The sequence below is a fragment of the Pseudomonas sp. GM25 genome (assembly GCF_000282255.1).
GTDB lineage: Bacteria > Pseudomonadota > Gammaproteobacteria > Pseudomonadales > Pseudomonadaceae > Aquipseudomonas > Aquipseudomonas aphyarum.
Genome location: NZ_AKJQ01000078.1, coordinates 114,771 through 172,441 on the forward strand (window position 1 = coordinate 114,771; position 57,671 = coordinate 172,441).

Here is a 57,671-nt window from a genome sequence, read left to right on the forward strand (position 1 = left end):
GGGCCAGCCACGCGCTGTAATGCATCAGGCGCAGGGCGCGCAACGGTTCGATCAGCGCCAGTTCGCGCGGGTCGAAGTCGTGGAATTCGTTGTAGCCGTCCATCAATTCCGACAACTGCCCCAGACAATCCTGACGGTCGCCGGCGAGCATCATCCAGATGTCCTGCACCGCCGGCCCCATGCGGCAGTCGTCGAGGTCGACGATGTGGAACATCTCGTCGCGGCACATCATGTTGCCGGGGTGGCAGTCGCCGTGCATGCGGATGTTCTGGTGCGGTGTGTTGGCGTAGACGTCTTCCACACGCTTGAGCAGGTCGCGGGCGACCGATTCGTAGGCCGGCAGCAGGCTTTTCGGTATGAAGTTGCCTTCCAGCAAAGTGGTCAGCGAGTCATGGCCGAAGTTCTTCACGGCCAACGCTTCGCGGTGCTCGAACGGTTTGGTGCCGCCGACCGCGTGCATGCGCCCGAGCAACTGGCCGAGGCGATACAACTGGTCGAGATTGCCCGGCTCCGGCGCCCGGCCACCGCGACGGGGAAACAGGGTGAAACGAAAGCCGGCGTGTTCGTGCAGGGTTTCGCCGTTGTGGATCAATGGCGCCACCACCGGGATTTCGACGTCGGCCAGTTCGAAGGTGAACTGGTGTTCTTCCAGAATCGCTTCGTTGGTCCAGCGCTGCGGGCGATAGAACTTGGCGATCAGCGGTTCCGAGTCTTCGATGCCGACCTGATAGACGCGGTTTTCATAACTGTTGAGCGCCAGAATGCGCGCGTCGCTCAGGAAGCCGATGCTTTCGACGGCATCGAGCACGAGGTCTGGGGTGAGGGTTTCAAACGGGTGGGCCATGCTGACTCCTGCGCGCAGCAGGCTGCCGCGTCCGGCTCAGCATGGTAGCGCAGACGGGCTGTCTTGAGTGGGATCGTTCCCGCGCAGCGCACGGGAACGATCAGAGCGTCGTCAGATCAGGCGCCGACGATCCCGCCATCCTCACGGGTAATCGCCATCACCGATGAGCGTGGCTTGCCGTTCGGCAGGTGCTCGGGGAAGGTCGAACCGCCGTTCTCGCCCGGGTGCTGAATCCCGACGAACAGGGTTTTCTGATCCGGCGAGAAACTGATCCCGGTGACTTCACAGCCGATCGGCCCGACCATGAACCGGCGAATCTCACCGGTCGCAGGGTCGGCGCAGAGCATCTGGTTGTTGCCCATCCCGGCAAAATCACCAGCGTTGCTCGAATCGCCGTCGGTGAGAATCCACAACCGTCCGGCCTTGTCGAAACCGAGGCCGTCGGGGCTGTTGAACATGTTCTGCGGGGTGATGTTCGACGAACCGCCCTTCGGCGTACCTGCATGCACGCCCGGGTTGCCGGCGACCACGAACAGATCCCAGGCGAAAGTCTTCGCTGCGTGATCGTCGCGGTCGGTGCGCCAGCGCAGGATCTGCCCGTAGACGTTCTTCTCGCGCGGGTTCGGCCCGCCCACCGGTTGGCCGTCTTCGCCGCGCTTGGCGTTGTTGGTCAGGGTGCAATAGACCTGGCCGTCTTTCGGGCTGACCACGATCCATTCCGGACGGTCCATGCGCGTGGCGCCGACCACACTGGCGGCGAGACGTGCGTGAATCAGCACTTCGGCCTGATCGGCGAAACCGCTGCTGGCGTCGATGCCGTTCTTGCCGTGGGTCAGTTCGATCCACTGGCCCTGGCCTTTCGGGTGATCCGGGTTGCCGTCGCCGGCATCGAACTTGGCCACGTACAGCGTGCCGTGATCGAGGATGTCGCGGTTGGCCTTGGCGTTGCGGTGGTTGATCTTGTCGCGGCTGACGAATTTGTAGATGAACTCGCCGCGTTCGTCGTCGCCCATGTACACCACGGCGCGACCGTCATCGGTCTCGGCCAGTGCGGCGTTTTCATGTTTGAAGCGGCCCAGCGCGGTGCGTTTGACCGGGGTCGATTGCGGGTCGAACGGGTCGATTTCCACGACCCAGCCGTGACGGTTGAGCTCGTTCGGGTTCTTCGCCATGTCGAAGCGCGGATCGAACGGGTGCCAGTTGATCTCGCGGCTGGCGGCCGACACGCCGTAGCGCTTCTGCGCCGGGTCGAACTGTTGCTGGGCGTTGCTGCTGCCGAAGCAGTCGGTGAAGTTCTCTTCGCAGGTCAGATAGGTGCCCCACGGCGTCTTGCCGTTGGCGCAGTTCTGGAAGGTGCCGAGGACTTTCTTGCCGTGCTTGTCGGCGCTGGTTTTCATCAGCTCGTGACCGGCGGCCGGGCCGCTGATGCGCAGCGGCGAGTTACCGTGGATGCGCCGGTTGTAGCGCGAGCCCTGGACGAACTGCCACTGGCCGTTCTTGCGTTGCACCTCAATCACCGACACGCCTTCACAGGCCAGGGCCTTGCGCACGTCCTCGGCCGATTGCGGCATGCCGCCGTGCGGATAGAGGTAGCGGTAGTTGGTGTATTCGTTGTTGATCGCCATCAACGCGCGGTTTTTCTCGCCCGGGAATTCGAACAGGCTCATACCGTCGTTGTTGTCGCCGAACTGCACTTCTTGTGCAGCCGCTGTGCCGTTGCCGCTCGGGTCGAAGGCCGGGCCGTTCTTTTGCAACGGCTGGCCCCAACTGATCAGTACCGACGACTTGTAGCCTTTGGGCAGGCTGATGACGTCGGTGGTGGCCGCCGGAATGCTGTCGAAGCCGAGCAGACGGCTGTTACCGGCGCTGACACTGGCGGCCAGCACGCTGCGGCTCAGCAGGTTGCCGCCGAGGAACATCGCCGCGCCGCACAGCGCGCCGGCGCTGATGAAACCGCGACGGCTCAGGCCGACCATTTTTTCCAGGTCTGTGGATTGGTTTTCTTCTAATAGGCTCACATCAGGCTCCCTGCATGGTTTTGGCAGCCACCTTAATGCGGGTCGATGACGCTTTCGTTGCAGCGTCGTTTAGAGCGGTGTTCCGAGCAGCACATTAGACGGGGAAAACTGCACTTGCACCGCTTGCTCGACCGTCAGGCCACGAGTGCGCAAGTCCAGCGGTTCGGCCAGCGCGCACAGGGTCTGGCCATTGGGCAGGGCGATGCGCACTTCGCTCGGGCCGTCTTCGGCATCGAGAATCGCCTCGATCCGACCGCTCAGAAGGTTGTGGCCGACGGCGGGCGTGGCCTCTGGCGCGAGCAGTTCGAGCCAGCCGGCCTTGATCAGCGCCACCACTTCGGTGCCCGGTTGCAGCTCCAGGTGCACGGTGCTGTCGTGGGTGATCTGTGCCTCGATCGACAGACCTTCGGCGAGTTCGAGGCGGATCAGGTCGTTGCGGCCCTGACCCTCGATCAGCACGACTTTGCCGTGCAACTGATTGCGCGCGCTGGTCCTGAGCATCAGCCGACCGAGCAGGTCCAGATCGCTGGCGTCCTCGGCCGCTTCCAGCACCTGGGCCTGCAAGGCTTGCAGCTTTTGATAGAGGCGCAGCACCCGCTCGCCTTCGCTCGACAGTTTGGCGCCACCGCCACCCTTGCCGCCGACCGCTCGCTCGACCAGCGGTTTCTGCGCGAGGTTGTTCAGCTCATCGATGGCATCCCACGCCGCCTTGTAACTCAGGCCGGCGCTTTTCGCGGCGCGGGTGATCGAACCCTGTTCGGCGATGTGTTGCAGCAAGGCGATGCGCTGCGGACGGCGGACGATGTGCTGGGACAACAGAGAGGGCAGGGACATGGCGGACGCTTTGTGCTGAAAGGTTGAGGGAGGACGTTGGCGGCTCGAGGCGTATCCGTCAAGCCGCGTCGCCGGGTTTTGGCGTGCGGGCCAGGCAGTAAACATCCACCCGCGCGGCGCCGGCGTCCATCAGCAACCGGGCCAGCGCCTGGGCGGTGGCGCCGGTGGTCAGCACGTCGTCGACCAGGGCCAGGTGCCGGCCTTGCACCTGGGCATCGGGGCTCAAGGCGAAGGCGTGACGCAGATTGCGTTTACGCGCTTTGGCGTTGAGGGCCTGCTGGGCGTCGGTATCCTGCACGCGCAAAAGGCTGTGTTCCTCGCAAGGCAGGTCGAGTGACTTGCCCAGCCACTGCGCCAGCATCGCCGCTTGATTGAAGCCGCGTTGGCGCAGGCGTTTCGGTGCAAGTGGAACCGGCAGCAGGGCGTCCGGGCGAGGCAGGTCTTCTTCGAAGCGATGTTGCAGGAACTCGCCGAGAACGTCGGCGAGCAAGTGGCCAAGCGGCCATTTGCCGTTGTGCTTGAAACGGGTGATCAGCGTGTCCACCGGAAAGCCATAAATCCAGGGCACAGCCACTTGCTCAAAGGCCGGCGGATCCTGCAGGCAGCCACCACAAGTCAGGCCGTCAGCGGGCAAGGGCAGGGCGCAGGTCAGGCACTGATCGCCCAGCCACGGCAGATCGGTTTCGCAGGCGGTGCAGATCGGGATTTGCGCGTCTGCCGGTTCGTCGCACAATAAACAGCGTTGTTTGTTTTTTAACCAGATGTAAACCGGCCGTTCGTAGTGTGGTTGACAGCGCATGACTCTTCCTTAAATATGCCGAACATCCGTGTCGTGCCTGTGGGTATTCCGTTTCCCCAGGCGCCAGCCAAGCATAACCAAGGAATCGCCCATGAGCGCCAGCACCACTGCCACCCTGCGTCACGACTGGACTTTGGCCGAAGTCAAAGCACTCTTCGTTCAGCCATTCAACGACTTGCTGTTCCAGGCGCAGACGGTGCACCGCGCGCATTTCGACGCCAACCGCGTCCAGGTTTCCACCCTGCTGTCGATCAAGACCGGCGCCTGCCCGGAAGATTGCAAATATTGTCCGCAGTCCGGTCACTACAACACCGGGCTGGAAAAAGAAAAGCTGATGGAAGTGCAGAAGGTCCTCGAAGAGGCTGCCCGCGCCAAGGCCATCGGTTCGACCCGTTTCTGCATGGGTGCGGCGTGGAAGCACCCGTCGGCCAAGGACATGCCGTACGTGCTGAAGATGGTCGAAGGCGTGAAGGCCATGGGCCTGGAAACCTGCATGACCCTCGGTCGTCTCGATCAGGATCAGACCGAAGCACTGGCCAAGGCCGGGCTCGACTACTACAACCACAACCTCGACACCTCGCCTGAGTTCTACGGCAGCATCATCACCACCCGCACCTACAGCGAGCGCCTGCAAACCCTGGCCTACGTGCGTGACGCGGGGATGAAAATCTGCTCCGGCGGCATTCTCGGCATGGGCGAGTCCCTCGATGACCGCGCGAACCTGCTGATTCAGCTGGCCAACCTGCCGGAGCATCCGGAATCGGTGCCGATAAACATGCTGGTAAAAGTTGCCGGCACGCCGCTGGAAAACGCCGACGACGTCGATCCGTTCGATTTCATCCGCATGCTTGCCGTGGCGCGCATCCTGATGCCGCAATCCCACGTGCGCCTGTCCGCCGGCCGCGAAGCGATGAACGAGCAGATGCAGGCCCTGGCCTTCTTCGCCGGCGCCAACTCGATCTTCTACGGCGACAAACTGCTGACCACCGCCAACCCGCAGGCCGACAAGGACATGCAACTGTTTGCACGTCTGGGCATTCAGCCGGAAGCCCGCGAAGAGCACGCCGACGAAGTGCATCAGGCTGCCATCGAACAGGCGCTGGTGGAGCAGAAGAGCAGCGAGCAGTTCTACAACGCGGCGGTGTAAAAAACTGCGCGGATTCCTCTGAAGGAATGCAAACCCCTGTGGGAGCGAGCTTGCTCGCGAAAGCGGTGCTTCAGTCGACATTGATGTCGGATGTGAAGGCCTCTTCGCGAGCAGGCTCGCTCCCACAAGGGATCTGTGTCACTTGAATGTCGAGGCTTGCATGTCTTTCGATCTCGCCGCACGCCTTGCTGCCCGTCGTGCCGAAAATCTCTATCGCCAGCGCCCGCTGCTTGAAAGCCCGCAAGGGCCGGAAGTGGTGGTCGACGGTCAGCCGTTGCTGGCGTTCTGCAACAACGATTACCTGGGCCTGGCCAATCATCCGCAAGTGATCGAAGCCTGGCGCGCCGGTGCGTCGAAGTGGGGCGTCGGCGGCGGTGCTTCGCATCTGGTGATCGGTCACAGCGGTCCGCATCACGCACTGGAAGAAGCCTTGGCCGACTTAACTGGACGGCCGCGTGCGCTGTTGTTCACCACCGGTTACATGGCCAACCTTGGCGCGGTCACCGCATTGGTCGGGCAGGGCGATACGGTGCTGGAAGACCGGCTCAATCATGCCTCGTTGCTGGATGCCGGCCTGTTGTCCGGCGCGCGATTCAATCGTTATCTGCACAACGACGCCGACAGCCTCGCCAAGCGTCTGGAGAAAGCCACCGGCAATACGCTGGTGGTCACTGACGGCGTGTTCAGCATGGACGGCGACCTCGCCGATCTGCCGGCGCTGGCCCGGGAAACCAAAGCGAAAGGCGCCTGGCTGATGGTCGACGACGCCCACGGTTTCGGCCCGCTGGGGGCAAACGGTGGCGGGATCGTCGAGCATTTCGGTTTGAGCCAGGAGGACGTGCCGGTGCTGGTCGGCACGCTCGGCAAAGCGTTCGGTACGGCTGGCGCCTTTGTGGCCGGCAGTGAAGAGCTGATCGAAAGTCTGATCCAGTTCGCCCGCCCCTACATCTACACCACCAGCCAGCCACCGGCGCTGGCCTGTGCAACGTTGAAAAGTCTGGAACTGCTGCGTAGCGAGCACTGGCGTCGCGAGCATCTGCAGACGCTGATCCGCCAGTTCCGTCACGGCGCCGAACAGATCGGCCTGGAGTTGATGGACAGCTTCACGCCGATCCAGCCGATCCTGATCGGCGATGCCGGCCGCGCCGTGCGTCTGTCGCAGATGCTGCGTGAGCGTGGGCTGATGGTTACCGCGATCCGCCCGCCGACCGTGCCTGCCGGCAGCGCGCGGTTGCGGGTGACGCTGACCGCTGCCCACAGCGAGGCGCAGGTGCAGCTATTGTTAGAAGGACTGGCCGATTGCTTTGCGCAACTCAAGTCGGAGCCAAGCCATGCGTGATCGCCTGATTCTGCTACCGGGTTGGGGGCTCGGCGTTTCGCCGCTGGAGCCGTTGGCCGCTGCGTTGCGCGGACTCGACGAACACCTGCAGGTCGATATCGAGCCGCTGCCGGAACTGGACTCCAGCGATCTGCAGGACTGGCTCGACGAACTCGATGAGCGCATCCCCGAAGATGCCTGGCTCGGCGGCTGGTCGCTGGGCGGCATGCTCGCTTCCGAGCTGGCGGCGCGGCGTGGCGAACATTGCTGCGGCTTGCTGACCCTGGCGAGCAATCCTTCGTTTGTCGCCCATGAACAGTGGCCGAGCGCGATGCCCGGCGAGACCTTCGATGCGTTTCTGGCCGGCTGCAGCGCCGACCCGCGCACGACTCTCAAGCGATTCTCTCTGCTGTGTGCCCAAGGCGCGCAAGATGCGCGTGGCTTGTCGCGGCTGTTGCTCGGCGGCGCGCCGAATACCTCGCCGGCCACGTTGATGGCCGGTCTGGAATTGTTGGCGCAGATCGATACGCGCGAAGCCTTGCAGGCGTTTCGGGGCCCGCAATTGCATCTGTTTGGCGGACTGGACGGGTTGGTGCCGGCGGAGGCTGCGGGCGAGTTGTTCGCGTTGCTGGCAGATGTCGAAGTTGGTCTGATCGAGCAGGCCAGCCATGCGTTTCTTCTGGAAGACCCCCATGGTGTGGCCGGCGCGATCCAGGCGTTTTTAAGTGAGTGCGGTGATGACTGATTTGTCTGTTGCGGCGTTGCCCGGCGGCTTGCCTGACAAGCGCCAGGTCGCGGCTTCTTTTTCTCGCGCAGCGGCCAGCTACGACAGTGTCGCCGAGTTGCAGCGCGATGTCGGTACGCAGTTGATGAATCGCTTGCCGGCGGATTTTCGGCCGGCATGCTGGCTGGATCTGGGCTGCGGCACCGGGTATTTCACTCGGGCGCTGGCCGAGCGATTTGGTGAGGGGCTGGCGCTCGATATCGCTGAAGGCATGCTCAATCACGCGCGGCCGTTGGGCGGGGCCACACACTTCATTGCTGGCGATGCCGAACGTTTGCCGTTGCAGGATTCGACCTGCGATCTGATCTTCTCCAGCCTCGCCGTGCAGTGGTGCGCGGACTTCGAAGCGGTGCTCGCCGAAGCGTTTCGGGTGCTGAAACCGGGGGGGATTTTCGCGTTTGCTAGTCTTTGTGTAGGGACGCTGTACGAATTGCGCGACAGCTGGCGTCAGGTCGATGGCCTGGTGCACGTCAACCGCTTCCGCGAGTTCGCCCGCTACGAGCAATTGTGCGCAGCCAGTGGTTTGCGCAATGTTTGTCTGGAGAACCGGCCGCATGTGCTGCATTACCCGGATGTGCGTAGCCTGACCCATGAACTCAAGGCCCTGGGCGCGCATAACCTGAACCCTGGCCGGCCGGGTGGATTGACCGGACGGGCGCGGATTCTGGGGCTGGTCGAAGCCTACGAGCAGTTCCGTCAGCCGCAAGGCTTGCCGGCGACTTATCAGGTGGTCTACGCCGTGTTGGAGAAACCCTTATGAGCGCAGCCTATTTCATCACCGGAACCGACACTGACGTTGGCAAGACCACCGTCGCCGCCGGGTTGCTGCACGCTGCGCGGTCGGCGGGGCTGAGTACGGCGGCGGGCAAACCGGTGGCGTCCGGTTGTGTGGTGACGCCCAGAGGTTTGCGCAATTCCGATGCGCTGGCGTTGCAGGCCGAATGCTCGTTGCCGCTGACGTATCAACAGGTCAATCCGGTGGCGTTCGAGCCGGCGATCGCGCCGCATCTGGCAGCGCGTGAGGCGGGTGTGGCGCTGACCGTGCAATCGTTGCTGGCGCCGATGCGCGAGATTCTGGCCATGAACGCCGACTTCACGCTGATCGAAGGCGCTGGTGGCTGGCGGGTGCCGTTGGCGGATCAGGACAATTTGTCGGATCTGGCGATTGCGTTGAAGTTGCCGGTGATTCTGGTGGTCGGCGTGCGTCTTGGGTGTATCAGCCATGCATTGCTCACCGCCGAAGCGATCGCTCGTGACGGGCTGCAACTGGCCGGTTGGGTGGCGAACATCATTGATCCGAAGACCTCGCGGCTGGAGGAAAACCTGGCGACACTGGCCGAGCGGATTCCGGCACCGTGCCTGGGGCGGGTGCCGAAACTCAAAGCCGTCAGCGCTGAAGCGGTCGCCGATCACTTGCAACTGGATCTGCTCGACTGATTTTGGCTATGACAAGGCACTGTGCCATTAGTGTTTTTGACGGGTGTTTTTCTGACGCCTCTGGTTCAATGGCACCCATTGATCCTTCCCAAGGATGAGAGCTCCCATGGAAATCTCCGGAAACACAGCTTTTTATGCAGGTCTGAGCACCATTCAGACCGGGCAGAACCGCGTCGATCAGGCCGCCAGCCAGATCGCCAGCAGCACCATCGAGCGTTCGGTCACCAGCCAGTCTTCGGAAGTGCAGGTCGATCGTCTGCGTTCCGTGGATCGCGCCCAGCAATCGGACCTGGCGAGTAACATGGTCGAGATGGCCCAAGGCAAGTTTCAGGCGGAACTGGGCGTGAAAGTCGCCAAGGCTTCCGATGAAATGCTCGGTACGATCATCGATACATTCGCCTGATTTTTTGATCCGCGCTTTGCCAGACGCCGCGACTGTTCGCGGCGTTTTTCGTTGTAAGTCCTTCTCCCTCAACTAATCTTTTTTCAGTGCACATGGCCCGGTCGGGCGCATGTCGCGCTGCTGTGTCCGGCGTTCGGAAAATGTGATGACGAATGGCAAAAGAACGACGCTTGACAAGATTTCGGCGTAAACGTATGTTTCAAACAACTGTTTGACCGTCACAACAAATCAACGCGGTCGTTCATTCCCGGTTACATCAGCAGAGGTTTATCGCTATGCCTGACTACAAGGCCCCCTTGCGTGATATTCGCTTCGTTCGTGACGAACTGCTCGGCTACGAAGCGCACTATCAGAGCCTTCCAGCGTGCGCAGACGCAACGCCGGACATGGTTGACGCCATTCTCGAAGAGGGCGCCAAGTTTTGTGAGCAGGTGCTGGCACCGCTGAACCGCGTGGGTGACACCGAAGGCTGCACCTGGAGCGAGTCCGGCGTGAAAACCCCGGCCGGCTTCAAAGAGGCCTACAAGCAATTCGTGGAAGGCGGCTGGCCAAGCCTGGCCCATGACGTCGAGCACGGCGGTCAGGGTCTGCCTGAGTCGCTGGGTCTGGCAGTCAGCGAGATGGTCGGCGAAGCCAACTGGTCGTGGGGCATGTACCCGGGCCTGTCGCACGGCGCGATGAACACCATCTCCGAGCACGGCACCCCAGAGCAGCAGGAAGCCTATCTGACCAAACTGGTCTCCGGTGAGTGGACCGGCACCATGTGCCTGACCGAGCCGCACTGCGGCACCGACCTGGGTATGCTGCGCACCAAGGCCGAACCTCAGGCCGACGGTTCCTACAAAGTTTCCGGCACCAAGATCTTCATCTCGGCCGGTGAACACGACATGGCCGACAACATCGTCCACATCGTGCTGGCCCGCCTGCCGGACGCACCGGCCGGCACCAAAGGCATCTCGCTGTTCATCGTGCCGAAGTTCATGCCGAATGCTGATGGCACCGTCGGAGCACGCAACGCCGTGACCTGCGGTTCGATCGAACACAAGATGGGCATCCACGGCAACGCGACCTGCGTGATGAACTTCGACGGCGCGACCGGTTTCCTGATCGGCCCGGCGAACAAAGGCCTGAACTGCATGTTCACCTTCATGAACACCGCACGTCTGGGTACCGCGCTGCAAGGTCTGGCCCACGCTGAAATCGGCTTCCAGGGCGGCCTGAAATATGCTCGCGATCGCCTGCAAATGCGTTCCCTGACTGGCCCGAAAGCGCCGGACAAGGCCGCTGACCCGATCATCGTTCATCCAGACGTACGCCGCATGCTGTTGACCATGAAGGCATTCGCCGAAGGCAACCGTGCGATGGTGTACTTCACTGCCAAACAGGTCGACATCGTCAAATACGGCGTGGACGAAGAAGAGAAGAAGAAAGCCGACGCACTGCTGGCCTTCATGACTCCGATCGCCAAAGCGTTCATGACCGAAGTCGGTTTCGAATCCGCCAACCACGGCGTACAGATCTATGGCGGCCACGGCTTCATCGCCGAGTGGGGCATGGAGCAGAACGTTCGCGACAGCCGCATCTCGATGCTGTACGAAGGCACCACCGGCATCCAGGCACTCGACCTGCTGGGCCGTAAAGTGCTGATGACTCAAGGCGAGGCTCTCAAAGGCTTCACCAAGATCGTCCACAAGTTCTGCCAGAACAACGAAGGCAACGAAGCCGTCAAAGAGTTCGTCGCACCGTTGGCTGCACTGAACAAAGAGTGGGGCGAGCTGACCATGAAGGTCGGGATGGCCGCCATGAAAGATCGCGAAGAAGTCGGCGCGGCCTCCGTGGACTACCTGATGTACTCCGGTTACGCCTGCCTGGCCTACTTCTGGGCCGACATGGCGCGTCTGGCTGCTGAAAAACTGGCTGCCGGCACCAGCGACGAGGCGTTCTACACCGCCAAGCTGCAAACCGCGCGGTTCTACTTCCAGCGCATCCTGCCGCGTACCCGTACGCACGTGGCCACCATGCTGTCGGGCGCCAACAACCTGATGGACATGAAAGAAGAAAACTTCGCACTGGGCTACTAAGCCTTAACGCGGTCTTTCGAAGAACCGCTGCTCCTTCGGGGGCAGCGGTTTTTTTGTGCCCGGATTTCCCCAATCCCGGGGCTGATTCCCCAGCATTGATGAAGTCATTGCTCAGCCGAACCCCTGCGGTTATTGATTCAAAATGTTTCCAGAAGAGTGGCCAATTAATTGCACTGCCCGATTTACCGGTGCTAACCAGAACTGCCTGCTCAAAGAAGCAAGACGCCCGGCACTTAACAACAACAGTCAGGGTGAAGCCTATGAACATCAGTCGACTCGCTCGTTTGACCTTCTGGTTACCCATCGCGCTTTCAGTCCACAGCGCATGGGCCGCCGACCCCGTCGAAGTCGATCCTCCCGTGCCGGAGGTTCCTTCGCTGCAATCGTTGCGCGGGATGGTGCCCCCCGATCCGTCCGGGACCGAAGGTGGACGCAAGGTCGATCTGATGACCGACTACGTGCTCAATCGCCAGGCCGCAATCCTGCTGGGCAAGGCGTTGTTCTGGGACATGGAGATCGGCAGCGATGGCTCCACGGCCTGTGCGTCCTGCCACTACCACGCCGGCGTCGACCACCGCATCACCAACCAGCTCAACCCCGGCCAGGCGCACACCAACGCCAACGTCGCGTCGATCTTCAACAAACCGTTTGTGGCGTCGGACATTCCCGGTGATGTGGCGTCCTACGCGACGTTGTCCGGCGGCAAGGGCGGCCCGAACTACACGCTGAAGAAAACCGACTTCCCGACCCACGTGCTGAGCAATCCTCTGGAGCGCAACTCGCCCATCGTGTACTCGACGGACGATGTGGTCGGCTCGCAAGGCGTGTTCGACGCCAACTTCGTCAAACCCAATCAGCCGCGTTTCGACAAGTGCACCCAGCAGCCGGACGGCCTGTTTCAGGTCGGCGGCATCAACGTTCGCCGCAGCACCGGACGCAATGCGCCGTCGGTGATCAACGCCGCGTTCAACGTGCGCAACTTCTGGGACGGTCGGGCCAATAACGTGTTCAACGGTTTCTCGCCGTTCGGCAATCGCGACCCGGATGCCGGGATCTACGTGACCAGCGAGCGCAGCACGGTCGCCACCAAAGTCCGGCTGGCGCTCAACGATGCGTCTGCCGCCTCGCAAGCCGTCGGCCCGCCCGGCAGCCCGGTGGAAATGTCCTGCGGTGGCCGTACCTTTGCCGACATCGGCCGCAGGATGCTCGACACGCTGATGCTCAAGCAGCAGCGGATTTCGTCCACCGACTCGGTACTGGCTCCAGTATCCGGCGCACGGCGCCCGACTTATCGCGAGCTGATCAAGAACGCCTTCCAGCCCCGGCTGTGGAACGCCACGCAAAACGTTCTGGTGGGCGGTGCGCCGTACACCCAGATGGAGGCCAACTTCCCGTTGTTCTTCGGCCTGGCGATCCAGATGTATGAGGCGACGCTGGTGTCCGATCAGGCGCCGATCGATGCCTACCTGCAAGGCGACCATACGGCGATGAACGCGCAACAGGTCGAGGGCATGAACCTGTTTCTCGGCAAGGGCAAATGCGTCAATTGCCACGGCGGCCCGGAGCTGACCAACGCCGCCAGCCGCCTGCTGATGCATCCGCGCGAACGCATCGAACGGATGGTGATGGCCGACAACCTGACCACCCTTTACGACAACGGCTTCTACAACACCGGTGTGCGCCCGACTTCGGAAGACCTCGCCCTCGGCGGCGCGGATGCGTGGGGCAATCCATGGTCGTTCACCCGTCAGTACAACAGCGTGTTGCAGGGCGGCCGTTCGGTCGATCCGCTGGACGTCGATGTCTGCACGTTCGAGGCGCCGTTGAGCGCGGCGATTCCGTGCGATGCCACGCTCAAACCAAATGTTGGTTTCCGCGATTCGGTCGACGGCGCGTTCAAGACCCCGACCCTGCGCAACATTGCCCTGACCGGCCCGTACTTCCACAACGGCAGCCGCTCGACGCTCAAACAGGTGATGGAGTTCTACAACCGTGGCGGTGACCGGCGCGGGGAAGACGCCAACAACACCAGCGGCTTCGAGCATCCGGCGGTGAACCAGCACAACACCTCCAACCTCGATCCGGACATGACGGCGTTGAACCTGACGCCTGCCGAAATCGATGCCGTGGTGAAATTCATGGAAGTCGGCCTGACCGATCCGCGCGTAGCCTGGGAGCGCGCACCGTTCGATCATCCATCGCTGGTGATCCCACAGGGCCACATCGGCGACGAGAATGCCGTGACCCAGCGCCCGGCCAGTCCGAAAGTCACGACACGTCAGGCGATGGACGCATCGCTCAATCTCAAGCCTTACGGTGCTGAAGGCCGGCCGGCGGCAGAGGGGCCATTGCAGCCGTTCTACAACGATCTCTGAGCAGAAAAACTCACCATGGCCATCAAGAATGATGGCCATGGTGGCCGCCTGGCGGCCATTTCGCAAAAAACCTGACTAAATTCCTCAGCAACCGCAGATTTCAGCCGTTAAAGAGACAGCCTGTGATCTGGATCACATTGTGTGTGCTTAACTGGCCATATTGCAGGCACAATGCCATCTCTTTGCCATGACGGGTCGGAGCTTTTACCCTTGCCGCGTTCTTCCGCTGTACGTTTCAGTCATTTCCTACCTTCACTGCTGTTGTTGCTCGCGGGGTTGGCGGCTGCGTACGTCAAAGACCTCAACGTGTTCTTCACCTCGCTGTTTAACGTGTTGCCGACCCTGGTGCTGCTGTTGGGCGGTTCGTACTGTGCGGTTTACCGACGCCAGCGCGAGCTGTTTCTGATGGTCACGGTGTACATCGCCTACTTCCTGCTCGATACCCAGACCGACTATTACCGCGACAACGGCAAGGTGCGCGAAGACGCGGCCGTGGTGTTCCATCTGGTCTGCCTGCTATTGCCCTTGCTGTTCGGGCTGTTCGCCGCGTGGCAGGAACGCACGCACCTGTTTCAGGACATGGTCGCGCGCTTCGCCGTGCTGCTGGCATTTGGCAGCGTGGCGCTGGGGCTTGAGCAAAGTTACCCGCAGGCGTTGCTCATGTGGCTTTCCGAAATCCGCTGGCCAGCGCTGCACGGCGCGTGGATGAGCCTGATCCAGTTGTCGTATCCGGTGTTCATCTCGGCGTTCCTGCTGCTGGCCTGGCAATACTGGCGCAACCCGCGTCCGCTGCACGCGGCGCAACTGGTAGGGTTGCTCGGGGTGTTCTGGATGCTGCCGAAAACCTTCATCCTGCCGTTCACCCTGAACATCATGTGCAGCCAGGTCATGCTGATGATTGCTGCAGCGGTAGCGCATGAGGCTTATCAAATGGCCTTCCGCGACGAACTCACCGGCCTGCCGGGCCGCCGTGCACTCAACGAGCGCATGCAGCGTCTGGGGCGCAACTATGTGCTGGCGATGAGCGACGTCGATCACTTCAAGAAATTCAACGACACCCACGGCCACGATGTAGGTGACCAGGTCCTGCGACTGGTCGCCAGCAAGCTGTCCAAAATCAGCGGCGGCGGTAGGGCTTATCGCTATGGCGGTGAGGAATTCGCCTTGGTGTTTGCAGGCAAGACTCTTGAAGAGTGCATGCCGCACCTGGAAGTCATTCGCGAGTCGATTGCGTCCTACAACATCCAGCTGCGAAATCAGGAAAGCCGCCCGCAGGATGATCAGCAGGGCCGTCAGCGTCGCTCGGGTTCGGGCGCGTCCAGCGTATCGGTCACGGTCAGCATCGGCGTGGCCGAACGTCTGGAACAGCGCACCCCGGAAGAGGTGCTGAAATCCGCCGACCAGGCGCTCTACAGCGCCAAGGGCGCGGGGCGAAACTGCGTGATGGCATTCGGGCAGAACCGCCGTGGCGCGGTGCGCATGGACAACGCCGCAGGTTGAGTGATGACGGCGCATTCAGCGTCTGGACAGTGATTGTGGGGCAGGGTGGCCGGCAGTAGGTTGAAGCAATCTGCTGAAGGAGAAGCCACCATGCCCGAGTACAAAGCTCCCCTGCGCGACATGCGCTTTCTGATCGACCACGTCTTTGACTTCCACACTCAGTACGCGGCCCTCGGCGCCCACGACGCCAGCCCGGACATGATCAACGCGATCCTCGACGAGGGCGCGAAGTTCTGTGAGAACGTTCTGGCACCGCTCAATCGCAGCGGTGACGAAGAAGGCTGCCATTTCGACAACGGCGTGGTGACAACGCCTACAGGCTTCAAGCAGGCCTTCGCACAATACGTGGAAGGTGGCTGGCACGGTCTGGCGGCAGATCCGGCTTACGGCGGCCAGGGCCTGCCAAGTTCGCTGGGACTGGTGATCAGCGAAATGGTCGCCTCCAGCAACACTTCCTGGGGCATGTATCCGGGCTTGACCCACGGCGCCATGTCGGCGATCCACGCCCACGGCACCGAAGAACAGAAAAACACCATCTGCGCAAACTCACTGCCGGCCAGTGGACCGGCACCATGTGCCTGACCGAAGCCCACTGCGGCACCGACCTGGGCATCATCAAGACCCGTGCGGTGCCCCAAGCCGACGGCAGTTATGCAGTGACCGGCAGCAAGATTTTCATTTCCGCCGGCGAGCACGACATGAGTGACAACATCATTCATCTGGTGCTGGCCAAACTGCCGGACGCACCGGCGGGGACCAAGGGGATTTCGCTGTTCATCGTGCCGAAATTTCTCCCGGACGCATCCGGTGAGGCGGGCGAGCGCAACGGCGTTTCCTGCGGTTCGATCGAGCACAAGATGGGCATCAAGGCCTCGGCCACCTGCGTGCTGAACTTCGACGACGCCAAAGGCTTCCTGATCGGCGAGCCGAACAAGGGCCTGAACTGCATGTTCACCATGATGAACCACGCACGCCTCGGCACCGGGATGCAGGGCCTGTGTCTGGGCGAGGCGAGTTTCCAGGGCGCAATCAAATACGCCAACGATCGCCTGCAGATGCGTGCTCTGACCGGCGCCAAAGCTCCGGACAAACCGGCCGACCCGATCATCGTCCACCCGGACGTGCGGCGCATGCTGCTGACCATGAAAGCCTTCAACGAAGGCAACCGCGCGCTGACCTATTTCACCGCGCAGATGCTCGATGTCGCGCACCTTAGCCCGGACGCCGACGCGCGTCAGGAAGCCGAAGATCTGTTGGCGTTCCTGACGCCGATCTGCAAGGCGTTCATGACCGACACCGGCCTGGAGGTGACCAACCACGGCATGCAGGTGTTTGGCGGTCACGGATTTATCCGCGAGTGGGGCATGGAGCAACTGGTTCGTGATTGCCGGATCGCGCCGATTTACGAAGGCACCAACGGCATTCAGGCGCTGGATCTGCTCGGGCGCAAAGTGCTGGGCAGCCAGGGCAAGCTGCTGCGCAACTTCACCAAAATCGTCCACAAGTTCTGCGCGGCCAATGCCGGGCATCCACAACTGGGCGGGTTTGTCGCGCAGCTCGATGGCCTCAATCAGCAGTGGGGCGAGCTGACCATGAAGGTCGGCATGGCGGCGATGAAGAACCCGGATGAAGTCGGCGCTGCGTCGGTGGATTACCTGATGTACAGCGGTTACATCGTTCTCGGTTACCTGTGGCTGCGCATGGCGCTGGTCGCGCAGGCGCAGCTGGAGTCGGGGGAGGGGGATGGCGATTTCTGCCAGGGCAAACTGGCGACGTGCGAGTTTTACTTCAAGCGTCTGTTGCCGCGTACCGCGGCGCATCGTTCGGCGATCGAGGCGGGCAGCGATTGCCTGATGAAACTGCCGGCCCAGTTGTTCTCGCTGTAACACGCCCCTGTTAAACAAAAGAGCCCGCAGATTGCGGGCTTCTTTATGGCTGATTGCTTGTGACTAAAAATAACAAAACAGTCACCGCCTGACCCTATGTGTCGCAAAAGTTGTTGGGTTACACTCCAGCTCAACGAAAACACCCTTCCACGAATCACCTGTTTAGATCTTTGCGAGGTTTGCCATGGCTGACTACAAAGCGCCGCTGCGCGATATGCGCTTCGTCCTCAATGAAGTGTTCGAAGTCGCCAAACTCTGGGCCGAACTGCCGGCCCTGGCCGAGACCGTGGACGCGGAAACCGTTGAAGCCATTCTCGAAGAGGCCGGCAAGGTCACCAGCAAAAGCATCGCGCCCCTGAGCCGTGCCGCCGACGAAGAAGGCTGCCACTGGGCCGACGGTGCCGTCACCACACCGGCCGGTTTCCCACAGGCCTATCAGACTTATGCCGAAGGCGGCTGGGTGGGTGTTGGCGGTGATCCGGCCTACGGCGGCATGGGCATGCCAAAAGCCGTTTCCGCTCAAGTTGAAGAAATGGTCAACTCCGCCAGCCTGTCCTTCGGTCTGTACCCGATGCTGACCGCCGGCGCCTGCCTGTCGATCAACGCCCACGCCAGCGAAGAGCTGAAAGCCGCTTACCTGCCGAACATGTACGCCGGTGTCTGGGCCGGCTCCATGTGCCTGACCGAGCCGCATGCCGGCACCGACCTGGGCATCATCCGCACCAAAGCCGAACCTCAGGCCGACGGCTCCTACAAGGTCAGCGGCACCAAGATATTCATCACCGGCGGTGAGCACGACCTGACCGAAAACATCATCCACCTGGTGCTGGCCAAACTGCCGGACGCACCGGCCGGGCCGAAGGGCATTTCGCTGTTCCTGGTGCCGAAGTTCATGGTCAATGCCGATGGCAGCCTGGGCGCGCGCAACCCGGCGAGCTGTGGTTCGATCGAACACAAGATGGGCATCCAGGCGTCCGCCACTTGCGTGATGAACTTCGACGAAGCCGTGGGTTACCTGGTCGGCGAGCCGAACAAGGGCCTGGCCGCGATGTTCACCATGATGAACTACGAGCGTCTGGGCGTCGGCATTCAGGGCCTGGCCACCGGCGAGCGCTCGTATCAGAACGCCATCGAATACGCCCGCGACCGCCTGCAAAGCCGTTCGCCGACCGGCGCGCAGAACAAGGACAAGGTGGCCGACCCGATCATCGTCCACCCGGACGTGCGTCGTATGCTGCTGACCATGAAAGCCTCGAACGAAGGCGGCCGCGCGTTCTCCACTTATGTGGCGATGCAACTCGATACTGCCAAGTTCAGTGAAGACGCCGCCACCCGTAAACGTGCCGAGGACCTGGTTGCGCTGCTGACGCCAGTGGCCAAGGCGTTCCTGACCGATCTGGGTCTGGAAACCACTGTCCACGGCCAGCAGATCTTCGGCGGCCACGGCTACATCCGTGAGTGGGGCCAGGAGCAACTGGTGCGTGACGTGCGCATCACCCAGATCTACGAAGGCACCAACGGTATTCAGGCGCTGGACCTGGTGGGTCGCAAGATCGTCGGCAGCGGCGGCGCGTTCTACAAACTGTTCGCCGACGAGATCCGCCATTTCACCGCGACCGCCAGCGCCGAACTGGGTGAGTTCACCAAGCCGCTGAATGACGCCGTCGACACCCTCGACGAGCTGACCTCGTGGTTGTTGGACCGGGCTAAAACCAACCCGAACGAAATCGGCGCGGCATCGGTCGAGTATCTGCAAGCGTTCGGCTACACCGCTTACGCGTACATGTGGGCGCTGATGGCCAAGGCATCACTGGGCAAAGAAGCGCAGGACGATTTCTACGCGAGCAAACTCGGCACCGCGCGGTTCTATTTCGCCCGTCTGCTGCCGCGGATTCACTCGTTGAGCGCGTCGGTCAAGGCTGGCAGCGAGTCGCTGTTCCTGCTGGACGCTGCGCAGTTCTGATGATGTAACGTCATGTAAGCGATCTCTTACATGACGTGCTGCTGTTCTCCCATAGGCGTAGATTGGATCCAGAGCTAATCTACTTTCCATGGACGTCGCGCAGGAAGCGCAAAGCAACAACACGGACACGTAGGATTCTGCCAGGGTGGCGGAGTGAAATGGATGTCAGGGAAACAGTCTGCAAAGCCCCGCTTCGGCGGGGTTTTCTTATGCCCGCAGAAAAGTTTTCAGCTCAGCGCGTCCAGTGACGGCGCACCTTTCAGCGGTTTGTCCTCACGCTGCATCACCTCTTCCAGCAACGTTCGCAGCAAGGCCAATGGCGCCTGCTGGCGCTGCACATCGCGACACACCAGCCCGACCTTCAACGGTACACGCGGCTCACTCAACGGTTTCCACAACAGATCCTGATCGTCGTACTCCTTTTGCGAACGACCGGGTAGCACCGTCGCCAGACGGGTATGCGGCAGGCTGTCGAGAATCCCCACCATATTGTTCAATTCGGCCTGCACTTGCGGGCGTCGTCCGAGGCTGGCCAGTTGGGCCTGCCAGATCTGGCGGATCTGAAATTCTTCCCCCAGCAGCAACATCGGCAATTCAGCGGCCTGACTCATCGAGACTTTCTTGAATTCCCGCAGCGGATGATCCGCCGGGATGACCAGTGTCAGTTCATCTTCGTACAGCATCACGCCGTGCAGCCCCGGCTGGCGTGGCGGTAGATAGCTGATGCCGATGTCCAAGGAACCGTTGAGCAGACGCCGCTCGATCTCAAGCCCCGTCAATTCATAAATCTGCACCACCAGATGCGGCTGGGCCTTACGCACCCGCTCAAGCATTTGAGGCACCAGGCTGGTGTGCACGGTTTGCAGCACGCCGATCGCCAATGTGCGCAGTGCCTGCCCCTTGAAGTTGCCCAGCGCCTCACGCGCCCGCTGCATGCCGTCGAGCAGTGGCAAGGCGTGGTTGTACAAGGTGTGGGCGGCGAGGGTCGGCAACAGGCGTTTGCTGCTGCGCTCGAACAGGGTGACGTCGAGGTTTTGTTCCAGGTGGCGAATCTGCTGGGACAGCGCGGGTTGAGAGATCGACAGGCGCTCGGCGGCGCGTCCGACGTGACCTTCTTCGTAGACCGCGACGAAATAACGCAGTTGTTTGAAATCCATAAGTAACACTTATCGAAAATGCTGGGAAATCGAAATGGCTCGACGCCGTGAACAGGCCTAGTCTAACCGCATTCACAAGGCTTACAGGGCCGGAAAGCGCAATGACCAGCGTTTGTTTTGAAAGTGTTTACATAGGCAGTTCAAAAAACCTCGATCGAGGTTTTTTTCAATGAATCTGTTCAGTTTGCGGCGCCAGACGCCGAGCCTCGATGACCTGGCTTTTGAAACCCAGGAATCGGACGCCGCTGACGGCCTGAATGCCGAGCGTCTGATGCCCAGCGTCGAGCGCCCACAGCAAGTATTCGTTCGCGGCCAGGGCTCCTGGCTATGGGACAGCAATGACCGCGCCTACCTGGACTTTTCCCAGGCCGGAGGCGCCAATAGCCTCGGCCACAGCCCTTCGGCGCTGGTCAAGGCCATCGCCAATCAAGCCCAGGCACTGATCAATCCCGGCTTCAATCTGCACAACCGCGGCATGCTCAGCCTCGCCGAGCGCCTGTGTGCCAGTACTTCCAGCGATCAGGCGTATCTGCTCAACAGTGGCAGTGAGGCCTGTGAGGCGGCGATCAAACTGGCGCGCAAATGGGGCCAACTGCATCGCGGCGGCGCCTCGCGGATCATCGTTGCCAGACAAGGCTGTCACGGGCGTAGTCTGGCGACGATTTCGGCGTCGGACAGTTGCAATTTGCACAACCGTTTTGCGCCGCTGCTGCCGGGTTTCGACCTAGTGCCGTTCAATGACCTGCCAGCGCTGCATGCGGCGGTCGATGCGCAGACCGTGGCAATCATGCTCGAACCGATCCAGAGCGATGCCGGGGTGATCCCGGCGACCGAACATTACCTCAAGGGTGTCGAACGCCTCTGCCGTGAATTGGGAATTCTGTTGATTCTCGACGAAGTGCAGACCGGCATCGGCCGCTGCGGCACTCTGCTCGCCGAACAATCCTACGGCGTGCGCGCCGATATCGTCGTGCTCGGCAAAGGCCTCGGCGGCGGTGTTCCACTGGCGGCGCTGCTGGCGCGAGGCAAGGCCTGCTGTTTCGACTCAGGTGAGTTGGGCGGCACTCATCACGGCAATGCGCTGATGACCGCCGCGGGCCTGGTGGTGCTAGACAGCGTGCAGGACCGCGCCTTCCTCGAACAGATCCGGGACAACGGCCAGCATCTGCGCGAAGGGCTCGCCCGTCTGGCGCATCGTTATGAACATGGCGAGTTGCGTGGGCAAGGGCTGTTCTGGGGCCTGGCCCTGTCGGAAGACTCCGCCGAGGCCGTCGTCAAAGCCGCGCTGCATGAAGGCTTGCTGCTCAACGCCCCTCAAGCCAACTGCCTGCGCTTCACCCCGGCGCTCAACGTCAGCAAGGCCAACATCGACGAAATGCTCCTGCGCCTGGCCCGTGCCTTTTCCCGGGTACGCACCGCGCAACTGCAATGCCGCAAAGGGATTGCCGTCTGAGCTGAAATTTCCCACCCGAATTCAAGAACCGTCTCGCGGTATAACGCACGCCCCACGCCTGATTCTTTTGGCGTGGGGCGTTTTTTTGTGGCCGGGTTTTTCCAGTGCGGTTTATTGCTTGAGAGACCGCCGCTGCGGTGTTTATTTAGTGGGCCTCGGCGAGAGAGATAACTCATGAGTAAAAAATTCAAGAGTGAAGTATTTGAATCGGTGCACGAGTCGGCCAGTGCCCTGCATGCAGTCGGTGCGATCAGCAAGGCAACGATGCGTGAGTTTGATGAGTCGTGTCTTGCAGCGGTTCCAGATGCAATCCCGGCGGAGCAGATCAAGGCGTTGCGTGAGCGTAACAACGTCAGCCAGCCAGTGTTCGCGCGTTATTTGAACACCAGCGCGTCGACCGTCAAACAATGGGAATCAGGGGATAAGCATCCAAGCGGAATGGCTTTGAAGCTGCTCAGCATTGTGCAGAAACACGGTCTGCAAATACTGGCTTGATTGGTCTTGCGCACTCTGTCTGGCGAAAGCACTGAACCCTGACAAACGGCACAGGTCGATTAGCTTGTATGGCTCAGGTGAGCCAACCCCCAATCAGGAGCTGCCCCATGGACTTTATCCGCATCATCATCGCCATTCTGTTGCCGCCACTGGGTGTGTTTCTGCAGGTCGGGTTCGGCGGCGCGTTCTGGCTGAACATTCTGCTGACGCTGTGCGGTTATATCCCGGGGATCGTGCACGCGGTGTACATCATCGCCAAGCGCTGAGTCTCAGTCCGTCAAACCCATCACTCGCCGGTAGAACCGCCATTCCTGCTCCAGCGCATGGGCCTGGTTGGCGGCCCGGCGGAAGCCGTGGCGTTCATCAGCGTAGTAATGCGCTTCGACCTCAATGCCGTTTTGCTCCAGGGCCGCGACCATGTCGCGGGTCTGTTGCGGCACGACCACGGCGTCCAGTTCGCCCTGAAAGAAAATCACCGGTACGCGAATGTTGCCTGCGTGCAGCAACGGTGTACGGGCGGCATAGCGTTCGGCATCTTGCTCGGGATCGCCGATCAGCCAGTCCAGATAATCGCCTTCAAACTTGTGCGTCGCGCGGCCGAGGGCCACCGGGTCACTGACGCCGTACAGACTGGCGCCGGCGCGGAATACCTGATGGAACGCCAAGGCACATAGCGTGGTGTAACCACCGGCGCTGCCACCACGGATAAACGCACGCTCGCCGTCGATCATGCCGCGATCATTCAGGTAGGCCACCACCGCACAGGCATCCTCGACGTCCACTGCGCCCCAACTCAGATGCAGCGCCTGTCGATACTCCCGGCCATAACCGCTGCTGCCTCGATAGTTGAGGTCGGCGACGGCGAAGCCGCGTTGCGTCCAGTACTGGATGCGCGGGTCGAGCATCGGGTAGCAGGCTGAGGTAGGGCCGCCGTGGATGAACACCACCAACGGTGGTTTCACGTCGCCATTTGTGGCCGGGTAAAAGAAGCCGTGGGCTTCACCCGAACCGCTGGGGTAGCGCAGGGTTTGCGGGCGGCTGATGCGCTCGGCGGGCAGCGGTGCGACACCGCCGGCCAAGACATTCACTTCACGCGATTTGCGATTGATGGCGATCACCGCTGAAGGGCTGATCGGTGAAGCCGCGATGCAGTAAATGAATTGATCGTCGACAGCCAGATGACGGAAGCGGCTGTAGTCGCTGGTGAAGTCTTCTCCGTTAAGCGCCAGACGACCGAAACCGCCTTCGCTCCAGCTTGCCAGGAATGCTTCATCTGTGGGCAGCCAGGTGCAGCCGCCGAGTTGCCATGGGGCTGGCGCGTGATCGGCTTCGGCGCTAGTTAACGGCTGCAAGCCGTCTGCTGACTCGACCCACGGTTGCCAATAACCGCCACGATCAGTCAGACAACCCAGTCGTCCGCTGGCATCGAAACGCGGTTGCTGGATTGACTCTTCAAACGCTTCACCCGCCACACAACGCGGGGCGGAAAATCCATTGGACGAGCGCTCGGCGAACATCAGTCGGGTGGATGTCCACGGCTGATGCGGACGGCTCCACTCGATCCAAGCCAGGCGCTGGCCATCCGGGCTGATGATCGGCGAGGCGTAAAAGTCCGCACCTTCTGCCAGCAGACTCTTGGTGTCGTCCACCAGGTCAATGGCCACCAGCCGATGCCGATCACCGTTCTCTTCAACAGCCAGCACCTGCCCATCGGCAAAGTGCAGATCACCATATCGGCATTCCCCGGACGTCAATGCCACGGGCTCGTCGTCCAGCGTCTGGCGGTACAGCTGCTGGTCCGCCTCGTTGACGAAAACCACCCCGTCTGGCGTCAGACAAAACGCCCCACCGCCATATTCGTACACCCTGCTACGCACGCTGAAACCCGCAGGCGTCAGACATTTCGCCGCGCCATCGCGCCAGTGCCAGATCCGGCAGGCGGCGTCCGTCGGGCGATATTCATTCCAGAACAAACCATGGGCGCCGAGCTGCAGCTCGGCGAAATCCACGCCGGCGGCAACTGCGGCAGTGGCGCTGAAAGGCTCAGCCTTTGGCGATGAGGCGCGAGTTTCGTTCATTGCGAAAGGCCAGTTGTTCGATGGTCTGGGTGGCGTGCTCGGCTTCTTCGCGGGCCTTGAGGATCACGCCGTGATGTTCGGACTTGCTGCACACCGGGTCGGCATTGCTGGCATCGCCGGTGAGCATGAATGCCTGGCAGCGACAGCCGCCGAAGTCCTGTTCCTTCTCGTCGCAGGAGCGGCATGGCTCGGGCATCCAGTCATACCCGCGAAAGCGGTTGAAGCCGAACGAGTCGTACCAGATGTGCTGCATGCTGTGGTCGCGCACATTGGGAAATTGTACCGGTAGCTGTCGGGCGCCATGACAGGGCAGGGCGGTGCCGTCCGGTGTGACTGTCAGAAACAGACTGCCCCAGCCATTCATGCAGGCTTTGGGGCGCTCTTCGTAGTAGTCCGGGGTGACGAAAATCAGCTTGCACGGATGCCCTTCGGCTTCCAGCTTGGCGCGGTATTCGTTGGTGATGCGTTCTGCGCGGACCAGTTGCTCCTTGGTCGGCAACAGGCCGACACGATTGAGCTGCGCCCAGCCGTAGAACTGGCAGGTAGCGAGTTCGACGAAGTCGGCCTCCAGCGCAATGCACAGCTCGATGATGCGGTCGATCTTGTCGATGTTGTGCCGATGGGTAACGAAGTTCAGCACCATCGGATAGCCGTGGGCCTTCACGGCGCGCGCCATTTCCAGTTTCTGCGCGAAGGCTTTTTTCGAGCCCGCGAGCAGGTTGTTCACTTGCTCGTCGCTGGCCTGGAAACTGATCTGAATGTGATCGAGCCCGGCCTTCTTGAAGTCGCTGATCTTCTGCTCGGTCAGACCGATGCCGGAGGTGATCAGGTTGGTGTAGAAACCCAACTGGCGCGCTTCACGAATCAGCTCGGCGAGGTCCTGGCGCACCAGCGGTTCGCCCCCGGAAAAGCCCAGTTGCGCGGCGCCCATCTCCCGCGCCTCGCGAAATACCTTGATCCACTGCTCGGTGCTCAGCTCTTTGCCTTGCTCGGCAAAGTCCAGCGGATTGGAGCAATACGGGCATTGCAGCGGGCAGCGGTAAGTCAGCTCGGCGAGCAGCCACAGCGGCAGGCCGATTTCCGGTTTGGCCGGGACTTGCACCGATGACTCAGGCAAGTTCGATCCAGTGCTGCGCACGGGCAACCTCCATGAATTGCTCGATGTCGTCACCGAGCTCGGGCACGCCGGGGAACTGTCTGTCGAGTTCGGCGATGATCGCCGCGACATCCCGTTCACCGTCGATCAGGCCGCCGATCAGCGCGGCACTTTCATTGAGTTTGATCATGCCTTCCGGGTACAGCAGCACGTGGCCTTTCTGGGCCGGTTCGTACTGGAAACGGTAGCCGGGACGCCAGGTCGGGGTCTTGCTGCGGTCGAAACTCATAAGGCGATTCCTTTATGCCAGACCCGTTGATCGGTGACGCTGTGATACGGCGGGCGGTTCAGTTCGTAGGCCATGCTCATGGCATCGAGCATGCTCCAAAGAATGTCCAGTTTGAACTGGAGAATTTCCAGCATGCGTTCCTGACCTTCGCGGGTCTTGTAGTGTTCCAGCGTAATCGCCAGACCATGCTCGACATCGCGCCGGGCCTGACCGAGACGGGTACGGAAATATTCGTAGCCGGCCGGGTCGATCCACGGGTAATGCTGCGGCCAGCTGTCGAGCCGCGACTGGTGGATCTGCGGCGCGAACAGCTCAGTCAGCGAGCTGCTGGCGGCTTCCTGCCAACTGGCGCGACGGGCGAAGTTGACGTAGGCGTCGACGGCGAATCGCACGCCGGGCAGCACCAATTCCTGGGAACGCAATTGATCCGGATCGAGACCGACGGCCTGGCCCAGACGCAGCCAGGCTTCGATGCCGCCGTCTTCACCGGGAGCTCCGTCGTGGTCGAGCAGGCGCTGAATCCACTCGCGGCGGATCTCGCGATCCGGGCAGTTGGCGAGGATCGCCGCGTCTTTCAGGGGGATGTTCACCTGATAGTAGAAGCGGTTGGCGACCCAGCCCTGGATCTGCTCGCGGGTGGCCCGGCCTTCATACATCGCCACGTGATACGGGTGATGAATGTGGTAATAGGCGCCTTTGGCGCGCAGGGCCGCTTCGAATTCGGCGGTGGACAGCGGGGTGTCGGTCATTGCGGTTCTCCGGGCCATTCGTTACAGGACGATGCTCATGCCGTCATACGCCACTTCAACATTGCGCCGCACCAGTTCCGCGCGCTCCGGGGAGTCTTCGTCGAGAATCGGGTTGGTGTTGTTGATGTGGATAAGCACTTTGCGCTGCTCGGGAAGCTGTTCCAGCACTTCGAGCATGCCGCCGGGGCCGTTCTGCGCCAGATGGCCCATTTCGCGGCCGGTACGGGTGCCGACGCCACGACGCTGCATTTCATCGTCGTCCCACATCGTGCCGTCCACCAGCACGCAATCGCTGCCGGCCATGATTTCCAGCAATGGCGCGTCGACCTTGCCCAAACCCGGCGCGTAGAACAGTTTGCCGCCGGTGCTGAGGTCTTCGACGATCAGGCCGATGTTGTCGCCCGGGTGCGGGTCGAAGCGGTGCGGCGAGTAGGGCGGTGCGGCGCTGCGCAACGGCAGCGGGGTGAAGCGCAGGTTTGGGCACGCAGCGACGGTGAAACTCTGGTCGAGTTCGATGCGGTTCCAGTCCAGCCCGCCGTTCCAGTGCTTGAGCATGGTGAACAGCGGGAAACCGGTGCTCAGGTCTTCGTGGACCATGTCCGTGCACCAGACTTGATGCGGGCAACCTTCGCGCAGGCTGAGCAGGCCGGTGGTGTGGTCGATCTGGCTGTCCATCAGGATGATCGCGCTGATGCCGGTATCACGCAGGGCCCGGCCCGGCTGCATCGGGGCGAAGCTCTGAAGCTGCGCGCGGATGTCCGGCGAGGCGTTGCACAGCACCCAGTTCACGCCGTCATCGGAAATTGCGATGGACGATTGGGTACGGGCCTGGGCATTCAGGCTGCCGTCGCGAAAACCGGCGCAATTGACGCAGTTGCAGTTCCACTGCGGAAAACCGCCACCGGCGGCCGAACCCAGAATCTGGACGAACATGAACGCTCCATCATTTCAACGCTGAAAATAAAACGCCCCGGCGAGCCGAGGCGTTGCACTGCAGTGTTCTGCTTGAGGCAGGACTCAGCGGCTGGCGAAGTACATGGTGACTTCGAAGCCGATGCGCAGGTCGGTGTAAGCAGGTTTGGTCCAAGCCATCGGGTGACTCCTTTTTCAGGTGGGTGAGATAGCGCTATCCATAGGTATAGTCCACGGCAGCGCAGGGATGTTCCAAATAGTTAGGTGGCTATGTTACTCAAAATTTCACGGGGTTGGCCCGTGAATCTTTGAGAAAGCTCCTTGCAGCCCCGGTAATGATCATTTTGCCGCTTGCCATGGCGCGCCGGGCGAAGCGGCGTTGGAGAGGCCGTGCCAGCCGCCCTCGGCGCGGATCAGACGTTGTGCGGCGGCCAGCAATGCCGGGCGATCCAGTTGGGCGATGGCGCCGATCAATCGCTGCAGATAATCCGACGAGTGGCCGGCGAGACGGGCCTGCCAGAGGAGTTCGGCAGCATCTTTGCAGGACAGGGCGCCTTCACCGAACTGATCGGCAAGCGTCTGGCATTGCTGGGCGAGGCTAACGTCATCGAGTTGTTCGATAAGGGCTGGCAGACCACCGAGAAACTGCTGAATGTGGCCGAGCAATTGCGCAGCCGTAGCCGAGGGCGATTGCACACCGAACAGCAATCCGGTCTGGCCGTGGAACTGGCGCAACCCGCTGAACACGGCATAGCCGAGTTGCAGTTCGACGCGCAGGCGTTGGTAGAACGGTGTCTGACACAAGTGGGCGAGCAGGCGCCACGCGGCTTCGTCGTCGATTTCATGGCTGGCGGTCGGGCAGAACAGCAGCAAGGCGTGTTCACTGGAAGTGCTGCCGATCTGACTCCACCGGAATCCGGCGTGGATCGCCGACGGTGGGGGGATTTGATTGTCCGGGATGCCGGGGATGCGACTCAGGGCCAGGCCCATGGCTGACTGGGTCTGTGGGTTGAGTCCCAACGCCAGACCGTCCCAGCGGGAAGTTGTCCACAGATGCGCGGCGTCGTCGGATTCGCCTACCGCTGGCAGGCACTGTTCGGGCAATGCCTTGAGCAGTTGGCGGATCGGTATCAGCGCAGGTTGCGGCTCGCCTTTCGCGGAATCGGCGCCCACTTGTGTCAGAGATTTCAGCGCGTGCTCCAGCACGGCGGGCAGCGTGTCCTGCAGGCCGGTGAGTTTCAGCAGCCACTGATTACCCGTGGCGCTGAAGGACAATTCGACCCCAGCCTGACGTGCGTCGTCAGACACTTCTCGCAGACTGCGTTGCAGTTTCGCTTGCAGCTCGGTCGTGGCCGCCGCTTCCGTCTGCCAGCGAACATACACCGCACCTACGTCACCGTTGTCCGGCAGCGCCTGGCTGAATTGCATCGGCGAACGTTCGCGGCGGCTGCGCGAGCGATCCTGAGCGAACGTGCGCAGGCCTCGATGGGCGCTGGTCTGGCCGCGGATCAGGCCGGCGTTGGCCAGTGGCTCGGCTGCGCGCAGGAACGGATTGGCAGCGGGCAGATGCCAGTGACTGCTGAAGTTATCCACAGTGCCGATTTTGCCGAGAATCGATTTGAGCGCTGCAACGGCAGATTCGGAGAGGCCGCTTTCGAGTTGTTCGGCGTCGAGTCGGGCCAGCTGCAATGCACCGCTGACCTGCTGCTGTCGTTCAAGCAGCGTTGCGTACTCCTGACGCAACGCCGGCCAGTCCTGCTGCGCTGCGAAGAAACTCAGCCAGTCGAGAAACTGTGCGCGGATGGCGTCGAGTGACCCGGATGCCCCAGTGAACTGAAGATGCAGAACTGCCTGCTCAGCAAATTGATAAGGCACACAGGCCTGTAAGCCTTCCGCGAATCCCTGCTGCTGCAAGTGAGCGAGCAACCCACCGGGTTTGGCGCTGTTCAACCAGTGATAGAGAAACGCCAGCGCCTCGGCCGACGACTCCGGCAAATCCTCCAACGCAAACAGCAGATTGCCGTGCCGCTCGCCGACCTGTTGATAACTTTCTTGTGCGTTGTCCATCAAGCGAACGGGGGCAGCCTGTGCAGTTTTATCCCCAGGCGTCAGCGTGGCGGCAAACTGTTCTGCCAGCGTTCTCAGCTCTTCGACACTTTGCGGCCCGACCAGACTCAGGATCATCTGCCCGGTGCGGTAAAACTGCTGATGGAAGTCTTTCAACGCCTGCTGAAACTCCGCTTGCTCTACCGACAAGCTCTCGCGGTTCCCGGCATGAAAGCCGCGCAACGGATGCGCTGCCGACAATCCCTCAAACAGCGCCTCTTTCTGCTGAGCCGCCGCATCCTGCGACCACGCGACAAACTCCGCCTGCAACACCTCCCGTTCCCGCAACTGATCGTCCGGATTCATACGAGGATGGGCGAGCATGTCTGACAGACGCTCCAGCCCGTCGCTGAAGGACGCCGGCGGCAACTCAAAGAAGAAATCAGTGGTGCGCTCGCGAGTGCTGGCATTCACTTGACCGCCGTGACCTTGCACGTAGGCCATCAGCCCTTGCTGTGCAGGAAAGCGTTCGGTGCCAAGGAACAGCAAATGCTCTAGGAAATGCGCCAGCCCCGGCCACGCCAACGGCACGTCATGACTGCCGGCAGCCACCCGTAACGCGGCGGCGCTGCGCTTCAGGCCGGGCACGTGACGCAGGGTCACGCGCAAGCCGTTGGCCAGGGTTTCTGTGTGGGGGCGGGGGTGAGTCGGCGCAGGCATGGGCACTTCCAGAACAGTGAAGTGCCAATGCTAGCGGATTAGCGCTTGTTGAGCGCGTCGTAAAGTTCGGGGCGGCGGTCGTTGAAGTAGCGGTTGGCGCTGCGCGAGTCGACCATCAACTGGCGATCCAGCTCACCGACGATCAAGGCTTCGTCCAGTCCAGCCTGGGCGATGCGGCTGCCATCCGGCGCGGCAATGCTGCTTTGCCCGCAGTAATGAATGTCGCCTTCGTGGCCGCAGTAGTTGGCGTAAGCCACGTAGCACTGGTTTTCGAAGGCGCGGGAGCGCACGGAAACATCGGCAATGAAATCGAAAGGAATCATGTTCGCGGTCGGCACCAGAATCAGCTCGGCGCCTTCTAGGGCCAGGCGCCGGGCGTTCTCCGGGAACTCCAGGTCGTAGCAGATCAGAAAGCCGAGCTTCCAACCGTTGAGTTCGACGATGGGAAACTCTCCATCACCGGGGCTGAACATCGAGCGATCCAGATCGCCGAACAGATGCGTCTTGCGGTAATTGCACAGGCGTTCACCGTTCGAATCGATCAACTGCACGGCGTTGTAGATCTGACCTTCGGCGGTACGCTCTGGGTAACCATAAAGAATCGCCAGACCGGCAGCCTTGGCGATTCGTCCGACCTGTTGCGCCCATTCGCCGTTATAGACCTCAGCCAATGTCGCAACCGCCTCCTTGCCGATGTTGTAGCCGGTCAGGAACATTTCCGGCACCACCAGCAGGTCGGCGCCTTTGGCCTCCATCGCCAGTTGATGCAGGCGCTGGAGGTTGGCGGCAGGTTCCAGTGGCAGCGGTGGACATTGGTAAAGGGCTACACGCATCAGGGATTCCTCTTACTCGGGCAGGGCGATCGGGCCGATGTCGTTGAACACATCACCCGGACCAGGGTTCTCTGTATGTGTGGACCCGCCGAAGTGCTTCATGATTCCCCACACCGCGTTGAGCGAGGTCTGTACCGCGCCTTCGACCCACGCTGGCGTCCACGACACGTCGTCGCCGGCGATGAAAATCCCGCGCTGCTCCGGCGGCATGTCGTCCTGCATGAAATGCGCGTACATGCGCTGGTTGTAGCGATAGTGGCCGGGCAGGGCGCCCTTGAACGCGCCGAGGAAGTGCGGGTCGGCTTCCCACGACACGGTGATCGGATCACCGATGATCCGCGCGGCGATGTCGACTTTCGGGTAAATCTTCTTCAGTGCATCCAGCGCCAGTTTCACGCGTTTCTCCACCGGGTGCGGGAGCATCTTCAGCGCGTCGCTCATCCACGAGTACGACAGGCAGATCACGCCCGGCTTGTCGTCGCCGTTGTCGAACAGGTAAGTGCCACGGGTCAGGCGATCGGTGAGGGTCATGCTCATCAGGTCACGGCCAGTTTCCGGATCCTTGTCCTTCCAGAACGGGCGGTCGACCATCACGAAGGTCTTCGACGATTGCATGTAGCGAGTGCGGTCCAGGGCCATCCACATCTTCTGCGAGAAAAGGCTTTCATCGCATTCGATCTGGGTGGTCAGCAGCCAGCTCTGGCAGGTGGTCAGTACGGCCGCGTATTCGCGAGTGTCGCCGTTGTTGTCGGTGACTGCGAAACGTCCGTCAGGCGCGTGGGCGATTTTCTTCACCCCGGAGCGCGGTGCGCCATGGTGCAGCGATTTCAGGCTGGTGCCTTGCGGCCAGTGGACGCAGCGTTCCGGCGCATGACGCCAGATGCCTTGCGGCACTTGTTCCACACCGCCGACCACCAGATGCTGGTGATCGTCGCAGTTGGTCATCACCACGCGGAAGATTTCCAGCATCGAGTTGGGGAAATCCGAGTCCCAGCCGCCGGTGCCGAAACCGACTTGGCCGAACACTTCACGGTGATGGAACGACAGTTTGGCGAAGGCTTTCGAAGTGGCAACGAAGTCGTAGAAGGTGCGGTCGTCCCACAGCGGTACCAGGGTGTTCCACAGTTCTTTGAGGCGTGGCACGTCACGGTCGCGAATCGCTTGCTGAATATCGGAGAACTGCGAGCCGGCCTCCAGAGCGTCGGCCCAGGCGTCCGCCACTTCCTGGAAGAGTGCGGGAAGATCCTTCAGGCTCTGTGCGTAATGGGTTTTGCCTTCCAGGTCGATCACGGTGCTACCGGAGGCCGGCGTCAGCGGGTTGGGGAAGGGCTTGGTCTCGAGGCCGAGTTTGTCGACGTAGTGATAGAACGCGGTGGAAGACACCGGGAAACGCATGCCGCCGAGCTCGGCGACGATGCCGTCGGTGCCGTTGAATGCCTGGGAACGCAAACGGCCGCCGAGCTTCGAAGCCTCATAAACGACGGGTTTCAGGCCGAGTTTCATCAGCTCATAAGCCGCAACCAGACCGGCGATGCCGGCTCCGACAATCGCCACTTCAGCACCGTGGTTGTGCTCGGGAATGCTGCCCAGACCGGCCGGGTGCTCGATCCAGTCGTCGAAGGCGAAAGGAAAATCCGGGCCAAAAATGGTGACTGGTTTTTTACCGTCTGCAGGATGGCGATTGTTCTTGTTCATGGCTGACCTTGCTGGCGACCCGACGCGGGATGCGCGTCTGAGTATAGGAAAAGATGCCAGCCATTCTAGGGAGCGTAGAACACGTTAATAAGACGCAAAGTGTCGTCGTTTTGAGTGTTAGTACTGCAATATGACGATGGTGATGATCAAACTGGATGCCCGCGATCGATCTTGCTGCTGAGGATGATCGAGGTCGTGGTCTTCTCTACACCGTCTACGCTGCCGATCTGATCCAGAAGCTGATCGAGCTGCTCCGGTGAATCGGTCCGCAACCACGCCACATAATCAAACTCGCCACTCACCGCGCACAATTGCTGCACCTGAGCCATCGCGCTCAAACGGCGCAACACCTCTTTTCCGGAGCGTGGCTGCACCTTGATTCCGACGTAAGCCTGCAATCCGCCATCCACCACACGCTGGCCCAGACGCACGCCATAACCGGTGATGACCTTGGCCTTTTCCAGTCGCGCCAGTCGCGAGGTCACGGTAGTGCGGGCGATCCCCAATTGCCGGGCCAGCATCGCCACGCTTTCGCGGGCGTTGATTTGCAGGGCAGCGATCAGCTGGCGGTCGATTTCATCGAGCACGGGTGGGCGGATGTCGGGCAAGGGACTTCTCCACGCAGGTACGAAAAAGCCGCACATAAGCGCGGCTTTTTCATGTTTGGTGGGCCCACACGGACTTGAACCGTGGACCAAAGGATTATGAGTCCTCTGCTCTAACCAACTGAGCTATAGGCCCTCAGTAGGCCGCGGATTATAGCGACGGTTTCTCGGCTGTGCTATCCGAAAAATCTGATACGGCTATACGAAGAAACGTCGCGGCAAACTCTTCTGGTGGCAGCGGCAGGCTGACGATGTAGCCCTGAATCTGTTCGCAACCTTCGGCGGCGAGGAATTGTTGTTGGGCCTGGGTTTCCACACCTTCGGCGATCACGGTGAATTGCATGCTGCGGCCCAGGGCGATGATGGCGCGGACAATCGCCGCGTCGTGCGGGTCGTCGGGCAGGCCGCGGACGAAAGACTGGTCGATCTTGAGGATGTCCAGTGGCAGGCGTTTGAGGTAACTCAGCGAGGAATAACCGGTGCCGAAGTCGTCGATGGCCAGTTGCACGCCCAGGTGTTTGAGCTGGTGCAGCACCGCCAGCGCTTCCTCTGCCTGGCTCATGATGAAGTTTTCGGTAATTTCCAGTTGCAGTAATTCCGGCCGCAGGCGGTTGTCCTTGAGCAGTTGTTCGATGCGTCCCAGCAGGTTCGGCTGGCGCAGTTGTGCGCCGGCGAGGTTCACCGACAGCGGGCCGAGAGATTCATAGATCTGGCCCCACTCGAACATCTGCCGGCAGGCGGTTTCCAGCACCCAGTCGCCGATTTGCAGAATCATGCCGTTCTCTTCCGCCAGCGGGATGAAGTGCTCCGGCGGCACATCGCCGAAGTTCGGGTGACGCCAGCGGATCAGGGCTTCGGCGCCGACCAGGCTGTGATCGTCGAGGCTGATTTTCGGTTGGTAATAGAGGTACAGCTCCTCGCGCTCGATGGCCCGGCGAAGTTCGTGTTCCAACGCCACCCGTTCACTGGCTTGGGCGGTGAGGTCGCGGGTATAGCTTTCGACGCGGTTGCGGCCCTTGGCCTTGGAGCGGTACATCGCCGCGTCCGCGTTCTTGATCAGGGTCGCGACATCGCAGCCGTCGCGCGGGTAAAGGCTGGTGCCAATGCTGGCGCTGATGAAGAACTCATGCTCGCCGGCCTGGAACGGTGCGCCAAAGCAGTTCAGCAGTTTGGTGGCGATGTTGTCGGCATCGCCGGGCTGCTGCAGGCCGGGCAGCAGGATGATGAATTCGTCGCCACCCAGCCGCGCCACGGTGTCGATGTCTCGCAATTGCTCCTTGAGGCGCACGGCGATGCCCTTGAGCAGCAGATCGCCGACCGGGTGACCGAGGCTGTCGTTGATGTGCTTGAAACGGTCGAGGTCGAGGAACAGCACCGCGCCCTGGCCGCCGTTTTCTTGCTGGCTGTTGAGTGCCATCAGCAGACGGCTTTCGAACAGCGTGCGGTTTGGCAGGCCGGTGAGCGGGTCGTGATGCGCCTGATAGTCGAGCTTGGCCTGGGCGTGCTTCAGGCTGGAGATATCGGCGAACACCGCAACGAAGTGGGTGATGAACTTGTCACGGTTGCGCACGGCGCTGATGGTCAGCCAGCTCGGGTACAGCTCGCCATTTTTGCGCCGGTTGGAGATTTCGCCCTGCCAGTGACCCTCATCGGTCAATTGATGCCACATCGCCGCGTAGAACGCGCTGTCGTGCAGGCCGGAGGCCAGAAGGCGCGGGGTGTGGCCAAGCGCTTCGCTTTCGCTGTAACCGGTGATTTCGGTGAAGGCCCGGTTCACGGCGCTGATGTGCTGCTGGGTATCGGTAATCAGCACGCCTTCTGCGGTGCTCTCGAACACGGTCGCGGCCTGCTGCAGTTTTTCCTGCATCAGGTGGCGTTCGGTGATGTCTCGGGCGATGGTCAGCATGCAGTCTTCGTCGCCGATCGGCAGCGGACGGCTGGACACTTCGCAGAGGCGGATCTGCCCGTCGCTGCGGCGGATATGGCAGCTGAAGTCGCGAACGAACCCATCGCGGTGCAGCAGATCAAGCATTTGCTTGCGTTCGTTGAGGTTGACCCAGATGCCCAGGTCCAGCGCCGAGCGATCCACCGACATGGCACTATTGAAACCGGTGATACGACTGAAACCTTCGTTGACCTCCAGCAGCAGGCCATCACTCTGGCGCGACAGCAGCAGACCGTCCGGCGAGGCGTGGAAGGCCTTGGCGAACTTCTCTTCGGAGGTTTGCAGTTGCTGTTGGGTTTCCTTGAGCTGGGTAATGTCGCGCACCACCACAACCAGCGCCGGCGTAGTGTCGAGCTCAAAGGGTTCGGCGGAAATCAGCCCGGTAAACACCTGGCCGTTGTTGCGGCGAAAGGGCATCTCCAGGTTGCGAATGCTGCCGGCTTGCAGGCGCTGAAGCAGGCCTGGGCCAACTCCGGGAATGCCCCAGATGTTGAGTTCGGTGGCAGTCTGGCCGATAACTTCTTCGGCTTTGAGCCCGATCTGTTCCTCAAAGGCTTCGTTCACCTCCAGCAGGCAGCCGTCGGAGAGCCGGGCGATGACCAGGATGTCCGGGCATTGCTGGAATACCGAAGCGAATTTCTGTTCCGACAGGCGCAACGCCTCTTCGGTGCGCTTGGTTTCGCTGATGTCGATCATCAGGCCGCGCATCACTGGTTCGTGGCCGTGTTCGATCAGGCTGACAATGTCACGCACCCACAAGCAACGGCCGTCAGCGGTGATTACGCGGTAATCGAGGCTGTGATCGCGCCCGGCCAGCACCTCGTGATCGCAAAAACTCTGGGCACGGGTCAGATCTGCCGGGTGAATGATGTTGCGCCAGAAGCCCGGAATCAGCCAATGAGACAGGGGATAACCGAGCAGATCTTCGGCGTGGGGCGACACATAGCTGTAGGTGAAATCGCTGATCCGCGCTTCCCAGGCGATGGCCGAAAGACTCTCCACCAGTCCGCGATAATGGTATTCGCTGCTGCGCAGCTCCTGTTCGAGGTCGATGCGCCGGGCGATTTCCGAACTCAGGCGCCGGTTGATGCGGATCACCACTGCCAAGACGATGACCAGGAGCGAGAGGCCCGGTAAACCGTAAATCAGCAGATCCGACCAGAATGTCCGGTGATCGAGGACGTTGCCGACCCAATGCTCCTGAATGCTGCTGATTTCTTCCGGGGACATGTCGGCCAGCACCTTGTCCAGAATCCCCACCAGCATTTTGTTGTCGCGAGGGACGCCCATCGCCAGTTGGTAGCGATAAGGGGTTTCACCACTGACATACAAACCATCCAGTTTGAGCTGGCGCAGGCTCCAGACGCTGGAGGCCAGGTCGCCGACCACGGCGTCGACTTCATCGGTGGCCAGGGCCTGCAATGCTGAGCTGACGTTGGGCATTGCCACCAGGTTCAGGTCGGGGTGATGGGTGCGCAGCAGTTCGTGGGGGGCGTAGTTTTCCACCACGGCGATTTTCAGGCCGTAAAGATCCTCGAGCTTGCGCGGTTGTGGGCCGCCGACGTGGGCGAGGATGACGATCGGAAAGTCGAGATAAGGGCGGGTGAACGACAGATAACTCTGGCGTTCCGGGGTGGACATGATGCCCGGCAGCAGGTCCAGCGTGCCGTTTTTCGCCTGTTCGAGCACCACGGTCCAGCTCACCGGCTCAATGGGGGTGAGTTTGATCGCCAGGCGTTGGCGAATCACATCGATATAGTCCGCTGCCAAGCCTTGATAGCGGTTCTGGTCGTCGCGGAACTCGAAGGGCGGCCACGACGCATCGACACCCAGGCGCAAGTCCGGGTGAGCCGCCAGCCAGCTACGTTCTTCATCGGTCAGAGTCAGCGCGTCAGCCGTTGCGGTCCAGATCATCAGTGACAGCAAAAAAAGCACGGACGCCAGTCTGGGCATAACGGTCTCGTTATGGCTCGGGGGAATGTTTCGAGTGTAGACGGGCTGTGCGCGGGGGGAGGGCGGAGCTGGGTATTTAATCTGCCATATAAACAAAACCCCCGGCCTGGGCCGGGGGTTCTGGTATCACTCGTCTAGGAAGGAGCGCAGATGCTCGCTTCGCGTCGGGTGGCGCAGCTTGCGCAGCGCCTTGGCTTCGATCTGACGGATCCGCTCACGGGTCACGTCAAACTGTTTGCCGACTTCTTCGAGCGTATGGTCGGTGTTCATGTCGATACCGAAACGCATGCGCAGTACCTTGGCTTCACGGGCAGTAAGGCCGGACAGCACTTCGCGGGTCGCTTCTTTCAGGCTCTCAACAGTGGCGACATCGATTGGCGACTGCATGGTCGAGTCTTCGATGAAGTCACCCAGATGGGAGTCTTCGTCATCACCGATCGGGGTTTCCATGGAGATCGGCTCTTTGGCGATCTTCAATACCTTGCGGATCTTGTCCTCAGGCATTTCCATGCGTTCACCCAGCTCTTCCGGGGTCGGTTCGCGACCCATTTCCTGCAGCATCTGCCGGGAAATTCGGTTGAGCTTGTTGATCGTCTCGATCATGTGCACCGGAATACGGATGGTGCGGGCCTGGTCGGCGATCGAGCGAGTGATCGCCTGACGGATCCACCAGGTGGCATAAGTCGAGAACTTGTAACCACGACGGTATTCGAACTTGTCCACCGCTTTCATCAGACCGATGTTGCCTTCCTGGATCAGATCGAGGAATTGCAGGCCACGGTTGGTGTACTTCTTGGCGATGGAGATCACCAGACGCAAGTTCGCTTCAACCATCTCTTTCTTCGCGCGGCGGGCTTTCGCCTCACCGATCGACATGCGACGGTTGATGTCCTTGATCTCGGCGATGGTCAGGCCGGTCTCGGTTTCCAGCGCGGTCAGCTTCTGCTGGCAACGGATGATGTCCGGTTGCACGCGGGCAATGGCTTCGGCGTACTTGCTCTTGCCTTTGGCCAAGGCGTCGGACCAGCTTTCGTCGACTTCGTTGCCAGGGAACTGACGCAGGAAGTCGGCGCGCGGCATACGTGCATCACGTACGCACAGTTGCATGATCGCGCGCTCTTGCTGACGCAGACGATCCAGGGCACTGCGAACACGCTCGACCAAGGCTTCGAATTGCTTCGGCACCAGTTTGATCGGCATGAACAGCTCAGCCAGAGCCAACAGTTCGGCAATCGCCGCCTTGTTGTTGCGACCGTGCTTTTTCAGGGCCTTGCGGGTGATTTCCATCTGATCGGCCACGGCGCCGAAGCGCTGTGCAGCAATGACCGGATCCGGACCGCTTTCGGCTTCTTCTTCGTCATCGGAAGCTTCGGCGTCATCGTCCTCGGAATCGTCGTCCGCTTTCGCGGCCTTCGCATCGATCGGTGGCGGCACTTCGGCGGCAGGCGGCGTGATGCCGTCGTCCGGGTCGATGTAACCGCTCAGAACGTCGGACAGGCGACCACCTTCGGTGGTGACGCGAGTGTACTCGGAGAGAATATGGTCAACCGTGCCAGGGAAGTGCGCGATGGCGCTCATCACTTCACGGATGCCTTCTTCGATACGCTTGGCGATTTCGATTTCGCCTTCACGAGTCAGAAGCTCGACCGTACCCATTTCACGCATGTACATGCGCACCGGGTCAGTGGTGCGACCGATATCGGTCTCCACCGCCGCCAACGCAGCGGCTGCTTCTTCCGCAGCGGCCTCGTCGGTATCGGCGTCGGCCAGCATAAGGGCGTCCGCATCCGGAGCACTCTCGTGTACGGGGATCCCCATGTCGTTAATCATGCGGATGATGTCTTCCACCTGCTCCGGATCTGAAATATCCTCGGGCAGGTGGTCGTTGACCTCGGCGTAAGTCAGATACTTCTGCTCACGACCCAGTTTGATCAACTCAATAATACGAGACTGCTGTTGCGCTTTTCCGGACATAACACCCTATCCACTGAAGGTCTTGGCGGGCAAAAAACAAGCCGAGGATTATACCTGAGCTATGACCTCACGCGCCAGTTGAGGTCGGGTTTGATGCGGAAACATTGCGACTTAAAAGGTCGCGCAGTTGATTTTTCTCATCGGTGCTCAGTTCGCTTTGACGCGCTTTTCTGAGCAGTTGTTCCAGATTTCGCTCGCGTTGGCGGGCTGACAAGCTAGTAATGGTGTCGAAAAACTGTTGTTCAAGGTTGTCTCCGTCAATCAGCCATTCCTTTTCCGCCAGCGCCTTGAGCAGGCGACCCTGTTCGGTTCCGTGCCATCGCGCGATCAACTGAAATGAGTTTAGCTTGGGATTCTTCTGTACGGCTTCGAGCAGTGCCACCAGCAGCTGTGCGTTGGTCTGGTTCTCGTCCGCGAAGTGCCCGGCATCCTCGACCTTTTCCGCCAGTTGCGGGTGATGCAGTAAGGTTCTCAGGGCGGCGAGGGTCGGTGGTTCGACGGCGGCCGGCACGCGTGGGGCACGCGGTTGATCGCGATCACCGCCACGTTTGCCGTTCTTGTCCCACGGTTTCTTGTCCCATTTCTTGCCGCCGGCGCCGGATTTCTTCGGCGTCCATTCCTGCTGCGGCACATACATGTCCTGTGCCTGCGGCTGATGGTAGTCGCTGTAGTCCGGCATGGCGTCGTAATCGATGCCCGGGTCGTAGGCCGGCGGCGCTTCCTGCGGAGCGCTCTGGGCCAGCTGGCTGACGCTTTCGCTACTCAGGCCGGTGATCTCGGTCAGGCGCTGGCGCATCAGGATGCGCAGGTTGGCGCCGGGGACCTTGTCGATCAGCGGTGCCGCGAGCGTGGCCATATGGGCCTTGCCCTCCAGCGAGCGCGGGTCGGCTTCTTCGGTCAGTTGCTGGAAGAAGTAGTCCGCCAGCGGTTGTGCGTGCTGATTGATCCGGGCGCGGAAGGCATCAGTGCCCTCGGCGCGAATCAGCGTATCCGGGTCTTCGCCTTCGGGCAGAAACAGGAAGCGTGCACGACGCCCATCCTGCAGGCTGGAAAGCGTTGCTTCCAGCGCACGCCAGGCGGCGTTGCGACCGGCCTGGTCGCCGTCGAAGCAAAACAGTACGTTCGGCACGACGCGAAACAGGCGCTTGAGGTGTTCTTCGCTGGTCGCGGTGCCCAGTGTCGCGACGGCATTGCGCAGGCCTTGCTGGGCGAGGGCGATGACGTCCATATAGCCCTCGACGACGATGATTTCGTCGAGGTTGCGATTGTTCTTGCGGGCTTCATAGAGGCCGTAGAGCTCCTGGCCTTTATGGAAGACCGGGGTTTCCGGCGAGTTCAGGTACTTTGGCTTGTCGTCGCCGAGCACTCGGCCACCGAATGCGATGATTCGTCCACGGGTGTCGCGGATCGGGAACATCACGCGATCGCGGAAGCGGTCATAGCGTTTGCCGGTTTCGGCGTTCTCGATCAGCAGGCCGGCGTCGATCATGGCTTTCTGCTGCAAGGTGTCGCTGCTCAAGTGTTTGAACAGGTTGTCCCAGCCCGGCGGTGCGAATCCGAGACCGAAGTCCCGGGCGATTTCGCCGGTCAGGCCGCGACCCTTGAGGTAATCCACTGCTGCCTTGCGTGCCGGATGGCTCTTGAGCGCCTGCCGGTAAAAGTCGGCAGCGGCGGTGAGCAGCGGGTACAGCGGTGAATCGGTCGGCTGGCGCGGTTTGTTCGAGCGGCCGCCTTCTTCGCGCGGCACTTCCATGCCGGCGGCTTTGGCCAGATCTTCGACAGCCTGGGGGAAGTCCAGGTTGTCGTGATCCATGAGAAAGCCGAGGGCGTTGCCACCGGCGCCGCAGCCGAAGCAGTAGTAGAACTGCTTGTCGGGGCTGACGCTGAACGACGGGGTTTTCTCTTTATGGAACGGGCAGCAGGCGGTGTAGTTCTTGCCGGCCTTCTTCAGTTGCACGCGCGAGCTGACCACGTCGACGATGTCGGTGCGGTTCAGAAGGTCGTCAATGAAGCTCTGGGGAATCAGCCCGGCCATGGCGTTCTCGTCTGCGCTGTAATGGATCCGATGCGAAAGGCAGCCGGACGCGGGTCATTGAGTGATGCGCGCACGTGGGGCGGCTCGACCGGTGTCGTTTGCGTAATCGCTGTCGGGAAGTGTATCTGCCGAAAATCCACTGACGTTAGTAATCATCAGTCTTCGACTATTCGAAAATGTTGCGCTGAATCCGCTGACGGCCTGTAATCGGCCTCGGATAGCTCATGAAGCGGGCACGCAAGCAGGTGCCTTGGGCTGATCGTCGTAAGAGGAATCAGTGGGTGTGCTCGTCAGTAGCCTTGAAAGGCTCGTCAGAAAAGACGTGCACCGCTGGCAAAAGAGCCAGGCCTGACGCGGTGAAGCGGGTTTGTCTCGGTCGCATCTGCGGCTTCGACGGTGAAGCATCAAGCGTTTTACGCAAATGCCATTAGCCCGGCTGAGGGCCGGGCTTGGCAGAAGCTTGCTACGATCGTCTGTGTATTAGTACAGACGAACGGCGCGGCGCTGTTCGCGCTGAACTTTCTTGGCGTGACGCTTAACAGCAGCAGCTGCCTTGCGCTTACGCTCAGAAGTTGGCTTCTCGTAAAATTCGCGGCTACGAACTTCAGCCAGTACACCGGCTTTTTCGCAGGAGCGCTTGAAACGACGCAGAGCTACGTCGAAGGGTTCGTTCTCTTTAACTTTGACGGCTGGCATCCAGAGCTACCTTCATTCATTACCGGGGTCAACATCCTCGCGGCAAAAGAGCACTTGAAGACGTCGGTTTTTAAGGGTTGCGGATGTTAACCCCTCATCGCTCGGAATGCAAAGCCTCTGATCGAAAACCGCTGGTCGGGGCATCACGCGGCGACTATTATGCGCGCCTTCGAATTCAGCCTAAACAAGGCGCAAACCCATGCTAGTACTGGGATTAGAAACTTCCTGCGACGAAACCGGCGTCGCTTTGTACGACAGTGAACGCGGCCTGCTGGCCGACGCGCTGTTCAGTCAGATCGACCTGCACCGCGTCTATGGCGGCGTGGTGCCGGAGCTTGCTTCGCGCGACCACGTCAAGCGCATGCTGCCCCTGATTCGTCAGGTGCTGGCCGAGGCCGACTGCGTACCGACCGAGATCGACGCCATCGCCTACACCGCGGGTCCCGGCCTGGTCGGCGCGCTGCTGGTGGGGGCTTCCTGCGCTCAGGCGCTGGCGTTTGCCTGGGGCATTCCGGCGCTCGGCGTGCATCATATGGAAGGCCATTTGCTGGCGCCGATGCTGGAGCCAAAACCGCCGGAATTCCCGTTCGTCGCTTTGTTGGTCTCCGGTGGTCATACGCAGCTGGTTCAGGTCGATGGCATCGGCCAATACAGCCTGCTCGGCGAGACGCTGGACGATGCCGCGGGCGAAGCTTTCGACAAGACTGCAAAAATGATGGGCCTGAATTATCCGGGCGGACCGGAAATCGCCAAGCTGGCCGAGAAGGGCGTCGCAGGACGTTTCACCTTCCCGCGTCCGATGTGTGATCGTCCGGGCCTGGATTTCAGCTTCAGCGGCCTGAAGACCTTCGCCCTCAATACCTGGCAGCACTGCGTCAGCGCCGGGGACGACAGCGAGCAAGCCCGTTGCGACATCGCGCTGGCGTTCCAGCAGGCCGTGGTGGAGACTTTGACCATCAAGTGCAAGCGTGCCCTCAAGCAGGCCGGCATGAAGCGTCTGGTGATCGCCGGCGGCGTCAGTGCCAACAAGGCGCTGCGTATTTCGCTGGAGAAGATGCTCGGCGACATGAAGGGCGATGTGTTCTATGCCCGTCCCGAGTTTTGCACCGATAACGGCGCGATGATTGCGTTTGCCGGCTGCCAGCGTTTGCAGGCCGGTCAGCAGGAGAGTCTGGCGATCAGCGTGCAGGCGCGCTGGCCGATGGAGCAGTTGTCGGCGCTGTGATGAGCGGCGCTCACGTGCGGTATTTAAAAATGCCGTTCGCGCCCGGCGAACAGGTCGCGTAGATTGCCCCGGTGGCGCCAGACGATCAGCAGTGTCAGCGTGCTCATCGGCAACAGCGCCGCCGGTTCCTGCCAGGCCAGCAACGGCAGGGTCAGCGGAGTGGCGATCAGCGCCGCCAGCGAGCTGGTGCGGGTCAGGTAGAAGGTCAGCAGCCAGGCGCACACGGCCAGCAGCGCGGCGGGTGGATACAGCCCCAGCAGCATGCCGGCCGCCGTGGCAACGCCCTTGCCACCGCGAAAGCGGAAGTACAACGGGAACAGGTGACCGATCACGGCGCAGACGCCGATCCACGCCTGATCCTGCAGCGAAAGGCCCATTGCCGAAGCGATCAGTACCGGTAGCAGGCCTTTGCACAGATCACCCAGCAGGGTCAGGATCGCGAGTTTGCGTCCGGCCAGGCGCAGCATGTTGGTGGCGCCGGCATTACCCGAGCCACTCATTCGCGGATCCGGATTTCCGGTCAGGCGGCTGAGCAAAATGGCGAAGGACAGAGAGCCGAGCAGGTAGGCGAGGATCGCCAGTAACCAAAACATGCTAACTATTCCGGGCGAGGACGCCCTGATTCTAACGGCGCATTGCGCCCTTGTCGTGCAGCGGAGAAAAGTGCTTGGACAGAGTGTTTATCGAGGGCCTGGAAGTCGACACCGTGATCGGTGCCTACGACTGGGAGCGCGGCATCCGACAGTGCCTGCGTCTTGATTTGAGCTTCGCCTGGGACAATCGCCCGGCCGCCGCCGGTGACGATCTGACCCTGGCGCTCGATTACGCCAGTGTGTCCACACGGATCCAGGCCTTTGCCGAGCAATCCCAGTATCAGCTGGTCGAGACCTTCGCCGAGCGTCTGGTTGAAGTGCTGATGAGCGAATTCAAGATCACCTGGATGCGCCTGAAGCTGACCAAGCCAGGTGCCGTACCGGCCGCCAAGGGTGGTGTGGGTGTGGAGATCGAGCGCGGATGCCGCTGACCCAGGTCTATCTCGGGCTCGGTAGCAATATCGAGCGCGAAACCCATTTGCAGGCCGGTCTGGATGCCTTGTCCACGTTTCTGGTGGATATCCGCTGTTCGCCTGTGTTCGAAAGCCAGCCGGTGGGAATCAAGAGCGGGCCGTTCTTCAACTTCGTGGTATCGGCGTTCACCGATCTGCCGTTGATCGAGCTGGATCGCCGCTTGAAGTTCATTGAAGCGGACAACGGTCGCTATGCGCCGGATCGCAAGGGCTTGCCGCTGGATATTGACGTGTTGCTGTACGGCGATCTGGCGGGTAACTTCGACGGGCTGATCCTGCCTCGTGCGGAAATCCTGAAAAATGCCTTTGTGCTGTGGCCGCTGTCGCTGATTGCGCCGGATCGGGTACATCCCGGTGTAGGAAAAAGCTTTGCCACATTGTGGGCCGAAGCGCAGATCGATCAAGTGCTGGCACCGGTCGGATTTGAGTGGCGCGGTACTCAGCTCACGCCTTCAGATCTGTCTTGAACAGTTTGATCCGCCCTCGCGAGGGCGGATCAGGTGTTTTCATGACGCCGCCGATTCCTTGTAAGCCTTCAACGCCTTGAGCCGTTCGCGCTTGAGTGCCTCGCCCAGTTCCGGGCCTTTGAATCCCTTTTCCAGCAACGGCTGCACCGCCACGCCGCGCGCCACATTGGCCGCACCTCGCAGATAATCCGCCTGTGGATAACTGCGTTGCTCGAGCCCTTTGCGGCCTCGGGCATCCATCTCGCACGCGACGATGAACTCTTCGAAACGTTGTGGCCGACGGTAAACGTCAAAGCTTTGCAGCAACTCAAGCAAGGTCGAAGCCTTCAAGTCCAGGGCGCGATGCCCATGGGTGTGATATTGGCCGACCAGCAAGGCCAGTTCCTGACAATCCTTTGGTGCCTTGAAGCGCTCGTTGACCGCTTTGATCAACTTCAGGCCTTTGTGTTCATGGGCGATGTGCCGTGGCCATTCATCCTCAGGAGTAAGGCCTTTGCCGAGGTCGTGCAGCAGGCAGGCCCAGCGTACGGTCAGCGGTTGCTTGTGCAGGGCTGACTGCTCAAGCACGCTCAGGGTGTGAATGCCGCTATCGATTTCCGGGTGATGGGCTTCCGGTTGCGGCACGCCGAACAAGGCATCGACCTCTGGCATCAGCACCTTCAAGGCGCCGCAATCACGCAGCACCTGAATGAACACTTGGGGCTGATCTTCCATCAGTGCGCGGGAAATCTCTTTCCAGCTGCGTTCGGCCGTAAGGGCTTCCAGCTCACCCGATTCGCTGAGCTGACGCATCAACTCCAATGTCTCGGGCGCCACCTTGAAACCAAGCTCCGCGTAGCGGGCAGCAAAGCGCGCAACGCGCAGAACCCTGAGGGGATCTTCGGCAAACGCGGGGGAAACGTGACGCAGAATCCGCTCTTCTAGATCGCGCTGGCCGTGATAGGGATCGGTCAGGTTTTGCTGATCGTCTTCGGCCATGGCATTGATCGTGAGGTCACGGCGGATCAGGTCTTCTTCAAGCGTGACCTCGGGACTGGCGTGAAAGGTGAACCCCCCATAACCACGGCCGCTCTTGCGCTCGGTGCGGGCGAGGGCGTACTCCTCGCCGCTTTTCGGGTGAAGAAATACCGGGAAATCCGCGCCGACCGGGCGATACCCCTTGGCGAGCATTTCCTCGGTAGTTGCGCCGACCACCACCCAATCGATGTCGGTAACCGGTTTGCCCAGCAGGCGATCACGTACCGCGCCGCCGACCTTGTAAATCTGCATAAAAAACCTCCGTTGGCCCGACAGGATAACCCTTGCGCCGGACTTTCGGAGGCCTGAACCGGATCAAAGATGAATGACGGCCAAGTCGAGTCGACCGTAGTCCCCCTCGCTGTGTTCGCTGCGGGGCGGAACATGATGGGTCTTCATGATCTGGTCGCCCTGCAGGGTTTCCAGGTGAATGTCGAAACCCCACAGCCGATGCAGGTGTTTCAGAACCTCCTCGGTGGAATCGCCCAGCGGTTTGCGGTCGTGTTGCTGGTGGCGCAGGGTCAGCGAGCGATCGCCGCGACGGTCGATGCTGTAGATCTGCACGTTCGGTTCGCGGTTGCCAAGGTTGTATTGCGCCGCGAGCGTTTCGCGAATGATCCGGTAGCCGCCCTCGTCATGGATCGCGGGCACCAGCAGATCGTCTTTCTGATCATCATCGAGAATGCTGAACAGCTTAAGGTCGCGGATCACCTTGGGTGACAGGTACTGCAGGATGAAACTCTCATCCTTGAAGCTGCTCATGGCGAACTTGATGGTCGACAGCCAGTCGCTGCCGGCGATTTCCGGGAACCAGCGGCGGTCTTCTTCCGTAGGCTCTTCGCACATGCGGCGGATGTCGCGATACATCGCAAAACCCAGCGCGTACGGGTTGATGCCGTTGTAATAAGGGCTGTCGAACCCCGGCTGGAACACCACACTGGTGTGGGACGTCAGAAACTCCATCATAAAGCCGTCCGTCACCAGGCCTTCGTCGTACAGGTCGTTCATCAGCGTGTAGTGCCAGAACGTCGCCCAGCCTTCGTTCATCACCTGGGTCTGGCGCTGTGGATAGAAATACTGGGCGATCTTGCGCACGATCCGCACGATCTCGCGTTGCCAGGGTTCCAGCAGCGGGGCGTGTTTCTCGATGAAATACAGGATGTTTTCCTGCGGTTCGGCCGGGAAACGTGCGTTGTCCTTGTCGCTGTACTTGTCCGCGCCTTTGGGAATGGTGCGCCACAGGTCGTTGATCTGCTTCTGCAGATGTTCTTCGCGATCCTTCTGCCGACGCCGCTCTTCTTCGGCGGAAATCGGGTACGGACGTTTGTAGCGGTCGACACCGTAGTTCATCAGGGCGTGGCAGGAATCGAGCAGATCCTCCACGGCATCAATCCCGTGGCGCTCCTCACACTGCATGATGTACTGCTTGGCGAACACCAGGTAATCGATGATCGAACTGGCGTCGGTCCAGGTGCGGAACAGATAGTTGCCTTTGAAGAAGCTGTTGTGGCCGTAGCAGGCATGCGCGACCACCAGTGCCTGCATGCAGATGGTGTTTTCCTCCATCAGGTACGCGATGCACGGGTCCGAGTTGATCACGATTTCGTACGCCAGCCCCATCTGCCCGCGGCTGTAGGATTTCTCGGTGCTGAGGAAGTGTTTGCCGTAGGACCAGTGGTGATAGCCCAGCGGCATGCCGACCGAAGCGTAGGCGTCCATCATCTGTTCGGCGGTGATCACTTCGATCTGGTTGGGGTAGGTGTCCAGGGCGTAGCCGGCCGCGATACGGGCGATTTCGCGGTCGTACGTCTGGATCAGCTCGAATGTCCATTCCGAGCCGGTGGAAATGGGTTGGCGCTTCTGCTCTTTGGCGGTCTTGGCGGTCATGTCACTAACCTGCGCTGGAAGAGTTCACGGAAGACCGGATAGATATCCCCGGCCGAGACCAGTTGTTGCTGGGCAAAAGTGTCGGAAAAGGCTTCGGCGATGCGCTCGTACTCGTACCACAAGGCCTGATGTTCGCGCGGGGTGATCTCCACGTAAGTGTAGTACTGCACAAAAGGCATGATCTGGTTGATCAGGATGTCGCGGCAGATCGGCGAGTCGTCGTTCCAGTTGTCGCCGTCGGAAGCCTGGGCGGCGTAGATGTTCCATTCATTGCTCGGGTAGCGCTCGGCCATGATCTCCTGCATCAGTTTCAGGGCGCTGGAAACGATGGTGCCGCCGGTCTCGCGGGAATAGAAAAACTCCTCTTCGTCCACTTCGCGGGCGCTGGTGTGGTGGCGGATGAACACCACGTCGATCTTGTCGTAGTTGCGCTTGAGGAACAGGTACAACAGGATGAAGAAGCGCTTGGCGATGTCCTTGGTCGCCTGGGTCATGGAGCCGGAAACGTCCATCAGGCAGAACATCACGGCTTTCGAGCTGGGGTTCGGTTGCTTGATCAGCAGGTTGTACTTGAGGTCGAAAGTATCGAGGAACGGCACCCGATGGATGCGCGCACTGAGCTTCTCGATTTCCGCTTCGAGATCCTGAATGTCGCCGAAGTTGTCGGGTTCTTCGCGTTTGAGTCGCGCCAGTTCCTCTTTGACCTCGCGCAGTTTGGCGCGGCTGCTGCCCGATAGCGCAATACGCCGGGCGTGGGCCGAACGCAGGGTTCTGATGATGTTGATCCGCGACGGGTTGCCCTCGTTGCTGATCCCCGCACGCACGGTCTTGAAGGTATCTGTGCCGGTCAGGTTGCGCTTGACCAGGTTGGGCAGTTCGAGATCCTCGAACATGAATTCGAGGAATTCTTCCTGGGTGATCTGGAAGACGAACTCGTCCATGCCTTCGCCGGAGTTGCCGGCCTTGCCCGGCCCACGGCCTCCGCCACCTCCCGGCGGACGGGCGATGTGTTCGCCTGCGGTGAATTCCTTGTTACCGGGGTGAACCACGGTCTGCTTGCCGCCGCGACCATGGTGAAGCACCGGTTCGTCGATATCGCGACCGGGAATGCTGATCTGCTCGCCGTGCTCCATATCAGTAATGGAACGCCGGCTGACCGCCTCTTCGACAGCCTTCTTGATGTGGTCACGGTAACGCCGCAGGAAGCGCTGACGGTTCACCGTGCTCTTGTTCTTGCCATTGAGACGTCGGTCGATCACATAGCTCATGACTGCTCCTTAGAAGCTGTCCTGCAAAGGGGCGAGCGGTCATGCAGCATTGAACCGAATGCCAAGGGACGTACACGCTCCCCCAAGCGCTTTGGGTGCTGCCTGAACCTCGCTACCGCCTTTCGAACACCTTCCAGAGGCCTGTGTAGCAGAAAATGCGCGCACAGGCCTCGGGCTGACGACAACCGGTCTGACCGGCCGCGGTTTACTGTGATTTTCTGACCCGCAGATACCACTCGGAGAGCAGTCGTACCTGTTTGTCGGTGTAGCCGCGTTCGACCATTCGTGTAACGAAGTCGTTGTGTTTCTGTTGATCCTCTTTGCTGGCCTTGGCGTTGAAGCTGATGACTGGCAGCAGGTCTTCGGTGTTCGAGAACATTTTCTTCTCGATGACCACACGCAGTTTTTCGTAGCTGAGCCAGGTCGGGTTCTTGCCGTTGTTGTTGGCCCGGGCGCGCAACACGAAGTTGACGATTTCGTTGCGGAAATCCTTCGGATTGCTGATGCCGGCCGGTTTCTCGATTTTTTCCAGCTCCTCGTTGAGGGCAACGCGGTTGAGGATCTCGCCGGTTTCCGGATCGCGGTATTCCTGATCCTGAATCCAGAAGTCCGCATACAGCACGTAGCGGTCGAAGATGTTCTGGCCGTACTCGCTGTAAGACTCGAGGTAGGCGGTCTGGATCTCCTTGCCGATGAATTCGATATAACGCGGTGCCAGGTACTCTTTCAGGTAACGCAGATAGCGCTCGCGGGTCTCGGCCTGAAACTGTTCCTGTTCGATCTGCTGTTCCAGCACATAGAGCAGGTGTACCGGGTTGGCGGCGATTTCATGCGGATCGAAGTTGAAGACCTTGGACAGGATCTTGAACGCGAACCGGGTCGACAGACCGTTCATGCCTTCGTCGACACCTGCCGCATCGCGGTATTCCTGGATCGACTTGGCCTTCGGATCGGTGTCCTTGAGGTTTTCGCCGTCATACACCCGCATCTTGGAGTAGATGTTGGAGTTTTCCGGCTCCTTCAGGCGTGACAGCACGGTGAACTGTGCCAGCATCTTCAGGGTGTCCGGCGCGCAATGCGCCTTGGCCAGGGAGCTGTTGAACAGCAGCTTGTCGTAGATCTTCACCTCGTCGCTCACACGCAGGCAGTACGGCACCTTGACGATGTAGATCCGGTCGATGAAGGCTTCGTTGTTCTTGTTGTTGCGGAAGGTGTGCCACTCCGATTCGTTGGAGTGGGCCAGCAGGATCCCGGTGAACGGAATCGCGCCGAGACCTTCGGTACTGTTGTAGTTGCCTTCCTGAGTGGCGGTCAGCAACGGGTGGAGCACCTTGATCGGTGCCTTGAACATTTCTACGAATTCCATCAGGCCCTGGTTGGCCCGGCACAGCGCACCGGAGTAGCTGTAGGCGTCTGCGTCGTTCTGCGGGAATTCTTCGAGTTTGCGGATATCGACCTTGCCCACCAGCGCGGAGATGTCCTGGTTGTTTTCGTCACCCGGTTCGGTCTTGGCCACGGCGATCTGGTTGAGGATAGACGGGTACAGCTTGACCACCCGGAACTGGCTGATGTCGCCGCCGAATTCGGCCAGGCGCTTGGTGGCCCATGGCGACATGATGGTGTTCAGGTAGCGCCGTGGAATGCCGAAGTCTTCCTCGAGGATCGCGCCATCTTCGGTGGCGTTGAACAGACCCAGAGGCGATTCGAATACCGGCGAGCCCTTGATCGCGTAGAAGGGTACTTTTTCGATGAGCTGTTTCAGCTTCTCGGCCAAGGACGACTTGCCGCCGCCGACAGGGCCGAGCAGATAGAGGATCTGTTTCTTCTCTTCCAGGCCCTGAGCGGCATGGCGGAAATACGACACGATCTGATCGATGCATTCTTCCATCCCGTGGAAGTCTTCAAAGGCCGGATAGCGACGGATCACCTTGTTGGAAAAGATGCGCGACAGTCTCGAGTTGGTCGAGGTGTCGAGCAGTTCCGGTTCGCCGATGGCCAGCAATAGACGCTCGGCGGCGGAAACGTAGGCACTGCGATCCTTTTTGCACAGTTCCAGGTACTCCTGCAGGGAGAATTCTTCCTGGCGTGTGGACTCGAAGCGTTGTTGGAAGTGGCTAAAGATACTCATGACGTCACCTCGCTCGATACGTGGAGCCGACGCCGGATCACTCAGTCGATGCTGGCAAGCAGCTGCGATGGCAGCTGTTGTTTACCCCCCAGAACACTTTCGCGATCGACAATCGCGAAAGTCACTCCCGATGACCCGTGCGCCGGTGTACCGGCTCTCCCCTGTTTTGGATGGCCTGGGCTTAAGGATAGTTGGGAATTCGGGAGGTAAAGGCGAGATACGTAATTAGTTGTCTCAGACCGTTCGTCTGCTACCGCGCAAGCCCGCGGGAGCCGGGGCCTGCACGTTACAAAAAAATTATTCGGAGGTGCCTTGCGCAGTTTCCGAAGGAAAAGTCGTACGCCACAGTTCGAAGCCGCCGTCCATGCTGTAGACGTCGGAGAAGCCCTGGCTCACGAGGTACGCCGCGGCACCCTGGCTCGAATTGCCGTGGTAGCAGACGACGACGGTGGGTGCATCGAGGTCGGCGCCCTGGATGAAAGCATGCAGGGAATGATTGTCCAGATGCTTCGAGCCGCTGATGTGCAGTGCGGCAAATGTTGCCGGGTCACGGACGTCGACGACCACGGCGCCTTGCTCGCGCAGGGCCTGGGCCTGTTCCGGGGGGATACGTTTGAATTCGCTCATGGCGGGCTCCTGTGGCTCGGCTGAAAACGCAGTCTAGCGCGGGGCGCTGACGGGAGAAGATTCGGTGATCAGTGGCGCGACGCTGGGCAGGACGGCCCCGTGTTCGTCGCATTTGCATGACAGGCGTTCGCCGCTGTCGACATTCATCAGGGTCAGGCTGCCGCCCCAGACGCAACCGGTGTCGAGGGCGCAGATGCCGGGCTCCTGGACGTTACCTTCCAGCGCCGCCCAGTGACCGAAAATGATCCGCAGGCCACGGGTCTTGCGTTCCTTGTGCTGGAACCAGGGCTTGTAGCCCGGCGGCGCGGTGTCGAGGCCTTCCTTGCTCTTGAGGTCGAGCTTGCCTTCGGCGGTGCAGAAACGCATGCGGGTGAAGTAATTGGTGATGACTCGCAGGCGTGTCACGCCTTTGAGGTCGCTGTCCCATTTCGCCGGCTCGTTACCGTACATGCCGTCGAGAAAGGGTGGAAGCAGGTTGTCGTCACGCAGCGCGGTCTCGACTTCTTCAGCGTACTTGAGCGCCTTGCGCAGCGACCATTGCGGCGGGATGCCCGCATGCACCATGGCCACTTCGCGTTGTTCGTCGTAGTGCATGAGTTTCTGCTGACGCAGCCACTCCATCAGTTCGGCGCAGTCCGGCGCTTCAAGGATTTCACGCAGCGTGTCGGACTTCTTCATGCGCTCGATGTTCTTCGCCGCAGCCAGCAGGTGCAGGTCGTGGTTGCCGAGGACGCAGACCAGCGAGTCGCGCATGCCATAAAGGAAGCGCAGGGTTTCCAGCGACTGCGGGCCCCGGTTCACCAGATCGCCGACCAGCCACAGGCGATCCAGAGCCGGGTCGAACGCGACCTGCTTGAGCAGGCATTTGAGCGGTTCGAGGCAGCCTTGCAGGTCGCCGACGGCATACGTCGCCATCAGTGCAGGGCTCCGGGAACGGCGAGGCGGAAGGGCTTGATGATCGCATCGAAATGCTTGCCGTCGTCGGCGACCATTTCGTAAGTGCCTTGCATGGTGCCGACCTTGGTAGTCATCACCGTGCCGCTGCTGTAGGTGTGGCTTTTGCCGGCAGCGATCAACGGTTGCTGGCCAACCACGCCGGCGCCGCGCACTTCTTCGACATGCCCGTCGCCATCGGTGATCACCCAGTGGCGCGACATCAGGCGAGCCGGTTGCTCGCCATTGTTCTGCACGGTGATGGTGTAGGCGAAGGCAAAGCGCTCGTGCTCGGGTTGCGATTGGTCTGCCAGATAGTGGGTAACGACACTGACATCGACCTGGTAGCGAGGATCGGACATGCAAAAGGCCTTAAAAACGAAGCGGGACGCGGGGCGTAGCTGATTGGGATTCAGTCTAGGCAAGTATCGGGCAGTAGACCAGAGTTGGCGTCCCGCCCGATAGCGATCATTGCCGGTCAGTCGGCTTCAGGTGCTTTCGCCGGCTGTTCGGCGAGCTTGTCGGCCAGGCGCACGAACGCAGCCAGATCGAGTTGCTCGGGGCGCAGGCTGCCATCGACGCCGGCGGCTTCGATTTCGGCGTTGCTCAGCAACTGCTTGAGGGTGTTGCGCAGGGTCTTGCGACGCTGGTTGAAGGCTTCACGCACCACGCGTTCGAGCAGGCGATGATCCTTGGCCGGATGCGGCAGCACTGCGTGCGGTACCAGACGGACGATCGCCGAGTCGACTTTCGGCGGCGGATTGAACGCGCCCGGGCCGACGTTGAACAGGTGTTCGACCCGGCAATGGTACTGAACCATGATCGACAGACGGCCCCAATCGCCGCCACCAGGACCTGCGGCCAGACGCTCGACCACTTCCTTCTGCAGCATGAAGTGCATGTCGCGGATGATGCCGGCGTTGTTCAGCAGGTGGAAAATCAGCGGCGTGGAGATGTTGTACGGCAGGTTGCCGACCACGCGCAGGCTGTTCGGCGCAGCGTTCAGGCTGTTGAAGTCGAACTTCAGCGCATCGCCCTGATGCAGGTTGAAATTGCTCTTGCCGGCAAACTGCTGGTTGAGGATCGGGATCAGGTCCTTGTCCAGCTCCACCACGTCCAGCTGTGCGCCGGAGTTGAGGATGCCGGCGGTCAATGCGCCCTGGCCCGGCCCGATTTCCAGCATCCGGTCGCCGGCCTTGGCACTGATGGAGCGCAGGATGCGGTCGATGACGCCGGCATCGTGCAGGAAGTTCTGGCCAAAGCGTTTGCGCGCCTTGTGTTGGTATTGCTCGGTCATAAACGGGTCTCGGCCATCTGGTAGGCGGTTTCCAGGGCGACTTGCAGGCTGCCGGTGTCGATCTTGCCGCTGCCGGCCAGATCCAGGGCGGTGCCATGGTCGACCGACGTGCGGATGATCGGCAGGCCCAGGGTCACGTTGACCGCAGCGCCGAAGCCTTTGTATTTCAGCACGGGCAGGCCCTGGTCGTGGTACATCGCCAGCACTGCGTCGCAGTGCTCCAGATATTTGGGGGTAAACAGAGTGTCGGCAGGCAGCGGGCCACGAAGGTCCATGCCCTCGCCGCGCAGGCGCTCCAATGTGGGTTCGATGATGTCGATTTCTTCATGGCCCAGGTGTCCGCCTTCACCGGCGTGCGGGTTAAGCCCGCAGACCAGGATGCGCGGTTGGGCGATGCCGAATTTTTGTTGCAGATCAGCGTGCAGAATTCGCGTGACCCGCTCCAGCCGCTCCGGCGTGATCGCATCGGCGATGTCGCGCAAGGGCAGGTGAGTGGTGACCAGCGCCACGCGCAAACCGCGGGTGGCGAGCATCATGACTACCTGGGCGGTGTGAGTCAGGTCGGCGAGAAATTCGGTGTGACCGGAAAACGCGATGCCCGATTCGTTGATCACGCCTTTGTGCACCGGGGCGGTGATCATTCCGGCGAAGTCGCCGTTCAGACAGCCATTGCCGGCGCGGGTCAGGGTTTCGAGGACGAATGCGGCGTTGGCCTTGTCCAGTTGCCCGGCGACCACGGGGACGCTGAGCGGGGTGTCCCAGACATACAGGCTGTTGGCGGGCGCCGGAGCGTCCGGCCAGTGGTCAGGCGCCACTTCCAGCAAGCTGACGGCCAGCCCCAGCTGCGCGGCCCGCTCTTGGAGCAGGTCGCGGCTGGTGATGGCAATCAGGGGATGTGGCTGGGCTTGCGAGGCGAGCAGCAGGCACAGGTCGGGACCTATGCCGGCCGGTTCGCCGGGTGTCAGCGCGAAACGCTTGGGTTTCACTGCGCTGCCTGGTCTGCACCAGGGAGTTTGATCTCTACATACGCTTCGTCACGGATCTGACGCAGCCAGGTTTGCAGCTCTTCGTCGTATTTGCGGTTACGCAGTACGGTCATCGCTTGCTGCTCACGGGCCTGTTCGGTGCTGTCGGTGGCGCGACGGCCAAGGACTTCCAGAACGTGCCAGCCGTACTGGGTCTGGAACGGCTTGGACAGCTGACCCTGCGGGGACTTGGCCATCACGGCGCGGAATTCCGGTACCAGTGCGTTCGGGTCGATCCAGTTCAGGTCGCCGCCGTTGAGGGCAGAGCCCGGGTCTTCCGAATACTTCTTGGCCAGTTCGGCGAAATCTTCACCGGCTTCGATGCGGTTGTAGAGCGATTGAGCCAGTTCCTTGGTCTTGGCTTCGTCGCGAACCGGACTCGGCTTGACCAGGATGTGGCGCACATGCACTTCGTCGCGCATCTGGCTTTCGCCACCACGTTTTTCCAGCAGCTTCAGGATGATGAAACCACCCGGGGTGCGTGCTGGTTGAGTGATATCGCCAGCCGTCATGCTGCTCAGTTCACGGTCGAACGGCGGTGGCAGTTGAGCGGCTTTACGCCAGCCCATATCGCCGCCTTCCAGGGCGTTGTCACTGGCGGAGTTGGCCACGGCCATCTGGCCGAAGTCAGCGCCTTGCTTGAGCTGCTGGTAAACGTCCATCGCCTTGCGTGCAGCACTCTGAATCGCTTCGGAGTTGGCGCTTTCCGGGGTCGGAATCAGGATGTTGGCCAGGTGCAGCTCTTCGGACAGTTGCATCTTGCCCAGGTCGGAGGCGAGGAAGTTCTTCACTTCCTGTTCCGATACCTGAATGCGTTCGGCCACGCGGCGCTGACGCACACGGCTGATGACCATTTCACGACGGATCTGCTCGCGAGCGTCCTCGTAGGACAGGCCATCGCGAGACAGGGCGATGCGGAACTGTTCCGGGGTCATGTTGTTGCGCTGGGCAATGGTGCCGACAGCCTGGTTCAGCTCTTCATCGGTGATGCGGATGCCGGAACGTTCGCCGATCTGCAGTTGCAGGTTTTCGACGATCAGGCGCTCGAGCACCTGTTGATCCAGTACGCCCGGAGGTGGCAGGCCACCGCCACGCTTGGCGATGGTTTGCTGAACTTCGTGGACGCGTTGATCCAGCTGGCTCTGCATGACCACGTCGTTGTCGACGATGGCCACCACTTTATCGATGGACTGCACCGCGGCGTTGGCCGCGGTACCCAGGAACAGCGCGCCCAGCATCAGCGGGCGCAGACAATCAGAAAGCTTGGTCTTCACGTTGACGATAACCTTGGATGCCTTTGTCGAGGAAGCTCTCTACCTTGGCGCCAGTGAGGCCGCCGAGTCCCTTCAGAACAATTTGGAGGAAGACGCCGTGGTCGCCTTTTTCGTTTTCCGGGGCGTTCTGACTGAATTCGTCATAGCTGACCCAGTAACGGTTGATCAGGCGCAGTTTCCAGCAGCAGTTGTCATATTCGAAACCACCGAAGGCTTCCAGCGTGCGATTGCGGTTGTAGTCGTACTGCCAGCGGCTGATCGCGCTCCACTGCGGAACGATCGGCCAGATGACCGAGAAGTCATGCTGCTGGATCTTGTAGTAGTCCTTCACGTAGCCAGGCTGGCCCGGAGTGCCGTAGTCACCACCACCCACCGACCACTTACCGGTGTTCTGGTCGTAACGGACCTGGTCGTTGCGATAGCGATAGCCGACGTTGACCACCTTGTTCGGGTTGTCTTCAGGCTGGTAATGGAACATCGCGCTGCCGGAACGCGGGCTGCGGCTGTCCGGATCCCAGTTGTAATCGGCAGTGGTGCGCCAGTCGCGGTTCCAGCGGTATTCGTATTCCAGTGCGTAAGGCGAAACATTGGCCTTGGCGTCGTCGCGATCACTGAACGCGATGCCTGGCAATTGAACTTCACGATCCTTGAAGTACAACGCCTGGCCGACGCTGATACGTTGACGCTCGAAACCGTCGTCTTCGATCCAGCGACTGGTCACGCCCAGCGACAGTTTGTTCTCGTCGCCGACACGGTCGGAGCCGGAGAAACGGTTGTCACGGAACAGCGACGCATAGTTGAACGTGTATTCGCTGGTGTCGAATACCGGAATGTCTTCCTGATCCACCTTGGGTACATAGAGGTAGAACATGCGCGGTTCAAGCGTCTGACGGTAGTTCTTGCCAAAGAAGGACGTATTGCGGTCGAAGTACAGGCCACCGTCTACGCTGGCGATAGGTACGCCGCGATTCTGGTTGCTGTCGAAGGTACCGTTGAGTTTGTTCTGCTCTGCGGTCTGGGCGGCAATTTGCGACTTGCCGGTGCCGTCCAGATCCAGTTGATACTGGGTGTACTGGTACTTCAGCGACGGCTTCAGGAAACCATAGGTCCAGTTCATCGGCAGGCTGACGCCTGGTTTCAGATTCAGACGGTCGCCATTGGCACGAGCGAGGCCGAACACGTTGTTGTCGAGACGAGGCTCGACAGTGCCGTCTTCGTTCGTGAAGTTGCCGTTTTTCAGATCGCGATCAAAGCGGACAAGCTCGGTCTCGTAATCGAAGTTCAGGCCTTCCGGATGATACGGCAGCTGACCATTGAAGGTGATCTGCGGCAGGCGG

47 protein-coding genes, 1 tRNA gene and 1 pseudogene (2 of these 49 cut by a window edge) are annotated in these 57,671 nt (G+C 60.8%); 17 read left to right on the top strand and 32 right to left on the bottom strand.

Translation table 11 applies throughout. The features are described from left to right. From PMI24_RS27245 to PMI24_RS27260, 4 genes are all read right to left on the bottom strand, one after another. Nucleotides 1–844, bottom strand: the 5' portion of a protein-coding gene (locus tag PMI24_RS27245; RefSeq protein ID WP_007959832.1) for a serine/threonine protein kinase. Its footprint begins 131 nt before the window's first position; 844 of the gene's 975 nt are visible here — the first part of the coding sequence; the start codon lies at nucleotides 842–844; its stop codon lies off the left edge, out of view. A gap of 116 nt (nucleotides 845–960) precedes the next feature. After that, nucleotides 961–2,862 (bottom strand): PhoX family protein, encoded by a 1,902-nt coding sequence (locus PMI24_RS27250; RefSeq protein ID WP_007959833.1) that lies wholly within the window; start codon nucleotides 2,860–2,862, stop codon nucleotides 961–963. Nucleotides 2,863–2,931: 69 nt separating this feature from the next. Then, on the bottom strand, nucleotides 2,932–3,696 hold the full coding sequence (locus PMI24_RS27255) for a TOBE domain-containing protein (protein ID WP_007959836.1): 765 nt from the start codon (nucleotides 3,694–3,696) through the stop codon (nucleotides 2,932–2,934). Nucleotides 3,697–3,754: 58 nt separating this feature from the next. Further along, the gene (locus PMI24_RS27260; protein WP_007959838.1) at nucleotides 3,755–4,495 is read right to left on the bottom strand and encodes a ComF family protein; all 741 of its coding nucleotides are present in this window, start codon (nucleotides 4,493–4,495) and stop codon (nucleotides 3,755–3,757) included. Nucleotides 4,496–4,586: 91 nt separating this feature from the next. Between PMI24_RS27260 and bioB the strand changes: the two genes are divergently transcribed. The 11 genes and pseudogenes from bioB to PMI24_RS27315 all read left to right on the top strand — a co-directional run bounded on the left by bioB (nucleotide 4,587) and on the right by PMI24_RS27315 (nucleotide 19,389). Beyond that, nucleotides 4,587–5,642 carry a biotin synthase BioB gene (bioB, locus tag PMI24_RS27265; protein ID WP_007959840.1) on the top strand — a complete coding sequence of 352 codons (1,056 nt, stop codon included), beginning with the start codon at nucleotides 4,587–4,589 and terminating at the stop codon, nucleotides 5,640–5,642. Between the two features lie 160 nt (nucleotides 5,643–5,802). After that, on the top strand, nucleotides 5,803–6,981 hold the full coding sequence (bioF, locus tag PMI24_RS27270) for an 8-amino-7-oxononanoate synthase (protein WP_007959842.1): 1,179 nt from the start codon (nucleotides 5,803–5,805) through the stop codon (nucleotides 6,979–6,981). Next, nucleotides 6,974–7,705, top strand: a complete 732-nt coding sequence (locus tag PMI24_RS27275) for an alpha/beta fold hydrolase (protein ID WP_007959850.1) — start codon at nucleotides 6,974–6,976, stop codon at nucleotides 7,703–7,705. Before bioF ends, PMI24_RS27275 begins: the two co-directional genes overlap by 8 nt. Beyond that, complete coding sequence (gene bioC / locus PMI24_RS27280; RefSeq protein WP_007959852.1) at nucleotides 7,698–8,504, top strand: malonyl-ACP O-methyltransferase BioC; 807 nt, start codon at nucleotides 7,698–7,700, stop codon at nucleotides 8,502–8,504. Before PMI24_RS27275 ends, bioC begins: the two co-directional genes overlap by 8 nt. Further along, on the top strand, nucleotides 8,501–9,181 hold the full coding sequence (gene bioD / locus PMI24_RS27285) for a dethiobiotin synthase (RefSeq protein ID WP_007959854.1): 681 nt from the start codon (nucleotides 8,501–8,503) through the stop codon (nucleotides 9,179–9,181). Before bioC ends, bioD begins: the two co-directional genes overlap by 4 nt. Before the next feature lie 106 nt (nucleotides 9,182–9,287). Further along, nucleotides 9,288–9,584, top strand: coding sequence for a hypothetical protein (locus PMI24_RS27290; RefSeq protein ID WP_007959856.1), 297 nt, complete (start codon nucleotides 9,288–9,290; stop codon nucleotides 9,582–9,584). Nucleotides 9,585–9,859: 275 nt separating this feature from the next. After that, nucleotides 9,860–11,665 (top strand): phenylacyl-CoA dehydrogenase, encoded by a 1,806-nt coding sequence (locus tag PMI24_RS27295; RefSeq protein WP_007959857.1) that lies wholly within the window; start codon nucleotides 9,860–9,862, stop codon nucleotides 11,663–11,665. A gap of 260 nt (nucleotides 11,666–11,925) precedes the next feature. Beyond that, nucleotides 11,926–14,040 carry a cytochrome-c peroxidase gene (locus tag PMI24_RS27300; protein ID WP_007959859.1) on the top strand — a complete coding sequence of 705 codons (2,115 nt, stop codon included), beginning with the start codon at nucleotides 11,926–11,928 and terminating at the stop codon, nucleotides 14,038–14,040. Nucleotides 14,041–14,250: 210 nt separating this feature from the next. After that, nucleotides 14,251–15,540, top strand: coding sequence for a GGDEF domain-containing protein (locus PMI24_RS27305; protein ID WP_007959861.1), 1,290 nt, complete (start codon nucleotides 14,251–14,253; stop codon nucleotides 15,538–15,540). Between the two features lie 90 nt (nucleotides 15,541–15,630). Further along, a pseudogene (locus PMI24_RS27310) lies at nucleotides 15,631–17,426 on the top strand (acyl-CoA dehydrogenase C-terminal domain-containing protein). Nucleotides 17,427–17,610: 184 nt separating this feature from the next. Next, on the top strand, nucleotides 17,611–19,389 hold the full coding sequence (locus PMI24_RS27315) for an acyl-CoA dehydrogenase C-terminal domain-containing protein (RefSeq protein ID WP_007959866.1): 1,779 nt from the start codon (nucleotides 17,611–17,613) through the stop codon (nucleotides 19,387–19,389). A gap of 227 nt (nucleotides 19,390–19,616) precedes the next feature. Here PMI24_RS27315 and PMI24_RS27320 read toward each other — a convergent pair whose 3' ends face one another. After that, entirely contained in the window at nucleotides 19,617–20,546 is a 930-nt protein-coding gene (locus tag PMI24_RS27320; RefSeq protein WP_007959868.1) for a LysR family transcriptional regulator, read from the bottom strand. Between the two features lie 169 nt (nucleotides 20,547–20,715). Here PMI24_RS27320 and PMI24_RS27325 point away from each other — a divergent pair, with 169 nt between their 5' ends. The 3 genes from PMI24_RS27325 (at nucleotide 20,716) to PMI24_RS29095 (ending at nucleotide 22,760) form a co-directional block, all read left to right on the top strand. Continuing rightward, nucleotides 20,716–21,999, top strand: coding sequence for an aspartate aminotransferase family protein (locus PMI24_RS27325; protein WP_007959870.1), 1,284 nt, complete (start codon nucleotides 20,716–20,718; stop codon nucleotides 21,997–21,999). Nucleotides 22,000–22,173: 174 nt separating this feature from the next. Next, nucleotides 22,174–22,494, top strand: a complete 321-nt coding sequence (locus PMI24_RS27330) for a helix-turn-helix domain-containing protein (protein WP_007959872.1) — start codon at nucleotides 22,174–22,176, stop codon at nucleotides 22,492–22,494. A 107-nt stretch (nucleotides 22,495–22,601) separates the two neighbouring features. Next, entirely contained in the window at nucleotides 22,602–22,760 is a 159-nt protein-coding gene (locus tag PMI24_RS29095; RefSeq protein ID WP_003228885.1) for a YqaE/Pmp3 family membrane protein, read from the top strand. Nucleotides 22,761–22,763: 3 nt separating this feature from the next. On the opposite strand, the gene PMI24_RS27340 is transcribed toward PMI24_RS29095, so the two are convergent. The 15 genes from PMI24_RS27340 to rpsU form a co-directional block, all read right to left on the bottom strand. Then, nucleotides 22,764–24,572, bottom strand: coding sequence for a S9 family peptidase (locus tag PMI24_RS27340; RefSeq protein ID WP_007959873.1), 1,809 nt, complete (start codon nucleotides 24,570–24,572; stop codon nucleotides 22,764–22,766). After that, nucleotides 24,538–25,674, bottom strand: a complete 1,137-nt coding sequence (gene pqqE, locus PMI24_RS27345) for a pyrroloquinoline quinone biosynthesis protein PqqE (RefSeq protein ID WP_371807421.1) — start codon at nucleotides 25,672–25,674, stop codon at nucleotides 24,538–24,540. Before pqqE ends, PMI24_RS27340 begins: the two co-directional genes overlap by 35 nt. 7 nt (nucleotides 25,675–25,681) lie before the next feature. Further along, the gene (pqqD, locus tag PMI24_RS27350) at nucleotides 25,682–25,957 is read right to left on the bottom strand and encodes a pyrroloquinoline quinone biosynthesis peptide chaperone PqqD (RefSeq protein WP_007959876.1); all 276 of its coding nucleotides are present in this window, start codon (nucleotides 25,955–25,957) and stop codon (nucleotides 25,682–25,684) included. Next, on the bottom strand, nucleotides 25,954–26,706 hold the full coding sequence (gene pqqC / locus PMI24_RS27355; protein WP_007959877.1) for a pyrroloquinoline-quinone synthase PqqC: 753 nt from the start codon (nucleotides 26,704–26,706) through the stop codon (nucleotides 25,954–25,956). The genes pqqD and pqqC overlap by 4 nt, the downstream gene beginning before the upstream one ends. Before the next feature lie 21 nt (nucleotides 26,707–26,727). Next, nucleotides 26,728–27,639 (bottom strand): pyrroloquinoline quinone biosynthesis protein PqqB, encoded by a 912-nt coding sequence (gene pqqB, locus PMI24_RS27360; protein ID WP_007959878.1) that lies wholly within the window; start codon nucleotides 27,637–27,639, stop codon nucleotides 26,728–26,730. Nucleotides 27,640–27,723: 84 nt separating this feature from the next. Continuing rightward, nucleotides 27,724–27,798, bottom strand: a complete 75-nt coding sequence (pqqA, locus tag PMI24_RS29100) for a pyrroloquinoline quinone precursor peptide PqqA (RefSeq protein ID WP_003444522.1) — start codon at nucleotides 27,796–27,798, stop codon at nucleotides 27,724–27,726. A 159-nt stretch (nucleotides 27,799–27,957) separates the two neighbouring features. Then, nucleotides 27,958–30,384, bottom strand: a complete 2,427-nt coding sequence (pqqF, locus tag PMI24_RS27365) for a pyrroloquinoline quinone biosynthesis protein PqqF (protein ID WP_007959879.1) — start codon at nucleotides 30,382–30,384, stop codon at nucleotides 27,958–27,960. Nucleotides 30,385–30,422: 38 nt separating this feature from the next. Continuing rightward, nucleotides 30,423–31,217, bottom strand: coding sequence for a carbon-nitrogen hydrolase family protein (locus PMI24_RS27370; RefSeq protein WP_007959880.1), 795 nt, complete (start codon nucleotides 31,215–31,217; stop codon nucleotides 30,423–30,425). 12 nt (nucleotides 31,218–31,229) lie between these two features. After that, the gene (locus PMI24_RS27375; RefSeq protein ID WP_007959882.1) at nucleotides 31,230–32,912 is read right to left on the bottom strand and encodes a flavin monoamine oxidase family protein; all 1,683 of its coding nucleotides are present in this window, start codon (nucleotides 32,910–32,912) and stop codon (nucleotides 31,230–31,232) included. A 146-nt stretch (nucleotides 32,913–33,058) separates the two neighbouring features. Continuing rightward, nucleotides 33,059–33,520: an Lrp/AsnC family transcriptional regulator gene (locus PMI24_RS27380; protein ID WP_007959884.1), complete on the bottom strand. Its 462-nt coding sequence runs from the start codon at nucleotides 33,518–33,520 to the stop codon at nucleotides 33,059–33,061. Between the two features lie 56 nt (nucleotides 33,521–33,576). Next, nucleotides 33,577–33,653: transfer RNA gene (locus PMI24_RS27385), tRNA-Ile, on the bottom strand. Between the two features lie 15 nt (nucleotides 33,654–33,668). Next, nucleotides 33,669–37,415 (bottom strand): bifunctional diguanylate cyclase/phosphodiesterase, encoded by a 3,747-nt coding sequence (locus PMI24_RS27390; RefSeq protein WP_007959886.1) that lies wholly within the window; start codon nucleotides 37,413–37,415, stop codon nucleotides 33,669–33,671. A gap of 126 nt (nucleotides 37,416–37,541) precedes the next feature. After that, on the bottom strand, nucleotides 37,542–39,389 hold the full coding sequence (gene rpoD, locus PMI24_RS27395; RefSeq protein WP_007959889.1) for an RNA polymerase sigma factor RpoD: 1,848 nt from the start codon (nucleotides 39,387–39,389) through the stop codon (nucleotides 37,542–37,544). A 67-nt stretch (nucleotides 39,390–39,456) separates the two neighbouring features. Beyond that, nucleotides 39,457–41,424, bottom strand: coding sequence for a DNA primase (dnaG, locus tag PMI24_RS27400; RefSeq protein WP_007959890.1), 1,968 nt, complete (start codon nucleotides 41,422–41,424; stop codon nucleotides 39,457–39,459). A gap of 480 nt (nucleotides 41,425–41,904) precedes the next feature. Further along, nucleotides 41,905–42,120 carry a 30S ribosomal protein S21 gene (gene rpsU / locus PMI24_RS29105; RefSeq protein ID WP_002551877.1) on the bottom strand — a complete coding sequence of 72 codons (216 nt, stop codon included), beginning with the start codon at nucleotides 42,118–42,120 and terminating at the stop codon, nucleotides 41,905–41,907. 199 nt (nucleotides 42,121–42,319) lie between these two features. Between rpsU and tsaD the strand changes: the two genes are divergently transcribed. Then, nucleotides 42,320–43,345, top strand: a complete 1,026-nt coding sequence (gene tsaD / locus PMI24_RS27410) for a tRNA (adenosine(37)-N6)-threonylcarbamoyltransferase complex transferase subunit TsaD (protein ID WP_007959892.1) — start codon at nucleotides 42,320–42,322, stop codon at nucleotides 43,343–43,345. A gap of 23 nt (nucleotides 43,346–43,368) precedes the next feature. On the opposite strand, the gene plsY is transcribed toward tsaD, so the two are convergent. Next, nucleotides 43,369–43,938 carry a glycerol-3-phosphate 1-O-acyltransferase PlsY gene (gene plsY, locus PMI24_RS27415; protein WP_007959895.1) on the bottom strand — a complete coding sequence of 190 codons (570 nt, stop codon included), beginning with the start codon at nucleotides 43,936–43,938 and terminating at the stop codon, nucleotides 43,369–43,371. A 74-nt stretch (nucleotides 43,939–44,012) separates the two neighbouring features. On the opposite strand from plsY, the gene folB reads away from it, so the two are divergent. Further along, nucleotides 44,013–44,369 carry a dihydroneopterin aldolase gene (gene folB / locus PMI24_RS27420; RefSeq protein ID WP_007959896.1) on the top strand — a complete coding sequence of 119 codons (357 nt, stop codon included), beginning with the start codon at nucleotides 44,013–44,015 and terminating at the stop codon, nucleotides 44,367–44,369. After that, nucleotides 44,360–44,878 carry a 2-amino-4-hydroxy-6-hydroxymethyldihydropteridine diphosphokinase gene (gene folK / locus PMI24_RS27425; RefSeq protein WP_007959899.1) on the top strand — a complete coding sequence of 173 codons (519 nt, stop codon included), beginning with the start codon at nucleotides 44,360–44,362 and terminating at the stop codon, nucleotides 44,876–44,878. The genes folB and folK overlap by 10 nt, the downstream gene beginning before the upstream one ends. 39 nt (nucleotides 44,879–44,917) lie before the next feature. On the opposite strand, the gene PMI24_RS27430 is transcribed toward folK, so the two are convergent. From PMI24_RS27430 to PMI24_RS27480, 11 genes are all read right to left on the bottom strand, one after another. Continuing rightward, on the bottom strand, nucleotides 44,918–46,147 hold the full coding sequence (locus PMI24_RS27430; RefSeq protein WP_007959901.1) for a multifunctional CCA addition/repair protein: 1,230 nt from the start codon (nucleotides 46,145–46,147) through the stop codon (nucleotides 44,918–44,920). A 63-nt stretch (nucleotides 46,148–46,210) separates the two neighbouring features. Beyond that, nucleotides 46,211–47,782: a SpoVR family protein gene (locus tag PMI24_RS27435; RefSeq protein ID WP_007959904.1), complete on the bottom strand. Its 1,572-nt coding sequence runs from the start codon at nucleotides 47,780–47,782 to the stop codon at nucleotides 46,211–46,213. Next, complete coding sequence (locus PMI24_RS27440; protein ID WP_007959907.1) at nucleotides 47,779–49,050, bottom strand: YeaH/YhbH family protein; 1,272 nt, start codon at nucleotides 49,048–49,050, stop codon at nucleotides 47,779–47,781. Before PMI24_RS27440 ends, PMI24_RS27435 begins: the two co-directional genes overlap by 4 nt. 205 nt (nucleotides 49,051–49,255) lie before the next feature. Continuing rightward, nucleotides 49,256–51,178, bottom strand: a complete 1,923-nt coding sequence (locus PMI24_RS27445) for a PrkA family serine protein kinase (protein ID WP_007959909.1) — start codon at nucleotides 51,176–51,178, stop codon at nucleotides 49,256–49,258. A gap of 297 nt (nucleotides 51,179–51,475) precedes the next feature. Next, entirely contained in the window at nucleotides 51,476–51,805 is a 330-nt protein-coding gene (gene glpE, locus PMI24_RS27450) for a thiosulfate sulfurtransferase GlpE (RefSeq protein ID WP_007959911.1), read from the bottom strand. A 33-nt stretch (nucleotides 51,806–51,838) separates the two neighbouring features. Next, nucleotides 51,839–52,720 (bottom strand): symmetrical bis(5'-nucleosyl)-tetraphosphatase, encoded by an 882-nt coding sequence (locus tag PMI24_RS27455; RefSeq protein ID WP_007959914.1) that lies wholly within the window; start codon nucleotides 52,718–52,720, stop codon nucleotides 51,839–51,841. Further along, nucleotides 52,720–53,100 carry a Co2+/Mg2+ efflux protein ApaG gene (gene apaG, locus PMI24_RS27460; RefSeq protein WP_007959915.1) on the bottom strand — a complete coding sequence of 127 codons (381 nt, stop codon included), beginning with the start codon at nucleotides 53,098–53,100 and terminating at the stop codon, nucleotides 52,720–52,722. The genes PMI24_RS27455 and apaG overlap by 1 nt, the downstream gene beginning before the upstream one ends. Before the next feature lie 116 nt (nucleotides 53,101–53,216). Further along, a complete protein-coding gene (rsmA, locus tag PMI24_RS27465) occupies nucleotides 53,217–54,035 on the bottom strand; it encodes a 16S rRNA (adenine(1518)-N(6)/adenine(1519)-N(6))-dimethyltransferase RsmA (protein WP_007959916.1) in 819 nt (272 codons plus the stop codon). Next, entirely contained in the window at nucleotides 54,032–55,021 is a 990-nt protein-coding gene (gene pdxA, locus PMI24_RS27470; protein WP_007959917.1) for a 4-hydroxythreonine-4-phosphate dehydrogenase PdxA, read from the bottom strand. Before pdxA ends, rsmA begins: the two co-directional genes overlap by 4 nt. After that, nucleotides 55,018–56,334, bottom strand: coding sequence for a peptidylprolyl isomerase SurA (surA, locus tag PMI24_RS27475; protein ID WP_007959918.1), 1,317 nt, complete (start codon nucleotides 56,332–56,334; stop codon nucleotides 55,018–55,020). Before surA ends, pdxA begins: the two co-directional genes overlap by 4 nt. After that, a protein-coding gene (locus PMI24_RS27480) for an LPS-assembly protein LptD (protein ID WP_007959919.1) crosses the window boundary here: on the bottom strand, nucleotides 56,315–57,671 show its final stretch. It continues 1,442 nt past the right edge of the window; 1,357 of the gene's 2,799 nt are visible here — the last part of the coding sequence; the start codon falls outside the window, past its right edge; the stop codon is at nucleotides 56,315–56,317. The genes surA and PMI24_RS27480 overlap by 20 nt, the downstream gene beginning before the upstream one ends.

What these genes read in the sequence shown, in the direction of transcription:
- tsaD (WP_007959892.1), top strand. Translation starts at nt 42,320, where the DNA reads ATGCTAGTACTGGGATTAGAAACTTCCTGCGACGAAACCGGCGTCGCT.
- bioB (WP_007959840.1), top strand. Translation starts at nt 4,587, where the DNA reads ATGAGCGCCAGCACCACTGCCACCCTGCGTCACGACTGGACTTTGGCC.
- PMI24_RS27435 (WP_007959904.1), bottom strand. Translation starts at nt 47,782, where the DNA reads ATGACCGCCAAGACCGCCAAAGAGCAGAAGCGCCAACCCATTTCCACC.
- pqqB (WP_007959878.1), bottom strand. Translation starts at nt 27,639, where the DNA reads ATGTTCGTCCAGATTCTGGGTTCGGCCGCCGGTGGCGGTTTTCCGCAG.
- pqqF (WP_007959879.1), bottom strand. Translation starts at nt 30,384, where the DNA reads ATGCCTGCGCCGACTCACCCCCGCCCCCACACAGAAACCCTGGCCAAC.
- PMI24_RS27440 (WP_007959907.1), bottom strand. Translation starts at nt 49,050, where the DNA reads ATGAGCTATGTGATCGACCGACGTCTCAATGGCAAGAACAAGAGCACG.
- PMI24_RS27325 (WP_007959870.1), top strand. Translation starts at nt 20,716, where the DNA reads ATGAATCTGTTCAGTTTGCGGCGCCAGACGCCGAGCCTCGATGACCTG.
- PMI24_RS27370 (WP_007959880.1), bottom strand. Translation starts at nt 31,217, where the DNA reads ATGCGTGTAGCCCTTTACCAATGTCCACCGCTGCCACTGGAACCTGCC.
- folK (WP_007959899.1), top strand. Translation starts at nt 44,360, where the DNA reads ATGCCGCTGACCCAGGTCTATCTCGGGCTCGGTAGCAATATCGAGCGC.
- dnaG (WP_007959890.1), bottom strand. Translation starts at nt 41,424, where the DNA reads ATGGCCGGGCTGATTCCCCAGAGCTTCATTGACGACCTTCTGAACCGC.
- PMI24_RS27390 (WP_007959886.1), bottom strand. Translation starts at nt 37,415, where the DNA reads ATGCCCAGACTGGCGTCCGTGCTTTTTTTGCTGTCACTGATGATCTGG.
- PMI24_RS27255 (WP_007959836.1), bottom strand. Translation starts at nt 3,696, where the DNA reads ATGTCCCTGCCCTCTCTGTTGTCCCAGCACATCGTCCGCCGTCCGCAG.
- PMI24_RS27430 (WP_007959901.1), bottom strand. Translation starts at nt 46,147, where the DNA reads ATGCAGATTTACAAGGTCGGCGGCGCGGTACGTGATCGCCTGCTGGGC.
- glpE (WP_007959911.1), bottom strand. Translation starts at nt 51,805, where the DNA reads ATGAGCGAATTCAAACGTATCCCCCCGGAACAGGCCCAGGCCCTGCGC.
- PMI24_RS27260 (WP_007959838.1), bottom strand. Translation starts at nt 4,495, where the DNA reads ATGCGCTGTCAACCACACTACGAACGGCCGGTTTACATCTGGTTAAAA.
- PMI24_RS27340 (WP_007959873.1), bottom strand. Translation starts at nt 24,572, where the DNA reads ATGAACGAAACTCGCGCCTCATCGCCAAAGGCTGAGCCTTTCAGCGCC.
- plsY (WP_007959895.1), bottom strand. Translation starts at nt 43,938, where the DNA reads ATGTTTTGGTTACTGGCGATCCTCGCCTACCTGCTCGGCTCTCTGTCC.
- pqqC (WP_007959877.1), bottom strand. Translation starts at nt 26,706, where the DNA reads ATGACCGACACCCCGCTGTCCACCGCCGAATTCGAAGCGGCCCTGCGC.
- PMI24_RS29095 (WP_003228885.1), top strand. Translation starts at nt 22,602, where the DNA reads ATGGACTTTATCCGCATCATCATCGCCATTCTGTTGCCGCCACTGGGT.
- PMI24_RS27330 (WP_007959872.1), top strand. Translation starts at nt 22,174, where the DNA reads ATGAGTAAAAAATTCAAGAGTGAAGTATTTGAATCGGTGCACGAGTCG.
- PMI24_RS27275 (WP_007959850.1), top strand. Translation starts at nt 6,974, where the DNA reads ATGCGTGATCGCCTGATTCTGCTACCGGGTTGGGGGCTCGGCGTTTCG.
- rpoD (WP_007959889.1), bottom strand. Translation starts at nt 39,389, where the DNA reads ATGTCCGGAAAAGCGCAACAGCAGTCTCGTATTATTGAGTTGATCAAA.
- pqqD (WP_007959876.1), bottom strand. Translation starts at nt 25,957, where the DNA reads ATGAGTTTCGACCGCAGCAAGACCCCGACCTGGCGTCCCGGCTACCGT.
- PMI24_RS27375 (WP_007959882.1), bottom strand. Translation starts at nt 32,912, where the DNA reads ATGAACAAGAACAATCGCCATCCTGCAGACGGTAAAAAACCAGTCACC.
- PMI24_RS27455 (WP_007959914.1), bottom strand. Translation starts at nt 52,720, where the DNA reads ATGGCGACGTATGCCGTCGGCGACCTGCAAGGCTGCCTCGAACCGCTC.
- bioC (WP_007959852.1), top strand. Translation starts at nt 7,698, where the DNA reads ATGACTGATTTGTCTGTTGCGGCGTTGCCCGGCGGCTTGCCTGACAAG.
- rsmA (WP_007959916.1), bottom strand. Translation starts at nt 54,035, where the DNA reads ATGACCGAGCAATACCAACACAAGGCGCGCAAACGCTTTGGCCAGAAC.
- PMI24_RS27445 (WP_007959909.1), bottom strand. Translation starts at nt 51,178, where the DNA reads ATGAGTATCTTTAGCCACTTCCAACAACGCTTCGAGTCCACACGCCAG.
- rpsU (WP_002551877.1), bottom strand. Translation starts at nt 42,120, where the DNA reads ATGCCAGCCGTCAAAGTTAAAGAGAACGAACCCTTCGACGTAGCTCTG.
- PMI24_RS27320 (WP_007959868.1), bottom strand. Translation starts at nt 20,546, where the DNA reads ATGGATTTCAAACAACTGCGTTATTTCGTCGCGGTCTACGAAGAAGGT.
- PMI24_RS27300 (WP_007959859.1), top strand. Translation starts at nt 11,926, where the DNA reads ATGAACATCAGTCGACTCGCTCGTTTGACCTTCTGGTTACCCATCGCG.
- bioD (WP_007959854.1), top strand. Translation starts at nt 8,501, where the DNA reads ATGAGCGCAGCCTATTTCATCACCGGAACCGACACTGACGTTGGCAAG.
- apaG (WP_007959915.1), bottom strand. Translation starts at nt 53,100, where the DNA reads ATGTCCGATCCTCGCTACCAGGTCGATGTCAGTGTCGTTACCCACTAT.
- PMI24_RS27290 (WP_007959856.1), top strand. Translation starts at nt 9,288, where the DNA reads ATGGAAATCTCCGGAAACACAGCTTTTTATGCAGGTCTGAGCACCATT.
- PMI24_RS27315 (WP_007959866.1), top strand. Translation starts at nt 17,611, where the DNA reads ATGGCTGACTACAAAGCGCCGCTGCGCGATATGCGCTTCGTCCTCAAT.
- bioF (WP_007959842.1), top strand. Translation starts at nt 5,803, where the DNA reads ATGTCTTTCGATCTCGCCGCACGCCTTGCTGCCCGTCGTGCCGAAAAT.
- PMI24_RS27295 (WP_007959857.1), top strand. Translation starts at nt 9,860, where the DNA reads ATGCCTGACTACAAGGCCCCCTTGCGTGATATTCGCTTCGTTCGTGAC.